General features: G+C 37.2%; 57 protein-coding genes, 2 tRNA genes and 2 pseudogenes (1 of these 61 running past the window's edge). 35 read left to right on the top strand and 26 right to left on the bottom strand.

What is annotated here, in order from left to right; all coding sequences use genetic code 11:
- Window positions 1-126, bottom strand: the start of a protein-coding gene (locus AN486_RS08255; protein ID WP_039199390.1) for an NINE protein. 246 nt of this gene lie to the left of the window's left edge; the window shows 126 of its 372 coding nt (coding positions 1-126); the start codon lies at window positions 124-126; the stop codon falls past the left edge of the window.
- Between the two features lie 470 nt (window positions 127-596).
- Here AN486_RS08255 and AN486_RS08250 point away from each other — a divergent pair, with 470 nt between their 5' ends.
- Window positions 597-920, top strand: coding sequence for a DUF1825 family protein (locus AN486_RS08250; RefSeq protein ID WP_039199368.1), 324 nt, complete (start codon window positions 597-599; stop codon window positions 918-920).
- Window positions 921-1,019: 99 nt separating this feature from the next.
- Here AN486_RS08250 and AN486_RS08245 read toward each other — a convergent pair whose 3' ends face one another.
- A complete protein-coding gene (locus tag AN486_RS08245; protein WP_053538705.1) occupies window positions 1,020-2,942 on the bottom strand; it encodes a transglycosylase domain-containing protein in 1,923 nt (640 codons plus the stop codon).
- A gap of 173 nt (window positions 2,943-3,115) precedes the next feature.
- Here AN486_RS08245 and tyrS point away from each other — a divergent pair, with 173 nt between their 5' ends.
- Complete coding sequence (gene tyrS, locus AN486_RS08240) at window positions 3,116-4,312, top strand: tyrosine--tRNA ligase (RefSeq protein ID WP_290600120.1); 1,197 nt, start codon at window positions 3,116-3,118, stop codon at window positions 4,310-4,312.
- Window positions 4,313-4,459: 147 nt separating this feature from the next.
- Window positions 4,460-4,576: pseudogene (locus tag AN486_RS08235) on the top strand (Uma2 family endonuclease); the annotation flags it as partial.
- A gap of 74 nt (window positions 4,577-4,650) precedes the next feature.
- On the opposite strand, the gene AN486_RS08230 reads toward AN486_RS08235, so the two are convergent.
- Both AN486_RS08230 and AN486_RS08225 read right to left on the bottom strand, forming a co-directional pair.
- A complete protein-coding gene (locus AN486_RS08230) occupies window positions 4,651-5,985 on the bottom strand; it encodes an ATP-binding protein (RefSeq protein ID WP_290600117.1) in 1,335 nt (444 codons plus the stop codon).
- A gap of 160 nt (window positions 5,986-6,145) precedes the next feature.
- Entirely contained in the window at window positions 6,146-6,301 is a 156-nt protein-coding gene (locus AN486_RS08225) for a hypothetical protein (RefSeq protein ID WP_290600116.1), read from the bottom strand.
- A gap of 639 nt (window positions 6,302-6,940) precedes the next feature.
- Between AN486_RS08225 and pyrF the strand changes: the two genes are divergently transcribed.
- Window positions 6,941-7,651 (top strand): orotidine-5'-phosphate decarboxylase, encoded by a 711-nt coding sequence (gene pyrF, locus AN486_RS08220; protein ID WP_290600115.1) that lies wholly within the window; start codon window positions 6,941-6,943, stop codon window positions 7,649-7,651.
- A gap of 169 nt (window positions 7,652-7,820) precedes the next feature.
- Here the strand turns inward: pyrF and AN486_RS08215 are convergent, their stop codons facing one another.
- Window positions 7,821-8,966: a cold-shock protein gene (locus AN486_RS08215; RefSeq protein ID WP_053538701.1), complete on the bottom strand. Its 1,146-nt coding sequence runs from the start codon at window positions 8,964-8,966 to the stop codon at window positions 7,821-7,823.
- 210 nt (window positions 8,967-9,176) lie between these two features.
- Between AN486_RS08215 and AN486_RS08210 the strand changes: the two genes are divergently transcribed.
- Window positions 9,177-9,821, top strand: a complete 645-nt coding sequence (locus AN486_RS08210) for a hypothetical protein (RefSeq protein ID WP_290600113.1) — start codon at window positions 9,177-9,179, stop codon at window positions 9,819-9,821.
- 135 nt (window positions 9,822-9,956) lie between these two features.
- Here AN486_RS08210 and sir read toward each other — a convergent pair whose 3' ends face one another.
- The gene (gene sir, locus AN486_RS08205) at window positions 9,957-11,870 is read right to left on the bottom strand and encodes a sulfite reductase, ferredoxin dependent (RefSeq protein WP_053538699.1); all 1,914 of its coding nucleotides are present in this window, start codon (window positions 11,868-11,870) and stop codon (window positions 9,957-9,959) included.
- A 190-nt stretch (window positions 11,871-12,060) separates the two neighbouring features.
- On the opposite strand from sir, the pseudogene AN486_RS08200 reads away from it, so the two are divergent.
- A pseudogene (locus AN486_RS08200) lies at window positions 12,061-12,998 on the top strand (ADP-ribosylglycohydrolase family protein).
- Window positions 12,999-13,053: 55 nt separating this feature from the next.
- Here the strand turns inward: AN486_RS08200 and AN486_RS08195 are convergent.
- Together AN486_RS08195 and AN486_RS08190 are read right to left on the bottom strand one after the other, a co-directional pair.
- Window positions 13,054-14,097 carry a transposase gene (locus AN486_RS08195; RefSeq protein ID WP_290600111.1) on the bottom strand — a complete coding sequence of 348 codons (1,044 nt, stop codon included), beginning with the start codon at window positions 14,095-14,097 and terminating at the stop codon, window positions 13,054-13,056.
- Between the two features lie 18 nt (window positions 14,098-14,115).
- A complete protein-coding gene (locus tag AN486_RS08190; RefSeq protein WP_290600110.1) occupies window positions 14,116-14,973 on the bottom strand; it encodes a hypothetical protein in 858 nt (285 codons plus the stop codon).
- Between the two features lie 294 nt (window positions 14,974-15,267).
- On the opposite strand from AN486_RS08190, the gene AN486_RS08185 reads away from it, so the two are divergent.
- Together AN486_RS08185 and AN486_RS08180 are read left to right on the top strand one after the other, a co-directional pair.
- Window positions 15,268-15,341, top strand: a tRNA-Arg gene (locus tag AN486_RS08185).
- Between the two features lie 144 nt (window positions 15,342-15,485).
- Window positions 15,486-16,115 carry a hypothetical protein gene (locus AN486_RS08180; RefSeq protein WP_290600108.1) on the top strand — a complete coding sequence of 210 codons (630 nt, stop codon included), beginning with the start codon at window positions 15,486-15,488 and terminating at the stop codon, window positions 16,113-16,115.
- Here the strand turns inward: AN486_RS08180 and AN486_RS08175 are convergent.
- The 5 genes from AN486_RS08175 to AN486_RS08155 all read right to left on the bottom strand — a co-directional run bounded on the left by AN486_RS08175 (window position 16,051) and on the right by AN486_RS08155 (window position 19,785).
- Complete coding sequence (locus AN486_RS08175; protein ID WP_290600106.1) at window positions 16,051-18,138, bottom strand: hypothetical protein; 2,088 nt, start codon at window positions 18,136-18,138, stop codon at window positions 16,051-16,053. The genes AN486_RS08180 and AN486_RS08175 overlap by 65 nt on opposite strands.
- 150 nt (window positions 18,139-18,288) lie before the next feature.
- A complete protein-coding gene (locus AN486_RS08170; RefSeq protein ID WP_290600104.1) occupies window positions 18,289-19,020 on the bottom strand; it encodes a hypothetical protein in 732 nt (243 codons plus the stop codon).
- Window positions 19,017-19,253 carry a hypothetical protein gene (locus AN486_RS08165; protein WP_290600103.1) on the bottom strand — a complete coding sequence of 79 codons (237 nt, stop codon included), beginning with the start codon at window positions 19,251-19,253 and terminating at the stop codon, window positions 19,017-19,019. Before AN486_RS08165 ends, AN486_RS08170 begins: the two co-directional genes overlap by 4 nt.
- Before the next feature lie 109 nt (window positions 19,254-19,362).
- Window positions 19,363-19,578, bottom strand: a complete 216-nt coding sequence (locus AN486_RS08160; RefSeq protein ID WP_290600102.1) for a hypothetical protein — start codon at window positions 19,576-19,578, stop codon at window positions 19,363-19,365.
- Window positions 19,579-19,599: 21 nt separating this feature from the next.
- Window positions 19,600-19,785, bottom strand: a complete 186-nt coding sequence (locus AN486_RS08155; RefSeq protein ID WP_290600121.1) for a hypothetical protein — start codon at window positions 19,783-19,785, stop codon at window positions 19,600-19,602.
- Between the two features lie 48 nt (window positions 19,786-19,833).
- Between AN486_RS08155 and AN486_RS08150 the strand changes: the two genes are divergently transcribed.
- From AN486_RS08150 to AN486_RS08110, 9 genes are read left to right on the top strand one after another with little or no spacing between them, the layout of a single operon-like run.
- On the top strand, window positions 19,834-20,253 hold the full coding sequence (locus tag AN486_RS08150) for a MerR family transcriptional regulator (RefSeq protein WP_290600101.1): 420 nt from the start codon (window positions 19,834-19,836) through the stop codon (window positions 20,251-20,253).
- A 27-nt stretch (window positions 20,254-20,280) separates the two neighbouring features.
- A complete protein-coding gene (locus AN486_RS08145) occupies window positions 20,281-21,210 on the top strand; it encodes a class I SAM-dependent DNA methyltransferase (RefSeq protein ID WP_290600100.1) in 930 nt (309 codons plus the stop codon).
- Complete coding sequence (locus AN486_RS08140) at window positions 21,174-21,539, top strand: hypothetical protein (protein WP_290600099.1); 366 nt, start codon at window positions 21,174-21,176, stop codon at window positions 21,537-21,539. The genes AN486_RS08145 and AN486_RS08140 overlap by 37 nt, the downstream gene beginning before the upstream one ends.
- 45 nt (window positions 21,540-21,584) lie before the next feature.
- Window positions 21,585-22,463 carry a restriction endonuclease subunit S gene (locus AN486_RS08135; protein ID WP_290600097.1) on the top strand — a complete coding sequence of 293 codons (879 nt, stop codon included), beginning with the start codon at window positions 21,585-21,587 and terminating at the stop codon, window positions 22,461-22,463.
- A gap of 1 nt (window position 22,464) precedes the next feature.
- A complete protein-coding gene (locus AN486_RS08130; RefSeq protein ID WP_290600095.1) occupies window positions 22,465-22,752 on the top strand; it encodes an RNA-binding domain-containing protein in 288 nt (95 codons plus the stop codon).
- 3 nt (window positions 22,753-22,755) lie between these two features.
- Window positions 22,756-23,079 (top strand): hypothetical protein, encoded by a 324-nt coding sequence (locus AN486_RS08125; protein ID WP_290600093.1) that lies wholly within the window; start codon window positions 22,756-22,758, stop codon window positions 23,077-23,079.
- 12 nt (window positions 23,080-23,091) lie between these two features.
- Window positions 23,092-23,370, top strand: coding sequence for a M48 family metallopeptidase (locus tag AN486_RS08120; protein WP_290600091.1), 279 nt, complete (start codon window positions 23,092-23,094; stop codon window positions 23,368-23,370).
- Complete coding sequence (locus AN486_RS08115) at window positions 23,367-24,062, top strand: hypothetical protein (protein WP_290600090.1); 696 nt, start codon at window positions 23,367-23,369, stop codon at window positions 24,060-24,062. The genes AN486_RS08120 and AN486_RS08115 overlap by 4 nt, the downstream gene beginning before the upstream one ends.
- Entirely contained in the window at window positions 23,999-24,364 is a 366-nt protein-coding gene (locus AN486_RS08110; protein ID WP_290600088.1) for a hypothetical protein, read from the top strand. The genes AN486_RS08115 and AN486_RS08110 overlap by 64 nt, the downstream gene beginning before the upstream one ends.
- Window positions 24,365-24,438: 74 nt before the next feature.
- Here the strand turns inward: AN486_RS08110 and AN486_RS08105 are convergent, their stop codons facing one another.
- The gene (locus AN486_RS08105; protein ID WP_290600086.1) at window positions 24,439-24,714 is read right to left on the bottom strand and encodes a TniQ family protein; all 276 of its coding nucleotides are present in this window, start codon (window positions 24,712-24,714) and stop codon (window positions 24,439-24,441) included.
- A gap of 261 nt (window positions 24,715-24,975) precedes the next feature.
- On the opposite strand from AN486_RS08105, the gene AN486_RS08100 reads away from it, so the two are divergent.
- The 9 genes from AN486_RS08100 to AN486_RS08060 all read left to right on the top strand — a co-directional run bounded on the left by AN486_RS08100 (window position 24,976) and on the right by AN486_RS08060 (window position 38,593).
- On the top strand, window positions 24,976-25,119 hold the full coding sequence (locus AN486_RS08100; protein ID WP_290600084.1) for a helix-turn-helix transcriptional regulator: 144 nt from the start codon (window positions 24,976-24,978) through the stop codon (window positions 25,117-25,119).
- The gene (locus tag AN486_RS08095; protein ID WP_290600082.1) at window positions 25,100-25,249 is read left to right on the top strand and encodes a hypothetical protein; all 150 of its coding nucleotides are present in this window, start codon (window positions 25,100-25,102) and stop codon (window positions 25,247-25,249) included. The genes AN486_RS08100 and AN486_RS08095 overlap by 20 nt, the downstream gene beginning before the upstream one ends.
- A 323-nt stretch (window positions 25,250-25,572) precedes the next feature.
- The gene (locus AN486_RS08090) at window positions 25,573-26,307 is read left to right on the top strand and encodes a beta-ketoacyl synthase N-terminal-like domain-containing protein (protein WP_290600080.1); all 735 of its coding nucleotides are present in this window, start codon (window positions 25,573-25,575) and stop codon (window positions 26,305-26,307) included.
- Window positions 26,277-28,616 (top strand): acyltransferase domain-containing protein, encoded by a 2,340-nt coding sequence (locus tag AN486_RS08085; protein WP_367142429.1) that lies wholly within the window; start codon window positions 26,277-26,279, stop codon window positions 28,614-28,616. The genes AN486_RS08090 and AN486_RS08085 overlap by 31 nt, the downstream gene beginning before the upstream one ends.
- 212 nt (window positions 28,617-28,828) lie before the next feature.
- Window positions 28,829-33,529: an SDR family NAD(P)-dependent oxidoreductase gene (locus AN486_RS08080; protein WP_290600078.1), complete on the top strand. Its 4,701-nt coding sequence runs from the start codon at window positions 28,829-28,831 to the stop codon at window positions 33,527-33,529.
- A gap of 89 nt (window positions 33,530-33,618) precedes the next feature.
- Window positions 33,619-35,157, top strand: a complete 1,539-nt coding sequence (locus AN486_RS08075; protein WP_290600076.1) for an NAD(P)/FAD-dependent oxidoreductase — start codon at window positions 33,619-33,621, stop codon at window positions 35,155-35,157.
- A gap of 75 nt (window positions 35,158-35,232) precedes the next feature.
- Window positions 35,233-36,540 carry an ABC exporter membrane fusion protein gene (locus tag AN486_RS08070; RefSeq protein WP_290600074.1) on the top strand — a complete coding sequence of 436 codons (1,308 nt, stop codon included), beginning with the start codon at window positions 35,233-35,235 and terminating at the stop codon, window positions 36,538-36,540.
- Window positions 36,541-36,702: 162 nt separating this feature from the next.
- On the top strand, window positions 36,703-37,872 hold the full coding sequence (gene devC / locus AN486_RS08065) for an ABC transporter permease DevC (protein WP_290600072.1): 1,170 nt from the start codon (window positions 36,703-36,705) through the stop codon (window positions 37,870-37,872).
- A gap of 37 nt (window positions 37,873-37,909) precedes the next feature.
- The gene (locus AN486_RS08060) at window positions 37,910-38,593 is read left to right on the top strand and encodes a DevA family ABC transporter ATP-binding protein (RefSeq protein ID WP_290600070.1); all 684 of its coding nucleotides are present in this window, start codon (window positions 37,910-37,912) and stop codon (window positions 38,591-38,593) included.
- A gap of 625 nt (window positions 38,594-39,218) precedes the next feature.
- Here AN486_RS08060 and AN486_RS08055 read toward each other — a convergent pair.
- Window positions 39,219-39,431 carry a hypothetical protein gene (locus tag AN486_RS08055; protein ID WP_290600068.1) on the bottom strand — a complete coding sequence of 71 codons (213 nt, stop codon included), beginning with the start codon at window positions 39,429-39,431 and terminating at the stop codon, window positions 39,219-39,221.
- Window positions 39,432-39,473: 42 nt separating this feature from the next.
- A complete protein-coding gene (locus tag AN486_RS08050) occupies window positions 39,474-40,061 on the bottom strand; it encodes a DNA cytosine methyltransferase (protein ID WP_290600066.1) in 588 nt (195 codons plus the stop codon).
- Between the two features lie 55 nt (window positions 40,062-40,116).
- Here AN486_RS08050 and AN486_RS08045 point away from each other — a divergent pair, with 55 nt between their 5' ends.
- The 5 genes from AN486_RS08045 to AN486_RS08025 all read left to right on the top strand — a co-directional run bounded on the left by AN486_RS08045 (window position 40,117) and on the right by AN486_RS08025 (window position 41,759).
- On the top strand, window positions 40,117-40,320 hold the full coding sequence (locus AN486_RS08045) for a hypothetical protein (RefSeq protein WP_290600064.1): 204 nt from the start codon (window positions 40,117-40,119) through the stop codon (window positions 40,318-40,320).
- A gap of 104 nt (window positions 40,321-40,424) precedes the next feature.
- A complete protein-coding gene (locus AN486_RS08040; RefSeq protein WP_290600062.1) occupies window positions 40,425-40,628 on the top strand; it encodes a hypothetical protein in 204 nt (67 codons plus the stop codon).
- Window positions 40,629-40,666: 38 nt separating this feature from the next.
- Window positions 40,667-40,888: a hypothetical protein gene (locus tag AN486_RS08035; protein ID WP_290600060.1), complete on the top strand. Its 222-nt coding sequence runs from the start codon at window positions 40,667-40,669 to the stop codon at window positions 40,886-40,888.
- 152 nt (window positions 40,889-41,040) lie between these two features.
- Window positions 41,041-41,514: a hypothetical protein gene (locus AN486_RS08030; protein WP_290600058.1), complete on the top strand. Its 474-nt coding sequence runs from the start codon at window positions 41,041-41,043 to the stop codon at window positions 41,512-41,514.
- A 179-nt stretch (window positions 41,515-41,693) separates the two neighbouring features.
- Window positions 41,694-41,759 (top strand) — tRNA-Arg (locus AN486_RS08025).
- Window positions 41,760-42,005: 246 nt separating this feature from the next.
- On the opposite strand, the gene AN486_RS08020 is transcribed toward AN486_RS08025, so the two are convergent.
- Both AN486_RS08020 and miaA read right to left on the bottom strand, forming a co-directional pair.
- Window positions 42,006-43,028 (bottom strand): tRNA-dihydrouridine synthase family protein, encoded by a 1,023-nt coding sequence (locus tag AN486_RS08020; protein WP_290600056.1) that lies wholly within the window; start codon window positions 43,026-43,028, stop codon window positions 42,006-42,008.
- A 335-nt stretch (window positions 43,029-43,363) separates the two neighbouring features.
- Window positions 43,364-44,254, bottom strand: coding sequence for a tRNA (adenosine(37)-N6)-dimethylallyltransferase MiaA (miaA, locus tag AN486_RS08015; RefSeq protein ID WP_290600054.1), 891 nt, complete (start codon window positions 44,252-44,254; stop codon window positions 43,364-43,366).
- A 337-nt stretch (window positions 44,255-44,591) separates the two neighbouring features.
- On the opposite strand from miaA, the gene gyrB reads away from it, so the two are divergent.
- Window positions 44,592-47,834 carry a DNA topoisomerase (ATP-hydrolyzing) subunit B gene (gene gyrB, locus AN486_RS08010; protein WP_290600052.1) on the top strand — a complete coding sequence of 1,081 codons (3,243 nt, stop codon included), beginning with the start codon at window positions 44,592-44,594 and terminating at the stop codon, window positions 47,832-47,834.
- A 1,173-nt stretch (window positions 47,835-49,007) separates the two neighbouring features.
- Window positions 49,008-50,180 (top strand): RNA polymerase sigma factor RpoD, encoded by a 1,173-nt coding sequence (gene rpoD, locus AN486_RS08005; RefSeq protein ID WP_027401183.1) that lies wholly within the window; start codon window positions 49,008-49,010, stop codon window positions 50,178-50,180.
- 53 nt (window positions 50,181-50,233) lie between these two features.
- On the opposite strand, the gene AN486_RS08000 is transcribed toward rpoD, so the two are convergent.
- The 5 genes from AN486_RS08000 to AN486_RS07980 all read right to left on the bottom strand — a co-directional run bounded on the left by AN486_RS08000 (window position 50,234) and on the right by AN486_RS07980 (window position 53,240).
- On the bottom strand, window positions 50,234-50,467 hold the full coding sequence (locus AN486_RS08000) for a hypothetical protein (RefSeq protein ID WP_027401182.1): 234 nt from the start codon (window positions 50,465-50,467) through the stop codon (window positions 50,234-50,236).
- Between the two features lie 130 nt (window positions 50,468-50,597).
- Window positions 50,598-51,509 (bottom strand): tetratricopeptide repeat protein, encoded by a 912-nt coding sequence (locus AN486_RS07995; RefSeq protein WP_290600050.1) that lies wholly within the window; start codon window positions 51,507-51,509, stop codon window positions 50,598-50,600.
- A 631-nt stretch (window positions 51,510-52,140) separates the two neighbouring features.
- Complete coding sequence (locus AN486_RS07990) at window positions 52,141-52,572, bottom strand: PIN domain-containing protein (protein WP_290600049.1); 432 nt, start codon at window positions 52,570-52,572, stop codon at window positions 52,141-52,143.
- A complete protein-coding gene (locus AN486_RS07985) occupies window positions 52,562-52,819 on the bottom strand; it encodes a ribbon-helix-helix domain-containing protein (RefSeq protein ID WP_290600048.1) in 258 nt (85 codons plus the stop codon). The genes AN486_RS07990 and AN486_RS07985 overlap by 11 nt, the downstream gene beginning before the upstream one ends.
- Before the next feature lie 244 nt (window positions 52,820-53,063).
- Window positions 53,064-53,240, bottom strand: a complete 177-nt coding sequence (locus tag AN486_RS07980; protein ID WP_190382451.1) for a hypothetical protein — start codon at window positions 53,238-53,240, stop codon at window positions 53,064-53,066.
- Window positions 53,241-53,409: 169 nt separating this feature from the next.
- Between AN486_RS07980 and AN486_RS07975 the strand changes: the two genes are divergently transcribed.
- Window positions 53,410-53,673 carry a DUF3146 family protein gene (locus AN486_RS07975; RefSeq protein ID WP_027401177.1) on the top strand — a complete coding sequence of 88 codons (264 nt, stop codon included), beginning with the start codon at window positions 53,410-53,412 and terminating at the stop codon, window positions 53,671-53,673.
- Between the two features lies 1 nt (window position 53,674).
- Here AN486_RS07975 and AN486_RS07970 read toward each other — a convergent pair whose 3' ends face one another.
- The 3 genes from AN486_RS07970 to ntcA all read right to left on the bottom strand — a co-directional run bounded on the left by AN486_RS07970 (window position 53,675) and on the right by ntcA (window position 56,501).
- The gene (locus AN486_RS07970) at window positions 53,675-54,097 is read right to left on the bottom strand and encodes a pre-16S rRNA-processing nuclease YqgF (RefSeq protein ID WP_027401176.1); all 423 of its coding nucleotides are present in this window, start codon (window positions 54,095-54,097) and stop codon (window positions 53,675-53,677) included.
- Window positions 54,098-54,167: 70 nt separating this feature from the next.
- Window positions 54,168-55,616 (bottom strand): DUF3084 domain-containing protein, encoded by a 1,449-nt coding sequence (locus tag AN486_RS07965; RefSeq protein ID WP_053538689.1) that lies wholly within the window; start codon window positions 55,614-55,616, stop codon window positions 54,168-54,170.
- A gap of 213 nt (window positions 55,617-55,829) precedes the next feature.
- On the bottom strand, window positions 55,830-56,501 hold the full coding sequence (ntcA, locus tag AN486_RS07960) for a global nitrogen regulator NtcA (protein ID WP_027401174.1): 672 nt from the start codon (window positions 56,499-56,501) through the stop codon (window positions 55,830-55,832).
- 377 nt (window positions 56,502-56,878) lie between these two features.
- Here ntcA and fabI point away from each other — a divergent pair, with 377 nt between their 5' ends.
- Complete coding sequence (fabI, locus tag AN486_RS07955) at window positions 56,879-57,655, top strand: enoyl-ACP reductase FabI (protein ID WP_053538688.1); 777 nt, start codon at window positions 56,879-56,881, stop codon at window positions 57,653-57,655.
- Window positions 57,656-57,671: the final 16 nt, after the last annotated feature.

Genomic DNA, 57,671 nt, shown 5'->3' with positions numbered 1-57,671 from the left:
CAACAAAACATATAGAATTCCCCAAAGTGGCTGTCCCAAGTAAAATTTATGTAAACCCGAAACCGTTAATGTGCCGGAAAATGCTAGAATAGCAGCAATAGTACGGCTTTTTCGTTTAGTGAATATCATTTTATCTATAGCCATTCTACTCAATTCGTCAACTAATGGGTCAAGTTAAGTAGGTGAACACAATAAAACCAAACTGTGTAAAGAGACGTAAAATCGCCCAAACCCTCTTGCCTCTTGCCTTTTGCCTCTTGCCTTGCCATAACGACAATTTTCAACGCCAACCTACTTACATAGATTAGTAGTAGGTTGGGTTGAGGTACGTATCCCTGACGGGAGGCGTTAGCCATAACCCAACAAATACGTCGGGTTGCGCTGTCGCTTCATCCAACCTACAAAAAATAATCTCCGCGTCTTTAGACCGGAGAGTGTCAACGAACTCTATACTTGAAGTCAAGTAGTGAAATTCCGGTAAAAACCCCTACTTTAACCGAAGTAGTTTCCCCAGATGAATCTTCTACAATAAAATAAGACATAAAGGCAAAATTCGGAGCTACTCAACTAATAGCATTAAGTTAAAGAAAAGCAAAATGGGATTCTTCGACTCTGAAATAGTGCAGCAAGAAGCCAAGCAATTGTTTGAAGACTATCAAGCACTGATTCAACTTGGCAACCACTACGGCAAATTTGACCGCGAGGGCAAGAAGCTGTTTATTGAGCAAATGGAGTCCATGATGGATAGATACCGCGTCTTCATGAAGCGTTTCGAGCTATCAGAGGATTTCATGGCACAAATGACCATGCAGCAACTAAAAACTCAACTAGGTCAGTTTGGCGTAACTCCACAACAAATGTTTGAGCAAATGAACGTGACCTTAGAAAGGATGAAAGCGGAATTGGAAAAAACAAAATGACTGAGAACTGGAAGCAGTGACAGTAGGGGAGGATAGAGAACTTTTGACTGTTCCCTGTTCCCTGTTCCCTGTTCCCTGTTCCCTGTTCCCTGTTCCCTCTTAATTTGATTTAGGACGTGGAAACTGAGAAGTAGACTTAAACTTTTCTACAGGTACACCCTTGAGCGCCTTTGTCATAAAGTCCCGCCATATAGGGGCTACCATGACCCCACCAGTTGCTCCACGTGCCAGTTGTTTGCTATCGTCTCTCCCTACCCACACAGCAGTAGTTAACTGCGGTACAGTACCGATAAACCAAATATCCTTTTCTGAGGATGTAGTTCCTGTCTTACCAGCAGCAGGGCGACCTATTGCAGCATTTTTACCTGTACCTTCAGTCATTACTGAAGTCATAATATCAATAGTAGCTGCTGAAGCCCAAGGATCTAAAACTTGTTTTGGTTTGGGTGTATTATCGAGAATCACATTACCAGCACTATCGGTAATGCGAACAATTACTGTGGGTGGTGACTGCCAACCATAATTAGCCAATGTAGCATAAGCGCTAGTCATTTCTAAGGGAGTAACACCAATAGCGCCCAAAGGTAGAGAAGTAACTGGTTCCATTGGACTCATAATACCCAAAGTCCGGCAGGTTTCAATGACTTTATTCATCCCCACCGCTTTACCAAGTTTAATGACCGGAATGTTGCGAGACTGGGCAAGGGCTGTGCGAATTGACATCGCTCCTGAGAAACTACCATCGTAGTTTTTCGGGTAGTACCAACCATTACCATCTTGATAACTAACTGGAGCATCTATGACTGTGGTATCAGGTGTATATTTACCAGTAGCAAAGGCGGCATAATAAACAAAAGGCTTGAATGAAGAACCTGGTTGGCGTTGGGCTTGGGTAGCTCGGTTAAATTCACTGAGTTTATAATCTACACCACCGACAAGGGCTTTCACGAAGTGAGTGCGAGGATCAATTGACACTAGCGCCATTTGATTCTTAGATAACCCTTGGGACTGAAGCTTTTCATGCCATTCTTTGACGGTTTCTTCAGCCATTGTTTGGAATTTAGCATCAACAGTGGTTTGGACGCGCATTCCGCCTTTAAGCAGGGAATCACGACCAAATTTTTTCGCCAGCTCTTGAGCTACAGTATTGGTGATGTAAGGTGAGGCACTACCCTGAAAAGACCTGATCTTACCCAGTTTAATTGGTTGTTTCAGGGCATCATCATATTCTTTTTTGGTGATCCAATTTAACTCTACCATCCGCCCCAGAACTTCTTTTTGTTTCTGTTTGGCAAGTTTCATACTCGCAAAAGGGCTAAACTCTTCTGGTGCTTGGATTAAACCTGCCATCATAGCTGATTCACCCAAAGTTAAATATTCTGCTGATTTATTAAAATAACTGCGGGCTGCTGTTTGCACACCGTAATTGTTATGACCCCAATAAACTTGATTGAGGTACATTTCTAGAATTTCGTCTTTACTGAGGATTTGCTCTAAACGAATTGCTAGGACAGCCTCTGCCAATTTCCGCGTAAAAGCCCGTTTTTGAGATAAAAATAGGTTTTTAACTAATTGCATGGTGATGGTAGAACCACCTTCTTTCACACCTCCCGCTACCATATTAACTACTATGGCACGACCAACACCAGTGGGGTTAATGCCATGATGCCCATAAAAGTGACCATCTTCACTAGCTAAGACGGCGCGTTTGAGGTTGGGGGAAACTTTATTGAGGGGTACTACTTCTCGGTTAGCTTCCCCGTGGATACCAGTTAAAAGTTTGCCTTTTATATCGTATATGTAAGTTGTTTCCGAGGGGAAAAAGTTTTTTATTTGTCTAACATCTGGTAAATTACGGAAACTAATGGCTAAACCTACTAGTGTTCCCGCAACAATAGAGCTTGTTAGGAGTGTTATAGATAGCAAAGTACCGCCAGTTATCTGACCTACTCCCTTAAAGAACTCAAATCCAGATGAAGCCTGCTCTTGTGGTTGTTTGTTTGCAAAAGTCCTAGACGACACGGCGATCTCACTTCCTCACTTGTAAATTTAAATGTAATTCATTAAATGGAAAAAGGCAGTTAATTTTTTGCAATTATAGTAATCTGGCAGAAGAAAGGACAAATAATTGGTTTGTGAACATAATAAACTTAACTTTTAGTGTGGAAAGTATAGTTAATAGTCAATTTCATAGTATGACGCAAAATTTCTCTTGGTTGCATCGTGGTGTGGCAGAAATTTTTCCGCAACCCCATGTTGGTGATAATGATACGGAAAGTCTGGAAAAGCGCTTGCTTAATTCTGACCGTCCTTTAAGAATTAAACTAGGTATTGACCCGACTGGGGCAGATATTCATTTTGGTCATAGTATCCCTGTACGGAAGTTGCGGGCTTTTCAAGATGCTGGTCATACAGCGGTAATGATTATTGGTGATTTTACTGCCCGAATTGGTGATCCTACTGGTAAATCTGAGGTGCGTCGTCAGTTGACAGAAGCTGATGTAGCACAAAATGCCCAAACTTATCTTGACCAAGTCCGTCCTATTTTAGATTTTGATACCCCCGGTAGACTTGAGGTACGTTATAACTCAGAATGGCTTTCTCGTCTAGATTTAGGAAAAACTTTAGAGTTGCTTTCGACAATGACTGTCGGACAAATGTTAGCAAAAGAAGGTTTTGCGGAACGTTATAAACAAGAGAGTCCGATTTTTCTCCATGAGTTCCTGTATCCACTGATGCAAGGTTATGATTCTGTGGCTGTGGAGGCTGATGTAGAATTGGGAGGGACTGATCAAAAATTTAACATTGCTGTGGGACGAGATTTACAACGCCATTTTGGTCTGAAGCCTCAGTTTGGATTGTTATTGCCAATTCTCATTGGTACTGATGGTGTCCAAAAAATGTCTAAGTCTTTAGGTAATTATGTGGGTTTAGGAGAACATCCTTCCCAAAAGTATCAAAAACTTCAAGGTATACCAGATAATTTACTGTCACAGTATTTTGAACTGCTCACAGATTTATCTTTGGATGGTCTGCCAGAAAACCCGCGCCACGCCCAAGAATTTTTGGCCTGGGAAATTGTCCGTCAGTATCACGGTGAACAGGTGGCTAATGAGGCGAAGGAAGCGGCAAAAAGTGGTGGGAAGGAGGGAGCATTACCAGAATTTTCTCTGGCTGCTGTTCCTCAATTTCCTGCTAAATTAGCTTTTATTCTTGGTGCTACCGGTTTATGTAAAAGTACAGCCGAAGGTAAACGGAAAATTCAGGAGGGTGGAGTGAAGATAAATGGTGATAAGATTGCTGATGCGGATTTAAGTTTTTCTACACCTGATGATTTATATGATAAGGTGTTACAGGTGGGTAAGAAGAATTTTGTGCGGTTGGTAAAGTAGCTGTCAGCTATCAGCTTAAAATGCAAAACGGAAAACATCACGAAAGTAGGGGTAATTCATGAATTACCCCTACGAAACAATTAGGTTTTTGATTACTTCCTGGGTAAGTCTTAATAATGTTGCCATTATCAATAATTCTTAAAAGTCATGATTCAAACCTTAACTAAAATTGTTACATTCGAGGAATTTGTTAACTGGCTTCCTGACAATTCCGATATATGTTATGAATTACATCGTGGAGAAATTGTTAAAATGGCGCAACCAATAACGAACCACAGAGGCACAGAGAACACAGAGAAATGAGGGTTTGAGGAATATTTTGCGTAAGTCCTGTAATCTTAACAAAAATTTCTGACATATTCCCTGAAAATAGGAGATAAATGAAAAAATATGTTATCCTCTATAATTTTGTGAATTAAATACCTTTTTTGTAGAGATTCTAACCCATTAATAAAATTAGTAGAAGATAATTCTAAGGTAATTTTTAAATCTTTTCTAGATACAGGTTGATTACACTTACTGAATGCTAAAATAATCTGTTGTTCAATGGGTGATATTTTGTTAAATATTTGACTAAATAAAGATTGCATTTCTTGAGTAATTACTAATTCATTTTCTGCTAAAAATTCACCAACTTTACCATTAAAAATCTTTTTAATTGAGATGGTAATAGTTTTTAGAAACAATGGATGACCTGTATATAATATCATTAAATTTAACCAAGTATCTTCATCTTTTAATCCGGTATTTTTGAGAATATCTATATTTTCTAGTCCTGATAATTCTAAAGACTTAATGGGATATAATTCTTCATCTAAAGATTCCATTTCTGGACATTGTTCTTGACTCATTAATATGACGCTACTTTGATGTTGGGTTTCTGTAATCATTTTGAATAAGGTTTGATAATCTTGATATTCTGGTTGATATTTTCCCGCAAATTGATGAGGAGTAAAGATATTTTGTACATCATCAAGGATTATTAAGCATTTTTTATTTGTGAGAATATCAAATAATTGTTTTAATTTATCATTTATAGTTGCTTTGGGTTCTTGTTGACAAGTATTTAATAAGTCGTTAATTAGTAAATTTAGGGATTTTGGAAATTTTAAACTTCTCCAAATAATAACTTCAAACTTTTGTTGATGTAAGTCTATAAATCTTTTAACGAGTGTGGTTTTACCAATACCGGCTAATCCTAAGATGGAGATTAAATTAGTATTTTGGTTTAATATCCAATTGAATAAAGTATCAATTTCGGAAATGCGATCGCAAAAACGATTAATTTTAGGAGCAATAGTTAAATCATAATAGAGTTGATTCTTAATACCTTGTTTTGTATTTTTAGAAGATTCATTATTATCATTATGACAATAATTTATCTGATTATTACCAAAATTATAAAACTGAGAATTATTTATAACTCTTTCTATAGTCCAACAAAAATTATGCTTATTAACATCTTCTCCTAAAGATTCTGATAAAATTTGCCATAGTTTACGTCCAACACTTCTAACGCGACTTTCGCTGCGATGACATTCATCCGCTATTGTCTCATAAGTTTTTCCATCATAAACTCCTGTAATTACAGTTTTTTGCAGATCATCTAAACGTTTTCCTGTCTTATTTAAGATCAATTGATCAGCAAATTGTAAAATTTCTGCAACATCCATAAGATTAGGTCATGATAAGATTCTCAGCAATTATAGCGTATTCTTACGCATCATTGTAAGCTATTTTAATATATTTCCTTGACAGTTCGTTACAAAACACAGTCTTAAACAGTCTTTTGGATTATAAAAAAAGATGATACATATAACCTGTGGTCAAAAATTAAAAATTTGCTGTATTGATACTTAGAGGCAATTTATGCATAATCCACTGACAAATATCCTTCATTGCTTCATATAAATTGTTATTTCCAGAAACCGCATGATAAGACTTTTCACCACTGGCATTTGATATAGGTAAAATAGCAACTGTATTCATAATGCAGATGAAGAATATAAGTGATTTTATTATAAAATATTATTATACGATAAATTAGAAAATATTTTTGCTAATCGCCGTATCATAAACTGTCTATTTTGTCAACCCACCCTTGACGTTGCTTTACAAAACTACATCAAGGTATTTCTAAATTTGTCCAAAAAATTCTCCATCACTCCTGAATATTTTCCCCGTTCTCACTTTCCCTATTTCTCAAATACCTATAAATAAAGGATTTCCAGATTCTACTTCCTACAATTTTAGAAAATTGATATACTACGCCTAGATTTTGAAATTTTACCAAATCGCTGAAACTATTGCAAGATCCTTGATAAATAGAAATTATTCTCAATAAAATATTAAGAAAATATGAATATGAAGTTATATTAATTTTTGTAGGATAGAAATATTTAAACTATTTTTCAAATATCTATAATTTAAACTTATAAATTAAGGAAATAACAGGGTTAAGAGCAAAATTTTTGTTGTACTCTATTAAATAGTATTTATATGTTATTAAACACTTATAGGCTTTAATTAAGTAAGTCTAATTGTTAGACTACTGAAAAGTAGTCATATTAAACATCGCTATTGAAGTATAATAAATTGGATAATATGTAATAAGTAATAATCAGAATTATGAATGTTGATAAAATTATCGTTCCTTTAGATGTACCAGATTTAGACAGTGCGATCGCTCTTGTTGATGAACTTCCTCAAGTCACTTTCTGGAAAGTTGGTTTGGAGTTGTTTACTAGCACAGGTCCCAAGATTCTGGATATCCTCAAATCTCAAGAAAAGCGGATTTTCCTCGATTTGAAATTTCACGATATCCCCAATACTGTTGCTGGTGCTTGTCGGGCTGCGGCTGGTTATGGGGTGGATTTATTGACAATTCACGCAACTTGTGGTAAAGATGCTCTTAAAGCTGCGGCGGAAGCGGTGCAAATTGGGGCGGAAAAAGCCGGGACAAAACCACCTAAGTTAATCGCTATTACCTTGTTAACCAGTATTTCGGCGCGACAATTGGCGGTTGATTTAAAAATACCTTTAGAATTGCCAGAATTCGCTTTAGAAATGGCACTATTGGCTCAAAATTCTGGTTTAAATGGGGTCGTTTGTTCTCCCCAAGAGGTGCAACAATTAAGAACAAGTTGTGAAAAGGATTTTTTACTGGTTTGTCCAGGAATACGACCAATTTGGGCTGAGAAAGGAGATCAAAAGCGATCGCTCACTCCCTCCCAGGCTATCACAGCCGGTGCAGATTATCTCGTTATCGGTCGTCCCATTACTGCGGCGGCTGTTCCTGAGTTAGCTTGGAATCAGATTGTTGAGGAGTTGAAGATATAATCTGATTATCAAGATAGTTCTTCCTCGTCATCTTCATGATAACAAATTCAAAATCAATTGTCAACCCTCTTAATACTATTTTTTTGCTTTTGTTGGGAGTAAATTAATAACGAGCAAATATTTGAATCAAATCGGTTTTACGTTTTAGGAAAAAATATCTGTCTAACAATCAAGATTTATCAATTACTGCCAAATTTGCAGATAGTTCATCTTCTTCAAACGCATCTGAATACAGTCTTTTATTAAAGACGTTCATTAGATCCTGAACTGCAACTTCTTTAACGCGAATTCCGTCAACATCATACAATTCTCTAGTATTGTTCTTAGTAATTATCCATACCTGACAATTTTTACCCTGGATTTGCAGAGTTTTTTTTCTAACATCGCCATTTGTTAATCTAAAATCAATTGTGATCTGAGAGTTCTTCAATTTATTGACATAATTTTCAATTTGTTCTTTTTTGTGTTCTTCAAAAGTGTTTCTGAGAGTACAGTCATACATCACTGCTAGACTACCAATTATGAAAAAACCATCGGCTCTACCAGCTTGGTTTTTTTTATCGTATTGATATAAACTGTGAATACCAAGTAGCCTGAGAATCATAAATGTATAATCCTCAAACTCTGCTGGATCTGATAGTGTCTTATGATTACCCAAAAATAAACAAATTTTTTCCTTGAGTTCTTTTAAATTGAAAATATTGTTATTATAAACTTGTAAATTGGTGATTGATTTTTCTATCTCAGAAGTTTGTGAATTGATTGGTGATACTATATCAGAAGTTTGTATATTAGTAACTGAATGTATAGGTTGATTTGTTCTAGGTGACAGCAATTGGATATGTTTAACTGATTTTATAACCCTCCCATCTCTATAATTTATAATTTTTACTACAAATCTAACTTTATCTCCTTTTACAATATTTTCTATTTGTATTTCCTCTAAATCTTCTTTAAAAAAGAATAAATCTTTATTTAGATTGTCTAATGGTTGGTCGGTTTTGATAAAACCGTTACCTTTTTCTATGCTTACCCAATTGATAACACCTGTTAAACTAATGGTCTTATTCAAGAAACGCACTTCCTCGGCAATTTTTTGTATAGTCCCATCTTTTCTATTCCATTCAGTAATACTGAATTCTACTACATCTGCTCGTTCAACATATTCAATACTGATACCAATCAGTTTATCAGCAAAGAAAAGTATGTCACCTTCATGACCAGGTATTGGTCTATCGGGATCAATAAATCCCAGACGACTTTTGCCTTCCTTAATACTAATAGCTCGGATTTTTCCTGTGAATTTCACGCTCATTGACTGACAACTCCTAAAAGTGGTAAATATAGGCCTGCCTAAAAACTGCACAAGCTAACAGTTCTCGGTGTTAGTATTTTATACTATACATTTTGGTACAAAAGATGTCAAAGCTGTTATTGCTTATCAGTACAAGTAAATAGAAAATCGGGATCACCATAAAGCGATAGGTTTAGGTTAATTAGACACCAATTATGGCAAAAACAAGCAATGCTAAAGCCTTTCTGTAGTTTAGGAGTTCAAAAGCAAGAAAGAAGAAGGAAGAAGAAAGTAAATTTCTCTCCTGCTTTTTGGTGCTTATATTTGATAGCCTGTAATTGCTGGCTGTTTATTTCTCCTGGATTTCATTACTCCGCTGATGCTAAAAATATTCCTCCCAAACCTGTAAATCCCAAAATTAGTAATTCTTGTTCTGAGCAAAGTTTAGAAACTTTAACAACTCAGCTAATGTTAGATTTACCTAGCTATACTAATCGTGTTATCCAGCGTGCGCGTATTCTGAACAGGAGTGTGGATACTTTTTCCTATATATTAGTTGCTGGTAAACCAGAGTTTGAACCTTTACCATTAAATCCAAGTATTGATAATGGGGATAAGTATAACGCCGAAGGAGTAAAACAGGTTTTCTTTACTACCCTAGAACGGACATATATCCACAAAAAACCTGTGGAATTACAAGAATTTCACAGGCTATTTTTGACAAAAACGAACATTGGTTGGACTGTGGTAATGATGTTTACCCAAGACGGTAGTTATCCAGTCAAACCACCTATCGCACCACCGAGAAATAGTAGTAACGGGGCGATCGCTCAAGGTGTTAAACTGTGGTTACGAGATTGTCAAACAATTGATTAAAGAGTCAGGAGTCAGGAGTCAGGAGTCAGGAGTCAGGATAAAGAAGAATAAAGAAAATTTCTCTCCCTGTTCCCTGTTCCCTATTCCCTATTCCCTTCCCGATAAGTTCTCAACTCAACTAGAATTGCTATATTTTTACAGAGTTTGGAAATACTTCTCCAAAGCCTCATGTACCAAATCAGTCATCGGTCGTTCTTGTTTTTCCGCAGTTTCCCTGAGTTGAGCGTAAAAATCATCCCGCAGACTGACACGGTGACGGGATTTACCACTGCTGGTAGAGTCTCCTGGGGTGTATTCAGCCACAAATTCCCGAATCGCATCAAAACCCAATCTGTCGCAAAAATCCCCAAAACTTTCTTTTGGCGTGCGGAACTTTTTAAAGAAGACAAAAATCGGTTCTAGGAAACTTTCAATATCATCATGGTGCAATTTTTCTGTAAAAGGTTGTGCTAACCGGGTTTGATGTGGTGAACCACCCAACCAAACTTGATAGGATTCTGGCGCACTACCCACTAAACCCAATTCTGCCATATAAGGACGAGCGCAACCGTTAGGGCAACCGGTCATTCTGACCACAAAATGTTGATTTTGTAAACCCAGTTTATCTAATAAAGCCCTAATTCTCTCTAAAATTCCAGGAATGGCTCGTTCTGATTCTGTGATGGCTAAACCACAGGTAGGTAAAGCCGGACAAGCCATAGCATATCTTGTTAATGCTGCTATTTGATCAGGGTCAGCAACAACGCCGCAGTTATCCAGAATCTCTTGAATGGCTACTTTATCTTCTGGTGCGATGTCGTAAAATAGTAGGTTTTGATTACCTGTGAGGCGAATTGGCAGGTTAAATTGTTCAACAATTGTCCGCAAAGCGGTTTTGAGTTGAAATGTGCCATCATCTTTGACACGCCCGTTATCAATAGAAATACCTAAGAAGAGTTTACCGTCTCCTTGTTCATTCCAGCCCAGGAAGTCCTTATATTTAAACTGGATTAGGGGTTTAAATGGTTCGAGTTTTTTGCCAAGGTATTCTTCTACTTGAGTGCGGAATTTATCTACACCCCAATCATTAATTAAGTATTTTAATCTCGCGTGTCGTCTGTCCGTGCGATCGCCATAATCTCGTTGTGTCGCAACTATAGCTTTTACAAGATTATATACATCAGCTTTGGCTACATAGCCAATCGGGTCAGCGGTTCTGGCAAAGGTTTCTTCTTTATTATGAGTTCTACCCAAACCACCACCAGCAAAAATATTAAATCCTGCTAATGCGCCTTTTTTATTGGTAATCACTACCAAAGTCAAATCTTGGGAATATAAATCAACAGAATTATCGCCGGGAACTGTGACGCAAATTTTAAATTTGCGGGGCATATAGTGAGTTCCATAGATAGGTTCTACGGAATCATGAACAATAGTACCATTACCGTTGCTGTGTCGGGCTGCTTTAACATCTGGATGTTCTTCGGCACTGACGGCTTTTTCCCCGTCTAACCAAATTTCGTAATAAGCACCGGTTTGGGGAGAAAGTAAATCAGCGATATTTTGGGCATATTCCCAAGCATACTGATATTCTGAGCGATTTTTAAAGGGGGCTGGCGGAGCCATGACGTTGCGGTTAATGTCACCACAAGCGCCCAAGGTTGAACCGAGATTTTCGACAATTGTAGCGATCGCCGCTTTCAGGTTCTTTTTCAGGATACCATGTAGTTGAAAGCCTTGGCGAGTAGTAGCTCTGAGGGTATGATTACCATATTCATCAGCCAATTTATCCAAAGCCAAATATAGCTCAGGGGGTACTAACCCGCCGGGATTTTTTGTCCGCAGCATCATTTGGTAATCTTTTTCCTGACCCTTAACGCGGTTATCACGGTTATCCTGTTGATAAGAACCATGAAACTTGAGAATCTGAATTGCGTCTTCAGTAAAGTGGGTGGTGTCTTGGAGGATTTCCGTCGCCACAGGTTCACGCAAAAAATTACTATTTTCTTTGATACCTTCAACTTTAGAAGGCTTACGATTAGTTACAGGAGAAGCAGCAGAGTTAACCATTACAGTAGATACTTGTGTCAAAAAATAAGGCGTAAGTTGAAGCAGGTAAAAGGGGGTAAGAGACGGATGCAAACCCCGAAAAATCGGTCGGAATTATGAATAATATTTTAATTTTAACATGGTGAGAGGCCAGCTTGATTCATGATGTAGCTTATCATTTTAGTTGACACTGAGATTAATATTTAAAATTATGCTAGATACCACTAAAATACTATCTGGTTTCATGGGTGTATGTGTGGGTGATGCCTTGGGTGTACCTGTGGAATTTTCTCTTCGTACTGAACGCATCAAGTCACCAGTCACAAAGATGTTAGGTTATGGAACATGGAACCAACCTCCTGGAACTTGGTCTGATGATAGTTCGTTGATGTTATGTTTAGCAGATTCTTTATGTAGTGGCTATGATGTGAATGATATAGGCAAATCCTTCTGTCGCTGGTACAGAGAAAATTACTGGACTGCTCATGGTGAGGTATTTGATATTGGTAATACCACATATAAAGCTATTATCAACTTAGAAAAAGGTATTCCACCGTTACAAGCAGGTGGTACTGGTGAAAGTAGCAATGGTAATGGTTCATTAATGCGAATTTTACCAATGGCGTATTTACATGAAACTTTAACTTTTCTCGATTTAATTACAAAAGTACATGAAGTTTCTTGTCTTACCCATAGCCATCTCCGTTCACAAATGGCTTGTGGGATTTATATTAGTATCGCTATAGAATTATTGAGAGGGGCTAATTTAGCAACAGCATATTTACAAGGGTTGGAGAAAATTCAAGAAATTTATACTATTAGTAAATACATTGGGGAAAAATCCCATTTTCAGCGAGTATTTAACGGTAAAATTGCCGCATTACCCATAGAATAGAAGAAATTAATTCTGGTGGTTATGTCATTGACACACTAGAAGCGTGTATTTGGTGTTTATTAAATAGCTCATCTTACGCTGAATCGGTTCTCAAGGCTGTTAATTTGGGTGGAGATACAGATACTACTGCTGCGGTGACAGGTGGGTTAGCAGGAATTTATTACGGGGTAGAAAATATTCCCCCGGAATGGTTTCAACAAACCGCACGGAAACAAGACATTATTGATTTATCTCATCGTTTTGCCGCAGTTTGATCAAGCAGAAGTTAGAGTAGTGAACTACTCTAACCAGCAAGTACCTGCATGACCTTTAAACTAAAGACAAAGAGTAGACTTGACCATCAATTAACAGTCTGGTAATCCCCTTAGCTTGTAGATGGCTACTAGCCTTATGGAGCATTTGACTATCGGGGACTTTAATCACGCGATCGCGCTTAGTAGAAAAGCGTTTAGCCACACGATGATTATCAAAAATCGGCAGTGTTTTCTGTTGATTTTCCAGACTCGGAATCAGACCCAAATCACCAAAGTCCTTGAGTGGACGGGTAATTAACTCCGCAGAGCGATCAATTACCAAATAGCAAGTTTTTGGTAAATGGGCAACCGACAATGGTAAAACCTGAACAGATACTTCCCCATTTCCGCGTCTGGTAACTAGGGGTTTTGGGGCTTCATAGTCTTCGTCCTCAAAATCCTCCTCATCCTCATACAAATCATCATCTAAATCGTCATCCAAATCATCAGGTTCATCCAGCAAATCCTCATCCAAGATTTCCGCAAACAAATTGGGCTGTGAATATGGAGATTCTACATCTATCTTAGATCTGGGGACAATTGGTGTTTCTGTCGGCTTGTGTCTGACAATTTCTAATTCTTTGACAACAGGAGTTTCCTTAACAACGGGAAGTTTGGGTTTTTCCACTGCTGAGGAGCGTGTTTTTACCCGTCTAATAACTGGAATAGGGTGAGTAAAATCAGAATCACCTTCTGGTTCTGGTTTTGGTTCTGGTTTTGGTTTTGGTTCTGGTTCTGCTGCTATTGTCGGCTGTTCTAGTTCTAGATCAGATAACCTCTCCACCGTATCAGCAGTGCTAGAAATTTCCACTGTCAATGGTGGTTGATTCAACAGCGGTAACTGCTCATAACTTACCTGCGCTCTGCCTTCAGGGGTTCTAGCAGCACGTTTTAAAGAAACGAGAAATTCATACTCTTCTTCTGGTAAGGTACTTTTGAGCAGTCGGCTAATTGTGGAATTACTCACACCATAGCGTTCTGCCAAAGTCGAGGTTGTTTCGGCAGTTTCTCGATATAGCTTGAGAATTTCTTGTTTGTCAGAATCTGTTAATTTTCTCACGGTAGACACCAAAATTTGTTAAGTTCGTTTGCGTCCACGGTCTCGGCGTTTAAGACTCAATGATGCGTCGTATTCTAGGACAGCACCCAGACCGAATAACACTCCACTAAACACCCAGAATACTTCTAGTATGTCTCCACTTTGATAATCCGGTCTTTGAGCGAATTTAAACCACATATCTGCAATGTAGAGCGAAAATGCGGCTGCGGCAATCATTCGCCAAGACAAGGAGACTTTACCTACCCAAAAAGCCAGTAGCATAGTTGTGGCAATCATTAGTAACGCCACATCGCTAACTATGTAAAACAAATTCAGCAAAAAGGCAATTTGTTCAGTTGATGCTTTTTCCTTTTGAGAAATCAACCAAGCTAGAAAACTGCCTAATGCTCCAACTGCCGCCACAATTAGCCACTGCCGTGCTGCCAGGTTAATTCGGCGAGAAACCAAGGCTAAAGCCATACCATTCCCTAAACATAAATATGTGAGGACAAAAAATATATCAGCAATAGATACATCTGGATCTTGTTTTAGGACGATTTCTGTATAGCCGAAAACGAGTCCACCTATAAAATAGGCAAACATTCCTAACCCGATTGACAGCCAGACTTTTCCACTACTAACCATTTGGGTACCCCGCCAGTTCCTCCAGCATAAGAGACTTGCGACCAAATAAGCCACAGCTTTAAAAATATTTGTGCCAATTACATACCACTGAGCGTGGACTTCTATTCCTCTTTGCACTGGGTCGGGGATTTTGGCACTAAACAACAAAAAGTATAACAATGCTAAGAAAGCCCAGCTAACACCAGCTGAAATAAGATTTTGAGTAGTTGATAGGGACTTAACGGGAGATGAATTATTGTAAGATTTACTCATAGAGACTAACTAAGTAAATGCTCTGAATGTAATATTTTTTGCACATTGAATAAAATATATACTGCAATTGGTTCATAGTTTAACCAAATATGAAACCCCTCTGGTAAACCTCTCCCCGCAACGGGGAGAGGCTTTGAACCTTGTTCTTTGTATGACAAAAAGTCCAGATTCTAGCCGTTTTGAGTATAGCAGATGGCAGATCAATATCACTTGCAGTTTATTACTAAAACTAGGAAATTAAAAATTTCCTCTTGCCTATTTAGACAATTTCAGATATAATGGTGAAGGTTTCATGGGTACGTAGCTCAGTTGGATAGAGCATCCGCCTTCTAAGCGGACGGTCACAGGTTCGAGTCCTGTCGTACCCACTAACTTAAAACCCTTGCAACTGCGAGGGTTTTCTTGTATCTACACTCATTCCGGTAGTTAGTTCAACTATTCCGAATGTTCTAGAATGCACTGGAATATACTAGAAGATAACTAAGATTTAGTTCAGAACTAGCACAACCAAAATGGTCAAATGGACTTTAGAGGAAGTCAATGAACGTCTAAAAGCTGGGAGAATCGGCGTTACAGTCTGTCAACGTGGAGACAGGCTTTCACTGCGTGGCACATTCCCGGCAAAACCAGGAATTGATAAGCCACCCTATCAGCAATATCTAGCTTTAGGATGCTATGCCAACCCCGCAGGGCTGCAATATGCTGAATCTGAAGCCAAAAAAGTTGGTGGATTACTGGCTCAAAAACAATTCACCTGGTCCGACTATTTAGAAGAACCATTAACACCGGTTGGCGATGCCCAATCATGGGTTAAGAAATTTGAAGTTGATTATTACAACCGCAAAGGCCGCACCCCTACCACTGAAACTACTTGGAAATCAGATTACCTACCAGCGTGGCAACTTCTAGAAAGGGAATTAACACCAACAACAATCATCGCCGCAGCAGGGAAAACCACCGCCAACACCCGTAAACGTAAACGGGTATGTGAGAAGCTGCTGGCATTGGCTAAATTTGCGGGGATAACTGTAGATTTAAAACCATATTTGGGGACGTATGGGAGTAGTGAGACCTTTTTTACCCAGCATAGAGTTTTCCGTCTGGACTGGTTTTTGCAAATATCTTTTCTTTACTATTTTTAGTTGCCTGTGCAATCTGCCTAATCATTATTGTACTGCCATCGTTTTGCACTTTCCATTTGATAGCTCTACCAATAGCTTCTCTGTAAGCTGCACGATGAGCAAGAGCATAATCCAATTGTTCCTGAGAAGGTTCAATATCACCGAAAAGAACTTTTTCGTAAGCTCTCAAATCACCATCAAAAAATTTAGGTTCTCCCCAATAACCATTGACTAATTTTACCAGTCTAGAAATTGTATCTTGTGAATCTTCATTAACTGCACAAGGTCTTTTTGCATAACAATCATCATCTTTAAAATCCTTTAGCCAGGGGGCTTCAGCTTCTATTTCGTCTAAGAATTTCTTAACCGCATCTAATCCATTTTTGTTATTGGGATATGCAGACTTTAAACTATCAACAGCAATTTGTACTTGTTGGGACAGAAAATCAATAACGGTCATTTCCTCGTTTTCTTTTTGTTCACCACCGGCAGGAATTAACAAAACTTTATCCTCCGCATTAGCAGCTTTTGCTCTAGCTAATAAACTGGCCACAATCCCAGTCATATCATTCATGGAGTTAAGAGCAATCTGTTGTAAATTCCCCTGTAATGCCATTTTGGGAAATTTCTTTGTTGCTGGAGGCTTTTTGAAATTGGCTATCGCATTCCTCATATTTGGATACGCACTAGTCTTTATTAACTGTACGAAGTCTCCATCAAAATCTCTGCCAAGCGTTAAAGCGAGCTTGGTAGGAACTGCCATAATTCCCGTCGCATTGATGTAAGTACCTTCATATTTATTTTCCCATAATTGACAATCCCCCCAATGACGCATGGGGTTACAGAAAACTATGTATAAACCCTCTTCAAAGTCAGGCGCACAAAATACTTTTCTACCCTTTACTGACCCATCTTCCAAAACAGTATGATAATGTGCCAAACTTTCATCAGGTTGTACCATCACAGAATAAAACCTAATTCCTGCTGCTTTAGCCAAGTTCAACCATAAAGCCCGTAATCGTTCCTTAATCCGTTTGACGATGTAGGGATGTAGTAACAAAACACCATTTTTATCAACTCTGACGACACGAATCATGGTATTTTCATATTCGGCTTCAGACTGTAATTCTTCACTTCCCTCTTGTAATTCTGCTTCAGCTTCTGACTGGTCAATTCTGAGAATTTCAGCTAAATCAACAATGGAATTGTAGGCTTGAGATAGGCGATAGCGAAGCGCTGCTGCAAGCAGTTCGCATTTTTCTTTTAATCTGTCAATAATACTATCTTTTTCTAAGACTTCAAACGAAAACCACTGTAAAAGCATCCAACCAGGTTTAGCTCTACGAACTTCCCCATCAAATACTAATCCCATTAATATTTTACCTTCATAATTTCCTAACGCTGGCTTATTACCCTTGAGTGAAGACAGGGGAATTGCTAAATCAAATCCTGAAGTATCCAAATGTGGATTATAGGCAAGTGTACCTTTTCCTATCCATTCTTTAAATAAAGCTGCTCTAAATTGAATTGGCTTGTCTATATCTACGTTCTCAGTTTCTTCTACAGGTAAACCTAATATTTTCATCAGACGCAGACTAGCTTTAGCATGGGAATCGCCAGTTTTCCAATGAATATTATTTACTGGGTCATCTAATAAATTACCATCAGGATCACGATTTTCATCATCTACAACAATGTATTTCATTTCTAAATAGATGATTTTCTTACAGCCAGTATGAAGAATTGAACCATAAATTATGCGTTTCCATTGGTCTTTATCAGCAGTACCATAGTAATATTTACCAACTGTAGACTTATTGGTAAAGGTAAATCTGCCATGATTTCTAGAACCACTGGCTAAATCCAGAAAGAACGCATTTTCATAATTTTTTGGCTTAAATGGATTTAATGTTGATGGATTTTTCTCTGTAGTGGGAATTTCCCCAATGGAGAAAATTAATCCAGGGTGCATTGCTGCAAGTAATATATTTCTCAGTGTAGTTTTTTCTCCTTTAATCCATTCCTGCTTTTTGCAGTTCCACACTGGTCATTCTGTAACTACTTGAATTTCTCCAGTCGAACCATCCGGTTCATATTTGATATTTGTAAATTCTGTAGGCATAAAATTGTATGTCCAAATTATTATCAATAAGGTGGCATATCTTCTAAATAAGAAAACCCATCTCTGATAATTTTAGCAGCTTCTTCTGATAATATGATTGGCACTTCCAAACTGTGATTTTAGATTATCTTGAGCATAGTTAGCTTGGTCTTTGAACTCAACTAACTTTTTACCCTGTGTAAATAGCCTTCTGATACCTACCATAGTAGGACGAATGACTTTACTTTTTAGGAATTTGATTATATCTAGTTTGTCTTTATTTTCTTGTCTGGCCTCTGCCTTGGCTGCTTTAGATTCATCCTTACCAAATATTGTTTCTTTAATTTGCTGAAGTATATTATTCAATTCTTCTTTGAGTTTGTTAAATAATTCTAGAAATATATTTACTAAATTGTCGTTGTCTTGTGGAAACTCAGTTATGGCTTCAGAAAAGTTCTGTTCAGTTTTTTCTCTAACTGCAATAAAATGATTCCTGACTTCTTGGGGTACAGGATCTTCTTGTTCATCAAATCGGGACATTAAATCATCATAAGCAGCTAATACTTGTGCCTTCAAATCATCAACTTTATCTTGAAACCAATTTTTATTAGTCTCTTCAATGCTTTTGATTCTTAGAAAAATATCATCACTGTTGTTTGTATAATTACTTTTGACAATGTTTTCCCAATTCATAAATAAATTATTTACTTCTACTGCTGCTGTGTAATCGTCCAGTTTAGTAGCTTGACCAGCAAGTAAATCTAATTTATTCTCTCCTGATGCTTGGGGATTATCGTGAACTTTTGAATTAACTACTTTATTCACACCGTAGCAAGATTGCAAAATCTCAGTTGCAGCGAAACCAACTGTTCGGAGAAAAAATTTAAAATTCCTTTTATATCAGGAAGATTGTCTTTTGAATAAACAACAGGGTTTAATCCATCAAACCAATCCTCTTTTTGTTGCAAAGCCTGAACGACATCATCGGGAACTTTCAACCCACCTTTATTAATCCAAATGCCGTCTGATATTTGATTTAATAATTCTTCTGGTGTCATAGTTTTATAGAATAACTATTTATGTATTCTAACATAATGCTGAAAATTATTAACACTATAAAAGTGGAATTTACCGATAATTAAATGATGTTAATTGGTATGTAAAAATTCAGGAATTACGAGTGTACAGCAGATTTTTCCTCATTGATTTTAAGGTTTGAGTCTTACCACTGCCAGAAGTCCCTAAAACCACTGCATGACCATTTCGTAAATTAGCAGGATTCCAATAGCATTTATCCCCTAAGAAAATCCCAGAATGCGATCGCTTTGGCTCAATTACTTTACCCTGTGGTTTAAGTGTGGCTTGTGGTAATGGCTTAGGCATATAAATTACTGAGGCGATTTATCAACCCTTTTCATTGTATGTGGGCTGTTTACCTTTTTGTCGCCATGTTTCAAATTCTGGGTGTTTACCAATTTGACTCAGTAGTTCGTTAATCAGTGGCGTGTTTTTCTCTGCCATCAACTGCCATAGCTGTTGGCGGGTAGTTTCACTGGCTACTAAACGACACTGAATAGTGATTTGGCTCATACTTGATAAACATATTTGTATTGTGTTGGTTTTCTGTAAAATGTTTTTATGCAAGAAACATTTTTCACAAGTAAGGAAGCGGCTCAAATTACAGGTTGTACTCTCCGCCAGATCCAGTATTGGCGAGAGAAGGGGATTGTTGTGCCTGTAATTAGTGAGACGGGAACTGGTCGCAGTATTTATTACTCAAGGTCTAATTTGGTAGAACTGGCGGCTATGGTATATTGGTTATCTACGGGTATTAGTTTTGATATTGCTTCTCAAACTCTCAAAATGCTGAAGGAACAAGAACCAGAGTTGTTTATTTCAGGTCAGGGTAAGCAGTTTATGTTGTTGTTATCAGCACAGGATGATTCGCTTTCTCTTGTGGAGTTTGATAGGGAAAAAGCGATCGCATCTTTGGATGAAGGTAAATCTGTGATTCCTGTGTGGTTAGATGTTATTTATCAGCAGTTACAAAAAAATTAACTTCTTAAATTAAGTATAAAAATATATATGGCTGAACGTAATGGTAATGGGGATAAATCCCTGGAAAGTTGGATTTGGGATGCTGCTTGTAGTATTCGCGGGGCGCAAGAAGCAGCGAAATATAAGGATTTTATTCTGCCGTTGATTTTTACTAAACGGCTTTGTGATGTCTTTGATGATGAACTAAATCGCATTGCTGAGAAAGTCGGTTCTCGTGCCAAGGCGTTTAAGTTGGTAGCGCAAGATACTAAATTAGTGCGGTTTTATTTACCGTTGCAACCAGAAAATCTTGATGATCCGGTTTGGTCAGTGATTCGCAAACTTTCGGAGAAGATTGGAGAGAAATTAACTAAATATTTGCTAGATATTGCCAAGGCAAACCTTTTACTGAATGGAATTATTAACCGTATTGATTTTAATGCTACCACTCACGGACAACGTGATTTAGATGATGATCGCCTCTCGAACCTGATTGAAAAAATCTCAGAGAAGCGTCTGGGGTTAAAAGATGTAGAACCGGATGTTATCGGACGCAGTTATGAGTATTTGATTCGTAAGTTTGCCGAAGGTTCGGGACAGTCAGCAGGGGAATTTTACACACCCAAGGAAGTGGGGCTAATCATGGCCAAGATTATGCAACCAGAGCCAGGAATGACGATTTATGATCCCTGTTGTGGTTCGGTGGGTTTGTTGATTAAGTGCCAGTTAGTATTGCAAGAATCCCAAGGTTCAACAGCAAAATTCGCGCCTTTGCAACTGTATGGACAGGAATACACCGCCAATACTTGGGCAATGGCCAACATGAACATGATTATCCACGATATGGAGGGGAAAATCGAAATCGGGGATACATTTCGTCATCCCAAATTTATACAAGCGGGGAAGTTAGCGCAGTTTGAGCGGGTGGTGGCTAATCCCATGTGGAATCAAAAATTGTTAAATTTGAAAAGGTTTTAAATCTTTTTAATGGATATGCTTTTAAATCTACAGACGCTATAGAGTCTTCTAACACTCAACTGATAAGGATGGGCAACCTATATCAAAATAAACTTGATCTAGAACGTAAACCTATTTTTTATCCTGACAGCTACGCACAAAAATACTCCAAGTATGTTTTGCAAGAGGGAGATTTAATAATATCATTAACTGGAACTAGCGAGAAAGAAGATTATGGTTTTATAGTCAAAATTAGCAAAACCAATAAAAAATTGTTGCTAAACCAACGGGTTGCTAGGATTGATATTATTTTAGCAGATGTTAATCATGATTATATTCTTTATTTCTGACGATCAAGAATATTTTTAACTCCTTTGTATTTAACAGCCAAGGGAATGAAACAAGCTAATTTATCGACCAATGCAATTAAGCAATTAAATGTTGTAATTCCTCCTCCAGAAGAACAGCGAAAAATTGCGTGGGTATTGTCGTTGGTACAGGATGCGATCGCACAACAAGAGCAATTGTTCACCCTCACCACTGAACTAAAAACAGCCCTCATGCAGAAACTATTCACAGAGGGAACTTGTGACGAACCGCAAAAGATGACGGAAATAGGTCTGATTCCTGAAAGTTGGGATGTTCAAAAACTTGGACAGGTTGTTAAATTAAAATCAGGTGGAACTCCAAGGAGAGAAAAATTAGAGTATTGGGATAATGGATCTATTCCTTGGGTAAAGACTACAGAAATTAATTACAGCTTAATACAAGATATAGAAGAATACATAACACAAAAAGGATTAGATAACTCCTCCGCAAATATTTTTCCAAAAGGTACTTTATTAATGGCAATGTATGGACAAGGAGTAACACGAGGACGAGTAGGAATTTTAGATATTGATGCTGCAACTAATCAAGCCTGTGTTGCTATTACTCCAGACTCAGAAAATGAAATTTCTAGTAAGTTTCTTTATTATTATTTTACTTATCATTATGAGAATCTTCGCCAATTAGGTCATGGAGCTAATCAAAGTAATTTAAGTGCAACTATTTTAAAAGGTTTTACCATTGCTTTTCCTAAACCTGAATTACAAATAGAAATAAGTGATATTTTAGAAAAAATTGATATAAAACTAGAGCAGCATCAACAAAAAATAAATTGTTTAAAATCCCTTTTTCAAACCCTCCTTCATCAACTCATGACCGCCAAAACCCGAGTTGATGACCTTAATCTTTCCGTCCTCAATCTCGAATTACAGGGAGGAGATAAATAAAATGCTTACCTTTGATGAAATCTGGGAACTCCTCACCACCCAAGACGAAAGTAAACAAATCGAAGTCAAACAAGGCTCTGAAGTCGGCAAAAGCTGCTGGGAGACCATTAGCGCGTTTTCTAACGAACCCGGACTAGGCGGAGGCTATCTCATCCTTGGTATCCAAGACCCCACCAAAAGCCAAACCCAACAATATGAAATTGTAGGAGTGCCAGACCCAGACAAAATTCAAGGAGACCTCACCAGTCAATGTAATACCGCTTTTAATATTCCTCTGCGTCCTTATTGACCCATGCGAGATCATACCTTGTTACAGGCGATCGCTCGTGTCAATCGTCCCTATGAAAATGAGGGACAGGAGATGGTTAAACCTCATGGTTTTGTGCTGGATTTTGTAGGCATTTTCAAGAGACTGGAAAAAGCTCTGTCTTTTGATAGTAAAGAAATCAATGCTATTATCAAAGATTTAAAACTGCTCAAAGCCTTATTCAAAAACAAAATGGAGCAGCAAACTCCAAGATACTTGAGTTTGATTCACAACAATTTTAATGATAAAGATGTAGATAATCTAATTGAGTATTTTCGAGATCAATCCAAATGGAAAGATGCAAAATAACTAAAAAATGCTGTGCGCGAATGGAGCGATCGCATTCAAGTTACAATCAAGCAAATTCAACTGCGTCCGATGAAAAGAAAGTGGGCATCTGTATCCACTACAGGACGCTTAACCCTGAACACTGAACTGCTGGACTTACCCAGAGAGTTAGGAGAATTTGTGATTGTTCATGAATTGGTGCATTTACTCGTCCCCAATCACGGTAAGATGTTTAAGTGCTTTATGTCAGCTTATCTACGTGATTGGGAAGAATTAGAAAAACAGTTGCAGAACAAAGTTAATAAAAAATGAAAATTAACACTTTAGATGATTTAGATAAGCTTGAATCTAAAATAGGTTATGAATTTAGAAAATTTAGATTAGGAGACATTTTACATTCATTACATATTTATGGCAAAACATCAGAGCATCCTTTTGTAATTGCAGGAGCAGTTTTATTTGCTATTAGATTCTCACTTTCAAGTAAAAATATACAGCAGAAGAAAGGTATATCTTCAACGGATTTAACTAAACTTCTCAATCTTATTTGGAAATATCAGAGTATAGACCCAATAATTTTTGACAGTGATATCCGCACTGATTTTAATGAATCTAATCCTATATTTTTATTAATTAGAATAGTAAACCAGCAATTCACATTTAATATTTCTCCTTATAGCCAATTTACTAGACCAATATTCTTATATCATGAAATTCCACCAACTTTAGTAGGCAAGAAAGGAGTACCTAAGTTTGATTTAATAAAAGAATTCGAGAACCTTAATGGTATGTCTGTTCCTGAGTTTATTAATTTGATGTTTGTTATATCATCATATTTACGCCAATATTCAACTTTTTCTCTAGATGATGAGAAAGAAATAAATGAAAGTTTGGAGCAAGTAGTAAAAGGTTTGACGCAATTAGATGAGTTTATAAAAGCTTGTCAAAAAAAATACCTGGGCTTAATACATTTGACGGATGTAGCAAATTTAAGCCTGTATTAGTTTCCCTTGAAAAAATATATCTAATTAATAGTGATTGGTTTCGTAACCATATTAATAATTTATTAATAAATAAAGGCATCATCAATCTTGATTGGCAAATACTTTCAATAGGTGAGTTAGAACGCTTACAACCTCATCTCATAGAAGGAATTCACTTATCTCAAGTTCTTCAAGATTTAGAACACAAAACATTTAATGATGTGCTAGAGAAATTAGCTACACAAACCCATAAAACATATAAAAACTCTTTCCTCTATCCTAAGCAGGAAGAACTGTATCAACGCCTTGGCATTCCAGACTAACAGGATTAATACCGACGATAATAAAAAATAAAAATCGGTTAGTGAATCACTGATAGATAAAAATGCGGTCGCTCTCAATATCCTAAATCGCCTTCTGCCACTTCACCATCAACCCACAACGCCGGAACTTTAAACCTAGCCCCACAATTAGGACACTCAGACAGCAAACTTAAATGATGATGCTCACACCCCTGAGTCACCTTAAACTGCCACTCAATCCGATGAAAAGGAGATTCTGCATAGCAAGCCCCGCATAACCGAATTTGTCTAGGCTTCATCGTCATTCCGTGAGATGGGAGCATTTCCATTAATATATTCGCATTAACTCCCAGCACAGACGATAAAGCCATAACTACTAAAACTAATTACTTTAGGCATTACATAGCTAAATTTCCTCCAATAATCACTTGTTTATTAATATCTCTGTTTTAATATCTAACTTTTGGAAGATGACAATGTATTTGCTTAGTGCATATTTCAACTTTATACAGTTCAGAAACAAGTAAAAACAAGAAATCAGAAAATTTTCCTGAATTTAGCGGTTTTTGTTATTGCTTTTATTTTTAAATGTGCTTATTATGTCAAAAGATATATTACTCGTTACATCAAGCATGAAGCAGATCTTAAAAAGACCATTACTGGTCAAACAACCCGAAATTCGGGGGCTAATTCGGGAGTTTCGCCTGTTGACTAAACTTACTCAAGAACAGTTCGCAGCTTATCTAGGCGTTACCTATGCCACTATTAATCGGTGAGAAAATGGGCGATAGCGAAGCGCTCCGTCGAACTCAGGTTTCACCAATTGCCATGCAACTTATTCAGCAGAAGCTTGGAGAAATAGGGGAACAGGGTCAGGAATTATTACAGAAGTATTTAGCAGTTTAGAAAATAAGGCGAAAAGGAATTTACGTGAACACTGTACAAAGCACTTTTATAAGTCGAGCTAATCCTCAACAATTAAAAGCAATGGGGTGAAATGAGCAGTGAAGCAGAAAGTTACGTTAAGGAGTTGATCACCTGCTTTCAACATCCTGATCACTAGGAAGAAGCCTGTACAAATTGAAGGGTCTGAAATATAGGAGTCTGAAACCCTTGCTGTGCCCGTGGTAGAACCATATTTTTACAGCATAATACTTAAATTTTCATTAAGTAATCCTATTGTGTAGCTTTTTTGACAAGATCACTTATACACACAAATAAATATAATCATGAATACCAATAAGAACTCACGCTCAAATATTGCTGTAATAGGAATGGGTTGCTGTTATCCCGGAGCTAAAACTTTATTAGAACTTTGGGAAAATATACTTACCCGTAGACAACAATTTCGTTCCAATCCAGATGTAAGATTACCTTTATCTGAATATTATGATCCAAATCCCCAAACACCAGATCATACTTATGGAAGTCGAATGGCTGTGATTGATGGTTTTGACTTTGATTGGCGCAAACATCGCATTCCTAAAAGTACCATAGATTCTACTGATATAGTGCAATGGTTGGCACTTGATACAGCCATGAAAGCATTGGAAAATGCAGGTTATTCCCGTGAAACAGTACCTACTGAACTAACAGGAGTAATTTTAGGCAACACTTTAACCGGTGAACAAACCAGAAGTTCTGGACTGAGATTACGTTGGCCTTTTGTAAGAAAAACATTACGTGCATCTGCTCAAGCTAAAGGTTTACCTCCTGCAACTATAGAAACTCTTGTAGAAACTATGGAAAAATTTTACAAGTCTGTTTTTCCTCCCATTACCGAAGATTCTTTAGCAGGTGGACTTTCTAATACTATTGCTGGAAGAGTATGTAATTTCTTTAACCTTGATGGTGGTGGTTATACGGTTGATGGTGCTTGCTCTTCATCATTAATTGCAGTAGCAGACGCTTGTACGAAGCTCATTAGTAGTGAATTAAATCTTGTCTTAGCGGGGGGGGGGTAGATGTAAGTTTAGACACATTTGAACTGATTGGTTTTGCGAAAACTGGTGCTTTAACTGCTAGTGATATGACAGTTTATGATAAACGTGCTAGTGGTTTTCTACCGGGTGAAGGTTGTGGTTTTGTGGTGCTAAAACGTTTAGAAGATGCTCAACGTGATGGCAATTATATCTATGCTACTATTAATGGTTGGGGAATTTCTTCTGATGGTAAAGGTGGAATCACAGCACCTTCTAAAATTGGTCAATCAAAAGCATTATTAAGAGCTTATCAAAAAGCTGGTTATAGTCCTCATACTCTTAATTTTATAGAAGGACATGGAACTGGAACTGCGGTAGGTGATAGGACAGAATTAGAAGGTATTGCCTTAGCAATGAGTCAACATGGTGAAATTGTACCTCGTTCAGTAGGAATGACCTCGTTTAAATCCATAGTTGGACACACAAAAGCAGCTTCAGGAATAGGTGCTTTCATTAAATCAGTAATAGCAGTCAATCAAAGAATTTTACCACCCACAGCAGGTTGCCAAGAACCTAATCCAATATTTGATACATCTGCACAATGTCTTTATCCTGTTTTAACTGGTGAAATTCGCAACCCTAATGAAACATTAAAAGCGGGGATTTTTGGGGCAGGTTTTGGTGGTATTAATTGTCATGTAGCAATTTCTTCTGGAGATGCACCTGCTAATCATCTGAAATCTTCTGTTAGAGAAGCATCTTTATTAGTATCTAATCAGGATACGGAAATATTTATCATGAGTGCGTTTTTTGTAGAAGATTTGTTAGAACGCATTCAAATATTAATTGAGCTTGCTCAAGGTATGAGCATAGCAGAAATGGTGGATTTAGCTGCTAAACTTGCTCAAGAAAATCAAGATTCTTTACCTATACGAGCGGCAATTGTTGCCCATAATCCTACTCAATTATTAGATAGTCTTGTCAGAATTAAGCAAATACTGAATAATCATTCACTAACAAAAGGAGAAGTAATAATTTCCCCAGAAAAAGATATTTATATTGCCAATCAAATCAAACGTGATCGCATAGGGTTTTTATTTCCCGGACAAGGTTCACAAAAGTTGAATATGGCGCGTATTTTAGTACAACGCTATGATTGGGCAAAGCAATTAGTAAATCAAGCAGATGAATGGCTGAAAGAAATAGGAATTACACCCATTAGTCAGTTGATTTATTATTCCTTAGAACGTGCTATAAATCAAGAAGAAATTAAAGAATGGTCACAATTATTAGCCCGTACAGAATTTGCTCAACCTGCTTTATGTCTGACTTCTTTAATATGGATACGTTATTTGGAAAAATTAGGTATTAAACCAGTAGTAGTAGGAGGTCATAGTTTAGGAGAATTAATTGCTTTTTATAGTGCAGGTGCTTATGATGAAAAAACTTTAATTTGTTTGGCAGCAATGCGTGGTAAAGCTATGTCTACATCCTCAGAAGATGCAGGTAGTATGGCTAGTTTAGCTTGTGATCAAGTAACAGCAAAAAGTATTTTATCACAAGTTCAAGGTTATGCAATTGTAGCTAATATTAATAGTCCAAATCAAACTATAATTTCAGGCGATATCTCTTCTATAGAAGCAGCAATTACAATTGCTAAACAACAAAATATTCAGACTCATTTATTACCAGTTGCTAACGCATTTCACTCGAAAAAAGTTAAAAATGCGGCTGAATATTTACAAAATAATGCACCAATTCCAGAAAGACTTACCAATCTTGCTGTACCTTTATTTTCTAGTATTAATGGATTAGAAATTAAAACAGGAATTAATTTGCAAGAACATTTTGCTAATCAAGTAATTTCCCAAGTTGATTTTATATCACTTGTAGAAAATATGACTGCTAAATGTGACTTGATGGTAGAAGTAGGATCAGGAAGGGTACTATCAGGATTAGTTAGTAATATTTCTAATATTTGTCAGTGTTTTCCCTTAGAGTCAAAACCTGGAAATGATTCAGATTTAAACAGCTTTTTAGCTTATTATTTTGTTCATGGAGGTAATATTAAATGGGAAGAACTTTACAAAAATCGTCTGGTTCGTTCTTTTATTCCCGCAGCAGAAAAGATTTTTATTGACAATCCTTGTGAACGTAATTTTAATGTTTCCATTGATTATGAAAATCCAGAACAAATATTAGATAAAAAAGTGGGTTTTCAAACGATGCCATCACAACTTGCAATAAATAATGAAGAGTTAGAAACCTTACTCTCTAGTTATTTAACAGAAAGAGGAGCTTTTTTAGCTGAATTGATTAAAGCTGATTTGGAATCTTTACCATTTTTCTAAGAGGTTGTTTGGAAAGTCTAAAAGCTTACTAAAAACCTCTCTCTAAATCTCTCTCCTAGTAGGAGAGAGACTTTGAAAGCCCTGTTTTCCTGTTCCCCTTCCCTAGTAGGGAAGGGGTTAGGGGTTAGGTTTTCGAGATTTTGGTGTTAAACATAATACTTTTCAAACATCCTCTAAAATACATCAATCAAACAATTATCAAGGAGAAAACCATGAAAAATTCAACTAATTTGGAAACTCAGTTTAATAAACAAGAACTACTAGGAGTTTTAACTCGGTTACTTACACAACGTAGTGGTTTTTATGCTAAAGTCATTCTTGCTGATTTGCAAAATTTAGGTTATTTGCAGGGAAATTTAAACAATTCTCACTCAGAATCAAAATCAAACATTACTTCATCTTCTTATCAAGATAAGAAACAACCTCCACAATTATCAACTTCCCAATTACTAAGTAATGAAATAGTTGAAAGTAAAACTGTTAAAATACAGGAACAAATACGGCAAAAAATAGTAGAAATTGTGTCCGAAAAAACGGGATTAGCTAAAGAAGTAATTAAATTAGAATACCGTCTTTTAGATGATCTAAATCTTGACAGCATCAAAGCTGGTTCTTTAATGGCTGAAATTGCTAAAATATATCACTTGGAAGGCAAGTTTGAACCTTCAGAATTTGCTAATGCTACCTTATCAGAAATCATCAAGAATATTGTAGCTTATTTTGAAGAATCATTTAGTCAAAGAACTGGACTAACTGAGCAAGTAACTGAGACAGAAACTATTAATCTAAAAGAAAAGGTACAGGAAAAAGTAGTAGAGATTGCGGCAGAAAAAACGGGATTAACCAAAGAAGTAATTAAGTTAGAATACCGTCTTTTAGATGATCTAAATCTTGACAGCATCAAAGCTGGTTCTTTAATGGCTGAAATTGCTAAAATATATCACTTGGAAGGTAAATTTGAACCTTCAGAATTTGCCAATAGTACCTTAGGAGAAATTAGCGAAGCGATTATTTTTTATCTTCAGAAATTATCTATTCAAAAACCTAAAGTACCATCAGAACCTACTATTTCACAATCTTATGTGAGAAGTTTTACAGTTGAAATGCTAAGGGAGGAATTAACAACTGATGTTAGAGACACAGTTGAGAAAATAGCCATTGCTTGCATCAAATCTCATCAGAAATTAGCTGAAAATATAGCCCAATTATGGGATGGTTTTAATATACCTGATCGCTTGTTAATTTTAATCCCAGAAACATGGGAAGATTTAACAGAAACTATAGAAATATTGACAAATTTAGCTCAAAAAACTGCTGGAAAAATCTGCGAATTAGCATTTATTCAATTTGGCAATGGTTATTTTTCTCGCTGCGAAAATAATGATCCACCTACTTCTGTTTTTAGTGTAGCTTCCTTTGCTGCAAGTTTACATTTAGAACGTCCTAAGCTGAAAATCCGGGTTTTAGAATTTGATCACAGACTGTCTTTGGAGATTATTAACCAGAAAATAAAAGCTGAATTTACCACAAGCGATAATTATAGTGTAGCTGGTTATAATTGTGAAAGTCAACGTCATCAAATGGTTTATGACTTAGCACAGAAAAAATCACAATCAAGAAATGTTAATCTCACACCAGAAGACGTAATCATCGTTACAGGTGGTGCTAAAGGAATTACGGCTGAATGTGCTATTGCTCTTGCTGAAAAATATCACTGTAAAATGGCTTTAGTTGGTAGTTCTCCTGTGAATGATGAAGTACAAAATACTCTTAAAAAATACGCAGATGCTCAATTAATAGCTAAATATTACTCTTGCAATATTACTGACTTAAATGCAGTCAATCAACTGATTCAAAAAGTAACAACTGAATTAGGAATTATTACAACAGTAATTCACGGAGCAGGTACTAATAAACCTCGCCGAACAGAACAAGTATCTTCTAGCGAAGCATATCAAGAAATAGCACCTAAATTAATTGGTGCGTGGAATTTAATTACAGCCTTAAAATACCATCAATTAAAATATTTTATTGCCTTTACTTCTATTATTGGAGTTACAGGAATGTTAGGCAATAGTTGGTATGCTTTTTCTAACGAAACGGTAGATTTATTATTAAGAAATCTCAAAAAACAAACAGGAACAGAGACAATAACTCTAGCCTATAGTGTTTGGAGTGAAGTAGGAATGGGTGCAAAAATGGGCAGCACTAAAACATTAGCTAATATGGGAATTGATGCTATACCTCCCCACCTTGGAGTAGCAGAATTTTTGCACTGGATAGAAAATTGTGCGGACGATCAACAAATTGTTATTGCGGCTAAATTAGGTGGTTTAGATACTTGGAGACGTAATACTTATAATTTACCCGTTGCTAATCGTTATCTAGAAAAAGTAGAGTATTTTGAACCAGGAATAGAGTTAATTGTGCATTGTTCTCTTAATCGTCAACATGACCTTTATGTGAATGATCATAATTTCAATGGTTCGCTATTATTTCCTACCGTATTTGGTTTAGAAGCAATGACACAAGCAGCGTCTTATGTCACAGGAATTACTAATATCAATTCTGTCAAATTAGAGCATATTTCTCTTTTACGTCCTATCGTAGTACCTGAAAATGGAGAAATCAAAATTCAGATTCACGCTAGAGTAGATAGAAATAAAGTTTTTGCAGCTATTTCTACCGAAGAATCTAATTATAAAACTCCTCATTTTTCAGCAGAAATTACCTTAAACCACAGCAATGAAAAGCCAACAAAAAATTTGAATATACCCAATAAATCTTTACATCTTGAGTCAAAAACAGATATCTATAGTTGGCTACTTTTTCAGGGTTCTACCTATCAAAATATTGACAAGGTTTATCTGCTTAATTCTGAGCAAGTAATTTTGTCAACCAAGGTTTTTAATACTGATACTTCTGAAATTTGCTTTTCATCTGATAAGTTAGCTCCTTTTATTTTGGGTAGTCCACTTTTGCGTGATGTCCTGTTACAGTCTGGTCAACTTCCCCTCACACAAAATGTTTACCTACCTATCAGTATAGAGGAATGGGAGATTTTTAATATTCAAAATTTCTCCAGCAGAGGTTTTGTAGAAACAACAATTCTTAAAGTAGAAGATCAGACAGCAGTTGCCGATGTAGTCTTTGTTAATGATCAGAATGAAGTTCTGGAAAAGATTTTTGGCTATCATGTTAAATCACTTAAACCAACTTCTGAATATCCACTTCCAAAAGATATTGGCGATCGCTCTTTCATTGAAAATAAAATTACAGAATGTTTCAAATCTTATGCACATTTATTGACAGATAAACCCCAGTTAATTGTTTACAAACATTCTGAATTATTTAATAGTCTTGACAGTAAAACTCGTCATCAGATAGAACAACAAGTATTTACCGAAAAATACGCTTTTGTTAACGGAATTAATCAAGAGGAAATAACTTGGTTAGACAGTGGAAAACCACAAATTGCTAACAGTAACTTACAGATTTCTATAGCTCATAGTCGCACCTTATTGTTAATGACCATTGGACAAAATATTCAAGGTTGCGACTTAGAATTTGTGGAACAAAGAACACTAGAGCAATGGCTAGATTTACTCGGAAATCAGTATCAAGCTTTATTGCAGGAATTTAAAAATTATGATGATACTCTTTGCTCTTTTGCTACAAGATTATGGTGTGTCAAAGAGTCAATTTTCAAAGCTACGGGTAGCTTTCCCCAATTAATTACAGTAGAAATAAAAAGCCAAAAAGGAGTTATTTTTACTACTCAAGTAGAAAAAAATTATTTTCAGATTTTGACATTTCCTATTAATATTTGGACTAAAAATATAGCCATTGTAGCTAGTTTAGTCCATCTAAAAACACCAGAAATATCTGATAAAATTGACACTGTAATACCTTCACTGATTGAAAATGAATCTGTACTAGATTTGATAAATGGCAAATATATTTATAGATTTCAAACAACATTCAAAGATTGTAAAGCTATTTGTGGTAAAACATATTTTACTAACTTCCCAGTTTGGGTAGGACAACTACGGGAACTTGGATTAAACCGCATTAGTCATAGCTTGCTACAAGACTTCCAAACTGGCGAATATGGTATGGTGACAAATGCTTCTAGCACAAGAATTTATAATGAAGCAGAAACACTAAATAATATCATCGGCAAAATCTGGATGACTGATAAATGCAATTTTGAGCAATCATTTATTGATCTAGAATTTGAATGGTTTAAAGAAAATATTGATGGAACTTTGATCAAAATAGCAGAAAGTAACCTATCTACTACATGGGTAGAAATTGCAGGACATGGTATTGTCAAACAAACACCACTACCAGTTTATCTTTATGATTACTTGCAAAAAATGCTTAACAATAGTATTCCAGCAATTAGAACTGAAAATCAAATAGAATATGTTTCTATTCAAGATTTAGGAGAAATTAAATACAAATCAGAGACAAAACCTCGTCCTGATCTAGTTCTGAGTAGTAAAACTTACCAAACAGGAATTTATGATAGCAATTCTGTAGGAAATCTTTATTACTCTAACTACTACGACTGGCAAGCAAAAACACTGGAACAGTTCATTTATAAACTTATGCCTGATGTTTTTACAACAAGGGGTAAACTAGGTGAATATATTTGCCTTGAAGTTATGGTTAATCACTTACAAGAAGCAATGCCTTTTGAAGAAATTGAGGTAAATATGTATTTAGAAAAATGGTACAAAAATGGTTTTAAACTGTACTTTGAATATTACAGTCTATCAGGAGGAAGACGTAAATTAGCTTACGGAAATAATACCTTAATTTGGGCTTTGCGTGATCATGAAAGTGCTAAACCAGTAGCTTGTGAATTACCAACAATAATCCAGGATTATTTCCAGAAATTATTGTAATCAATGTGGGACAGGCATCTTGCCTGTCACAATTCAAAAATACAGGTAGGATGCCTGTACTACATTAAAAGTAACAGAGGTAATCAAAAATGAACCCACAAAATGAACAACAAATAGAACCTTCAATTAACAATAATTACGATGTTATTATCATCGGAGCAGGATTAGGAGGCTTAACTGCGGGTGCAAAACTTGCAAAAGAAGGGAGAAAAGTTTTGTTAGTCGAACAACATTATGTGGTCGGTGGATGTGCTACTATTTTTAAGCGCAAAGATTTCACCTTTGAGGTAGGATTACATCAACTTGATGGGCTACATGACAAAGATCCCAAGAAAAAAATATTTGCAGAATTAGGAGTATTTGATCATGTTGAATTTATTAAAATAGATGAATTTTACCGCTTTAAAAATAATCGCCTTGATTTTACAATTCCTGCTAATGCAGAATTAGCAATTGCGAAACTATGCCAAAAATTTCCCCATGAAAAAAAAGGTATCAGAAAATTTTTTCAGAAAATAAATGCCATTTATGAAGAAGTAACTAGATTACCAGAAAAACATTGGCAACGACTTTTACTAATACCTGTATTTCCTTTTCTTTACCCTAATTTAACTTTGGCAATTAAGCAAACTTTGGGTAGTTTCCTAGATTCAATTATCAAAGATCAAGACTTAAAATTATTACTTTGTGGAAATATGTATTATTACCATACAAATCCATACACATTGTCTCTCGTATTTTACTCTTTTGCACAATCTAGTTATTTTCATGGATCTTGGTTTATCAAAGGTGGATCTCAAGTTTTATCTAATTATTTAGCTTCTGTAATTAAAGAGAATAACGGGGAGATATTATTATCTCATCTCGTAACCAAAATAATGACAAATCAAGGAAAAGTTATCGGGATTGAGTGCGAGAGTAAATCAAAGAAAACAGTTAAACAATTTTTCGCCCAAATTATTATAGCTAATGCAGCTATTCCTAATATTGTAAATTTACTTCCTGCTCCAGAAAATAATCTTTTACAAAAGCAGATTAAAAACTGTGTAGCTGGTTGTACATTTATTTCTATTTACTTGGGTTTTAAAAAGGAAATTTCTCAACTTGGCAACTTAAGCTATTCTATGTTTAGGTTTAATGATGATATTCATAGTTTAGATGATATTAATATTAATAATACAGCCGAATATGAGAAGCGAAACTTTACTTTTGTGGATTATAGTCAAATTGATTCAGGACTTGCTCCTTCTGGTAAAAGTACCGGATGTTTTTTCTTAGTTGATCATTTATCAGATTGGGAAGGACTTAGCTTACAAGAATACAAGAAAAAGAAAGAATCAATTGCTCAAATAGCTTTAGAACGCTTGGAAAAAGAGATTCCGGGTATTAGTGAAGAGGTAGAACATTATGAAGTAGCAACATCAAAAACTATTCAAAGATATACATTAAATCCTCAAGGTACACCCTACGGATTTGCAGCTATACCTAGTCAAGCGGGATTATTTAGACCACCTAATAAATCTCCTATTCCGGGGCTGTATTTTGCATCAAGTTGGACATATCCCGGACATGGATTTACGGGAACAATTATTAGTGGTTATTTATGTGCAAAAGAGATAGTTTCTTAAGCTTGCTGCTTTAAAAATTTGTTGTCACATTAAAGGTATATTAAGATAATAACGCAATTAAAAACGTGAGTAAATATGAATTTGCAACTATTCAATCCTTTTAAAAAGAGTGGTACAACTACCTTAATTATTGCTATAGTTAGTTCAGGATTTGTGATTGCGATCGCCTACTCTATAGTTAAAAAACAGTTACCTAATCAAACATCTTTACCAGTTTCTTCACAAAATCAAAATCTTCCTCAAGCAATAGCAGCTTTAGGATATTTAGAACCCCAGGGAGAAGTCATTCAATTATCAGCCCCCGCTTTTATGGAAGGTGCAAAAGTTAAAAAACTTTTAGTTAAACGTGGACAACAAATAAATGCTGGACAAATCATTGCTATTCTTGATAATAGCGATCGCCTCATCGCACTTTTAGAAGAAGCTAAAACAAATGTTAAAGTTGCTAATTCGCGTTTACAACAAGTAAAATCTGGTGCAAAACAAGGGGAAATTTCCGCTCAAAGATCCAAATTTCAAGCAACTCAAGCCGAATTACAAGGACAAATTGCTACCCAAAAAGCCACTATTGCTAGTTTAAAATACGATTTAGAAGGACAAAAGAATACTCAAAAAGCCGTCATTCAAAGAGTTGAATCTGAATTAGAAAATGCCCAAAGAGAATGTAACCGCTATGAAAATTTATATACAGATGGTGCTGTTTCCGCTTCTCAAAGAGATAATATCTGTCTGCAAAAAGAAATCAAAGAAAATCAGCTAAAAGAAGCAAAATCAACTTTAAATCAAATTATTACCACTAAACAAGAGCAAATTAATCAAGCTACCGCAAATCTTAATCGTACTGTTAACACAGTTAGTCGTCAAATTAATCAAGAAAAAGCAACTTTAGCAGCAGTATCAGAAGTAAGACCTACGGATGTAATACTAGCAAATACACAATTAGAAGCTGCACAAAAAGCCGTCAAAACTGCTCAAGCTAATTTAGATTTATCCTATGTTCGTTCCCCTCAAAATGGGCAAATTATTAAAATTCACACTTGGCCAGGTGAACTTATTAGTAATAAAGGCATTGTTGCGATTGGTAATACTCAACAAATGTATGTCACAACTGAAATATATGAAACCGATATTAATAAAGTAAAACTAGGGCAAATTGCCACCATAAAATCTGATGGTATTGTTGAAGAATTAACAGGAATTGTAGATGAAATTGGCTTAGAAATTAGTAGCAAAAATGTACTAGGAACAGATCCCGTAGCAGATGCAGATGCTAGAGTTGTGGAAGTAAAAATTAAATTAAATCCAAAAGATAGTATCAAAGTTTCTCGGTTGACTAATTTACAAGTTAATGTCATTATTAATCCTGGAAAACCGAATAATTAATATCTTAGAGGATGTTTGTAAAGCGATGAGAAATAGCGTCTACATAGGCAAAAAGTTTCTCATCAGTCCACTCACGTGGACTTTGCTTGTGTAGTAGCGAATTATATTCGCCTTTTGGTCTTTTAAAACTTAATATCTCAATCATCACTCATAAAATCAATCATGTTTAACAAATTACCCACAGCTTGGTTACAACTAAGATATCAAAAAATTAGATTAATTGTCGCCCTTTCTGGCGTAATTTTTGCCGTAGTTATTGTTTTTATGCAGTTAGGTATTCGTGATGCTTTATTTGATAGTGCTGTGCGTTTACATCAAGGATTAAATGGAGATTATTTTTTAATCAGTCCTCGTAGTACCGCTTTAATTGCTATGGAAAGTTTTCCAGAACGTCGTTTAACTCAAACTTTAGCTTTTCCAGAAGTAGATTTTGTTACCCCAATTTATTTGGGTTTTGGTCAATGGAAAAATCCCCAAACCAGAAATAATTGGCGGAATATTTTTATCATTGGTTTTGATATTAGAGATCAAATTTTTGATTTACCAGGTGTTCATGAAAATATAGATAAATTAAAAATACCAGACAAAGTATTATTTGATCAAGGTTCAAGACGTGAATTTGGTCCAGTTGTTGCTGAATTTAAAAAACAAAAAACAGTAATTACTGAAATAACAGCTAGTGGAAATAATCGGAAAATCACAGTAGCTGGTTTATTTCAATTAGGTACATCTTTTGGTTCAGATGGTAATTTAATCACCAGTCATTTGAATTTTCAAAGGATTTTTTCTAACCGTAAAAAAGGCATAATAGATATTGGTTTTATTAAATTAAAATCTGATGCAAATTTAGAATATTTTGGTAAAAAACTTAAACAGTATTTACCCAAAGATGTGAAAATTTTAAGTAAACAAGAATTTATTAACTTTGAAAAAAATTATTGGCAAACTAGCACAGCTATTGGCTTTATTTTTAACTTAGGAGTTGCATTAGGAATTATTGTAGGTATTGTCGTTGTTTATCAGATTCTTTATTCTAATGTTTCTGAACATTTACCTCAATATGCTACATTAAAAGCTATTGGTTATCGTAATAATTATCTTTTATTAATGGTATTACAACAAGCTTTTTTGATTGCTATTTTAGGCTACATTCCCGGCTTTTTGATTGCGATAATTCAATATCATTTTACAAAAGCAGCTACTCTTTTACCTGTAGTTATGACTTGGGAAAGAGGAATAGTTGTTTTCATCACAACAATGTTAATGTGTTTTATTTCTGGTGCAACTGCCGTTGCTAAATTAAAATCTGCCGATCCTGCTGATATTTTTTAATAGTTTTTTAATAGTTATTTAGGAGTTTTAACTAGTTATGAACCCAAGTATAAAAATTGAGGATTTAAACCATTTTTATGGTGAAAAAGAATTAACAAAACAGGTATTATTTGATATTAATTTAGAAATTAAAGCAGGAGAAATTGTAATTTTGACAGGTCCTTCTGGTTCAGGAAAAACGACTTTACTTTCCTTAATTGGTGCTTTACGCTCAGTACAAAATGGTAGTTTACAAGAATTAAATCAAGAATTATATGGGGCAAGTGAAGAGCAATTAGTCCAAATACGTCGTCATATTGGTTATATTTTTCAGGCACATAATTTATTACCATTTTTAACAGCAAGAGAAAATGTACAAATGTCCATAGAACTTCATGAAAATATTAGCAAAAAACAAGCGATCGCTAAATCAGAAGCTATATTAAAAGAGGTTGGTTTAGGTGAAAGAATAAACTATTATCCTGATAATTTATCTGGAGGACAAAAACAAAGAGTAGCGATCGCTCGTGCCTTAGTCAGTCATCCTAGCATAATTTTAGCCGATGAACCCACAGCAGCATTAGATAAAAAAACAGGTAGAGATGTAGTTAATTTAATGCAAATTTTAGCCAAAGAGAAACATTGTACTATTTTACTTGTTACCCATGATGATCGAATTTTAGACATAGCTGATCGTGTTATTCACATGGAAGATGGAAGACTAGAGGACAATACAACCTGACGCAATACTGCTCGGTTAAGGAGAGATAGGGGGTAAAGTCAAAAATATTTTGTTCGCGTATACATTACGAGAACAATAAAAGCCAAAAAAGTTGCTTATACCTAACAAAAGGCACGCGGAAAAAACTTACAGCACTTCCGTCTGTAATGAGGTACAAGCTTGAATAATGAAACTCTCGTGGTATAGGCATCTTAATCGCTAGATGTGTACCTCATAACACCGGGAAGTGCTGTAATTGTCAATTGATGAGAATATCTTTAAACCGTGGAACTATAAATTGAGAATGAAAAATTAAAAGCATCAAAATGGATATATTCAACTTGCCTGTTTAACAATTTGAAAAGATAGTTGTTGTCGAGGAGTACGGGGTGAAATGAGCAGTGATTCCGAAACTTACGCTAAGGAATTGATAAGATGCTGGTAACATCCTGGATGCCAAGAAAAAAACTGTACCAATTGAAGCCTATGAAAAGTAGTAGTCTCAAACCCTTGCTGTACCGTAGTAAATTACTGTGCTAAATAAAGTTTGGGTTAATTGGTACGTTGAGAATTACCAAAAATATTGATTGACAGAATGCTTATCCAGTATGGGTTACAGCCTTAGCGTAACTTTCTGTACGATTGCTCATTTACCCCCTAGACTTGCTAAAAACTTTACTCTCATCAAAGGAATTGCTGCTTGTAACGGCACAATTGAACGACCAATTAAATTAATTGCTTCTCTACGTCCCGGCGTGTTTCTGGGAACTCCACAATCGAGCGGGGGTTTATTGATTTTCCACCACCCTGAATAAGACAATCCAGATAACCAAGGGGAAATCCCATTAACCATAGGCATACTTCTATTGAAAGCTTGCGAACTGCTTGCAGCAGCGCTTCGCTATCGCTCTCCAAACGACCTTGTTGTTTCAATGTCCATTCCAATTTGTTCATCCCAGCATTTCCACCCTTCCCGTTGCTGCAAGGATAAGTCGTTGGTGTGGGCAATAACAAAGACTCTGCTTCGTCTGTGGGGTGCGCCAAGCTGCGATGCCGAGATAATTTCAACTTCTGTAGAGTATCCTGCCATTCTGAGTCCTCCAAGACACGCTCGTAATCCTCTATGGATAAATCCTTCAGGTTGCTCAATAACGACAAATTTGGGCTTGCCAATGCAGATACACCGGAGGGCTTCAAACCATAAGTTTGACTCTGGGTGTGCAAGTCCGGTTCTTTTACCTGCGTTAGATGTGCCTGTGCATGGGTGGGAAACGAAATAGACATCTATATTTTGCGGCGGTGTGTAAGTTTTAATATCAGAGTGAATAGGAATTAGTGAATAGTGCGAACGTAATACTTGTTGAGCTTCAAGGAGAATTTCTGCAAATTGGTAAGTTGTGAAAACCTGATAACCATAAATTTGTTCAAGAATTTCAGCAGCTAATTCCCACGCACCAATTCCAGCGAAGTAATCAATACAGGTAATCATAACAAAATTATTTCTGTGCTACCGCCTTTAGAGTTTGCTGTTGTTGTTTAAAGCCATGAAATTAGTTAAATCAGTTGAACCACCAATGGACAGTAATAGCTTGAAGATGCTTGAAAATGATGTCGCAGAAATCTTGGAGAAAATTAGAAACTTATCCGCAAAATATCCTAGCGATTCTCTTGAACAGTCTGCAATTTCTATCCAGCTAGAATTAGAAAGTTTTGTGTATACTGCTAAGAAACAAGCCATTCTAAGATAACTTGAAATGGCTCGATAGCTAGGATACTTGGAATTGAAAAAATGGGAATATTTAGAGGCTATTCCCTGTTATTTAGGGTGTTTTAGTAGTAATAGAATTATATCATGAACAGAATCAATTTTGCAGGAATTGAATGTGAAGTAAAAAGTGTTTCACCTCATGGGAATTATACAGTAGTTAAGTTGAGCGATAGCGAAGCGCTCCGTAGGAATCGCATTACAATTGTAGGAACTTTCAGCAATCGCTTTCACTGGGAGGAATCGCCTGATTCTGATTCTGGATTCAAGAGCTTGTTTGCCAAACAATGAAATTCTAAATAATTTAGTTTAGACAAGAGGTGAATCAAATGTATCTTGAAGCATCAGAAGCTTGGTGTTTTGCTGAAGAATTGTCAAACAAAATCATTAATGGTGTTTGGAGTGATGTTGTTAAAAAGCTCAAACAACTAAACCCCATGCAGTCAATTTATATATTTGATTTGATAGTCAAGAATAAAATGCTTAATCAATCAAATATTGACAGTCTTGTGAGAGTAATTTCTAATCATCTAAATGATAAGGATGAATAGATAATGTAACATTACTGCTAGTTTATTCTGGCAGTGAATTAATGAATAAAATAAAGGAAATTATGATTAAAGTAATTAATGGTAAACGTGACGGTTTTATTGGTCAAGATAAAATTTATTTTGTTTTTCATATTTTACCAAGGTTTAAATGAATGTTTTACCAGCATCCAGAAATCAAAGGTTCTATCCGTAATCTTCGCCAGTATTATCGTGAATCAGCGAAAATGAATGTATTTTCTTACGACATATATCTCAATGATAAGCTAGTTTTGAGTGAAGATTTTGATTTTTCTTCTCAATCTCGTGAGCAAGCTTTAAATTCAGCGATAGCGAAGCGCTCCGTAGGAATCGCTAGAGGTAATAGAATCAGACAAGATGAATTAATCAAGCATGAATTAGCTGCTGTAGGCAATAACCTTTATGTCAAATGGTGTACAGATTTGACAGAATATGGCAAAAGTATTGGTTTAACAGGCTTTTATAGTGTATTTGAAAAGGGTAGACAATATTGTATTTATAACACTCAGAACCTTGATAAAGCTCTTGAAAAGTTAAATGAAATAACAGCAAGAAATCAAAACGATTTACGTCGTTATAAGCAAATCCGCGAGGAAATAGATTTTTAATTAATTGGAATCCTAGCTTTTATCAAGAAGGTTAGGATTGATCAGAATCTAAACAGGTTGTGTAGGATTAGTGGGCATTACAAATATGAACAACTTTGTTAAAAATTATTACAGCATTAATAAGGTAGATCAAAATTAGATCAATTATTTTAGATGTGGCCAAAACCATTACTAACACTGGGTTTTAGATAAATAAATTCTGCCTTCTAAGCGGACGGTCACAGGTTCGAGTCCTGTCGTACCCATTCATTAAATACAGCAGAATTCAGGAGTCAGGAACTAGGTTGCTGTCTGGCTTTGAATAGAGGGCGTTGCTGATAGCCTGCGTGGCGAAGCCATATTGAGGCATGAAAATCAAAAATTCTATTTCTCAATCTCTTACTCTCTGCGACTCTGCGCCTCTGCGTGTTAGCGAAGCGGGGCGAAGCCTGATAAATTCACTAACGCCGAATAGAGAATTGTTGGTTTATTTACGCTGTGTTGTACTAGATTTAAACAAGAATAGTTGAGGGTGTTAGGGCTAAAGTTTTCGTTAAATCTGTCAGGAGAAAGCGATCGCAGAGTTTAAATAATTCTATCTCTGTAGAGGTGTGTCGCATCAGCCGCAGAAAATGACCGTCAGTATCAACATTTAAAGCAATGTAGTTTAGAAACATTTTCAGGTAGCCTATCCGCGCTCGTTCTGGCATAGTGGAAGCTGTAGGGGTTTGCCATAAGCGATCGATGTAATTGCGTACCTCTGCTAACGGCACTGGTGTGATCTGTTCTCCCCGTAAAGCCTGACGAATTTGATTAAACAGCCAAGGATTTCCAATCGCCCAACGTCCCACCATCACCCCCGCTGCACCTGTTTGCGAAAGCACTTCTAAGGCAGTTGTCGCCGATTTGATATTGCCATTAGCCAGCACTGGACAGTTAACCCGTCTCACCGCTTCCGCAATCAAATCATACTTAACTTCCCCGTGATACATATCTTTCACCGTGCGACCATGCAAACTCAATAAATCAATATTGTTATCAGCAATTATATCTAGGATTTTATAAAAGTTATCTGTATTTTCAAAACCTAAGCGCATCTTCACCGTTAAGGGTCTATCATTAACCACAGAACGCAGTTCTCCCAAAATCCGCTCGACTTTTTCCGGTTCTCGGAGTAATCCACCTCCAACATTTTTGCGATAGATTCTCGGCGCAGGACAGCCCATATTTAAGTCTACTCCAGCGATATTATAGCCGCAGAGTTCCTTTGCGGTTCTGGCTAAATCGGGGATACTTTCGCCAATCATTTGGGCAAAAACCGGGCGACCTGTATCGTTTTCGGTAATTGCTGCCAGGATTTTCCGATTGAGTCGTGAGGTATCATTGACACGAAAATACTCAGTAAAGAAGTAGTCAGGGCTACCGTAGTGGGCAATGACTTTCATAAACCAGAGATTGGTTACATCCTGCATAGGTGCAAGGGCAGTAAGTGGTAAGTCTTGCTGAAGCGATTGGGGGAGCAATACCTGGGACATAGAGTTGCAAAGCGTTCAACGGTAATTGAGAATTAATTATAACAAAATCCTTACGGAGTAAAGTTTTGACTGTGGTATGGGCATTTCTAAATATAAGGACGGGCAGGATGCCCATCCCACAAAATTGGGTAATTTATTTTTTGGTGTTCTCTTGAGAGAACTAAGTAGGTTGGTGTTGAAAATTGTCGTTATGGCAAGGCACTCATGCAAGAGGCAAGAGTGAAGAGGGTTTGGGCGATTTTACATTTCTTTACACAGTTTGGTTTTATTGTGTTCACCTACTTATGAGCCTTATTCTGTCTGCATCTTAACTCTTTTTGTCATCCCGTCAGCTATCAGACAAATTGATTAATTCGTTGCCAAACACTTTTTAATAAATCAGAATTATCCATATTAACATATTCAAGATTAGGAGATTGTCTAAACCAAGTCCGTTGACGTTTAGCGAATTGTCTGGTATGTAAAACAATTAATTCTTTTGCTTCTTCTAAAGAAAGTTCACCAGCTAAATATTGCTTGATTTCTTGATATCCCAAAGTATTTAATAAAGATAAATCAGTACCATATTTTTGACAAAGATATTCAACTTCACCAACTAAACCATCTGCTATCATTTGCTCAGTTCGCTTGCGAATTCTCACGTCTAAATGTTCTGCATCAGAATCTAAACAAATTTGCAAAATTGGATAATCCGGTGGGTTTTCTCCTTGCTGTTCAGAAATGGGTATACCAGTTGTATAATAAACTTCCAAAGCTCTTAAAGTTCGCACCAAATCGTGAGCATGAATTTTTTGGGCAGCGATCGCATCAACTTGTTGTAATATCTGGTAAAGTTGAACTTGTCCTAAAGATTCTAATTGCGATCGCAATTCTGGTTGTGGTGAAACCCTGGGAATCTTCATTCCTTGCACAATGGAACGAATATATAAACCAGTTCCACCCACTAACAACAGTGTTTCACCCCCCAATCTAGCAATTAAAGCTTGTGCTTGTTCCTGATAATTTGCTAATGTCATTATTTCAGTTGGTTCACAGATATCTATTAAATGATGGGGAACTGATTTTTGTTCAACCATATTTGGTTTAGCCGTACCAATATCAAACTCACGATATACTTGACGAGAATCAGCACTAAGAATTACAGAATTTAACCTTTGTGCTAAACTCAAAGCCAAACCAGATTTACCCGTCGCTGTCGCTCCACAAATTACAATTAATTTAGTCATTGGTCATTAGTTATTAGTCATTAAGTAGGTGAACACAATAAAACCAAACTGTGTAAAGAAACGTAAAATCGCCCAAACCCTCTTCACTCTTGCCTCTTGCCTCTTGCCTTTTGCCTTGCCATAACGACAATTTTCAACGCCAACCTACTTAGTCATTGGGAAGAAGAACTGGGAACAGGTAATTGTCTCTTGAATTCCCATTAGGGTTACAACCCCTAATAAACTTCTCACAAAATCGCGCTACAGACGGCAGGAAGGCTTTTGTGTTATAATGTTGGGGTGATTTGACTTTTTTAGCCTTTTGGCGATATTAACCCCAAGCATCAGGAGAATTTTCATGACGAGCAGTTACAGCGCCGATCAGATTCAAGTTCTGGAAGGTCTGGAAGCCGTCCGCAAACGACCAGGGATGTACATTGGTACTACAGGTCCGCGAGGACTCCACCATTTAGTTTACGAGGTAGTGGACAACTCTGTTGATGAAGCTTTGGCGGGTCACTGTACCCATGTTGAAGTGGATATTAATGCTGATGGTTCTGTGACAGTAACAGATGATGGTCGGGGTATTCCCGTAGATATTCACCCAAAAACCGGAAAATCAGCTTTAGAAACTGTGTTAACTGTTCTCCACGCTGGTGGTAAGTTTGGTGGTGGTGGCTACAAAGTTTCCGGTGGTTTACACGGGGTGGGGATTTCGGTTGTTAACGCCCTGTCCGAGTTTGTAGAAGTTACGGTTTGGCGCGATCGCAAGGTACATACCCAACGATATGAACGGAGTTTCCCTGTTACGGAATTGGTAGCAACGCCTTACAAAGAAGATAGAACTGGTACTTCTATTACCTTCAAGCCAGATACACAAATTTTTACCACCAGCATAGAATTCGATTACATTACTTTATCAGGAAGATTGCGCGAGTTAGCGTACTTAAATGCAGGTGTCAGAATTACTTTTACCGATCATCGTTTAGAAATCATTAAAAGCGATACACCGAGAATAGAAACTTATGAGTACAAGGGTGGTATTAAAGAATATATCGCCTACATGAACCGTGAGAAGCAACCTCTCCATGAAGAAATTATCTATGTCCAAGGGGAACGTAATAACGTCCAGGTAGAAGTTTCTTTGCAGTGGTGTACTGATGCTTATACAGATAATGTCCTCGGCTTTGCTAATAATATTCGGACTATTGATGGTGGTACACACCTAGAAGGTTTAAAAGCCGTTTTAACTCGGACATTAAATGCAACCGCTCGCAAACGGAATAAAATTAAAGAGAATGAATCTAACCTCAGTGGTGAACACGTCCGTGAAGGTCTAACTGCTGTAATTTCTGTTAAAGTCCCTGATCCTGAATTTGAGGGACAAACTAAAACTAAACTGGGAAATACAGAAGTTCGCGGTATCGTTGATTCTTTTGTGGGGGAAGTTCTCACTGAATATCTAGACTTTCATCCGGCGATCGCTGATGCTATTTTAGATAAAGCTATCCAAGCGTTTAAAGCTGCTGAAGCTGCCCGTCATGCGCGGGAATTAGTCCGTCGGAAATCAGTATTAGAATCCTCTCCTCTACCTGGTAAGTTAGCAGATTGTAGTTCTCGTGATCCGGCTGAGTCTGAAATATACATCGTGGAAGGCGATTCAGCGGGAGGCTGTTTTCATGGTGATACATTAGTAGCATTAGTTGATGGGCGATCGCTCAGTTTTAAAGAAATCGTCGCCGAACAAGCAATCGGCAAAGAGCATTTTTGCTACACCATTCGTAATGATGGCACTATTGGGGTAGAACGGATTATTAACCCCCGCATGACTAAAGCCAATGCTGAAGTCATTAAGGTGACATTGGATAATGGCGAAACAATTGTTTGCACACCAGATCATCGCTTCATGTTACGCGATGGCAGTTACAAGCAAGCCGCATTATTAACCCCTGATGATTCCCTCATGCCTCTATATCGGCAAATATCTGATATCAGCAATCCAGGGATTACCATTGATGGTTATGAAATGGTTTGGAATCCCCGTTCTGATTCTTGGTTGTTTACCCATACCTTAGCGGATTGGTATAACCGTTATTTAGGTGTTTATCAGCTAACAGATGGAGAACACTGCCATCATCTTGATTTCAACAAGCGTAATAATAACCCTACGAATTTACAGCGGTTATCGGTTGAGTCACACTTAGCTTTGCATCGCGCTCATATTGAAAAAACATTACATCGTCAAGATGTAATTGAAAAGAGCCGGAAAACTCGTCAAGGTAAAGAATTTCGTGTCAAGATGAGTCAAAGAATGCAGCAGCCGGAAACGCAGCAAATTTTGTCAGCACAAGCTAAGGAACAATGGCAAGATGAAGCCTATCAAAGTTATATGCTGGGCAAATGGAGAGAGTTTTATGACAATAACCAAACTTATCGTCAGGAAAACCATAAACGCCTCAATCAAGCACAGCAAGACTATTGGAGTGATGAAGCTAATCGGTTAGCCCAATCCCAAAGAGTTAGCGCCTATTTTGCTAATAATCCCCAAGCCCGTGAAACTCAATCACTTTTGGCTAAGGAACAATGGGAAAATGAAGCTTTATTGGCATGGCGGCGAGAAAAAACACAGCAGCAATGGACACCTGAATTTCGCGCCCAACGTCATGCTACTTTGCAGCAAACCTACTATCGCAAAACTATTACTGTCCTCAAGCAGATTGAAGTTGAGCAAGGTAAGCTTGATTTAGAAGCTTATAATACGTACCGTCAACAAACAAAAGACAAGTCTTTATTACGGTTTGATAATTTTTGTCAACGCTACTTCGATGGTAATCCAGCGTTAGCCTATGAAGCTGTTGCTAATTACAATCACCGCATTGTCAGTATTGAACGTTTAGCAGAACAGGTAGACGTTTACGATATCGAAGTTCCGCAAACACATAACTTCGCTTTAGCCAGTGGTGTATTTGTTCACAATAGTGCAAAGCAAGGACGCGATCGCCGAACCCAAGCAATTCTGCCTCTGCGTGGTAAAATCCTCAACATTGAAAAAACCGACGATGCCAAAATCTATAAAAATAACGAAATTCAAGCCTTAATTACCGCACTGGGTTTAGGTGTCAAAGGTGAAGAATTCAACGCCTCGCAGTTACGATATCATCACGTAGTATTAATGACTGATGCTGACGTAGATGGGGCGCACATCCGCACGCTGTTGTTAACTTTCTTCTATCGTTATCAACGGGCATTGATTGAACAAGGTTTCATCTATATCGCTTGTCCTCCCTTGTACAAAGTCGAACGGGGTAAAAATTACCAGTATTGTTATAGCGAACGGGAATTGCAACAACATCTAGGTACTCTTCCCAGCAATGCTAACTATACCATTCAACGTTTTAAAGGTCTGGGAGAAATGATGCCAGAACAACTCTGGACAACCACCATGAATCCAGAAACCCGTACCCTCAAACGAGTGGAAATTGAAGACGCAGCCGAAGCTGATCGGATTTTTACCATTCTTATGGGCGATCGCGTTGCACCCCGCCGGGAATTCATTGAAACCTATGGTTCTAAACTGAATATGACAGATTTAGATATCTAAGGTAATGAGTAATGGGTAATGGGTGATTGGTAATTACGGATCTACCTCCCCCGTTCCCTTTCTCGATAAATTTTTCCCTAAAAATCATAAATTTTCTCCACAAAGGGGGAAAGCATTTGCTATGCTTATAAAGCGCAACTAGATATTATCTACAAAGCAAAGCTGAGTAAGTATACACAAAACTTTTCATAACCAGATGACAGCCACCTTCTTAAAATCCGAAGTATTCATAACTACAATTGACATACGTTAATTTACCCAAATATATCTTTGGGCAACTTTAGCAGCAATATTATTTATCACCTGATTAAAATATCGTTGCATACCATAAGAACAGTTTGTCAAGTTGCACAGGGTAGAAATCTCAACTCTGCGCTAATGTGTGAATAAGGCTAAATCGAGAGAAATCTTAATTCATCTCTTACCTCGCTAAAAATATGCCATAACTTTAACTCCTTAGTTCAAGTTCTTGGTATAGCATATACAAGAGTTAGTGCCTGGAAACAAACACCAATCACTAGCTAATAGTGAATATGTACAATTAGTTCAACCAGAACTAATATCTGTAAACAAATATCCGCCTTCGGACTAAGTTCAAGCAGAACATAAATACTATTTGTTCAGTTAGGAACAATTTGTATAAGTTTTATAAAGCAGCAAGTGTGCCTACCTTTTAATTTAATAAGAATGCCACTGACCAACCCAAAAGTTTTCGACAAGATTTAATGGTATTACCACCATTTTTAATGTCTTTTTGATAAAGGTGGCTTAATCTTAGTAAATAAGTTCATAAATAATGCACGAAAAGAGTGTAATTTTTGTGAAACAGGCTACAATTGGAACAGTATTTACAGTTAAATCTGCTAAATGTCATACACTGTATCCGCACCGGGAAACTTTTTGAAAAAGATGGATCTAGGTTTATAGATTCGGTTAATCAAAAGTGATATGTAGGATGATCGGGTATGACAATTAAAAAAAGCGGCCAATTCGCTTTCAAAGTGATATTTGCCACTTTTACTCAACAATCCTGCATCAAACAGGAAAAAAATCACCGAAAATATCTGAGGTTAACTAGCCAAAACCCGATTTTCGGTTCACAGATTACTCCACACTAAAAGTAATCGCAATGTCTTCAGTAACTGATTCTGCAAGGAGCATGAGGAACGCGGCATGAACCAGGCTAACAACGTACTCGATAATATTTATCAGCCTGACCTAGAAATGATAAATCCGCCTGAGATCGAATTACAAGCACTCTTAATAGAAGAAGAGGACTTATTGCTGACTGATGACGGCGAAATTGATGATTTTTTAGAGCCTCAGTCTGATGAGGACGACGCAAAGTCTGGAAAAGCCGCTAAATCGCGTCGTCGGACACCAATCGCCAAGAAAAAGCACTATACAGAAGATTCAATTCGTCTGTACCTGCAAGAAATTGGACGGATTCGTTTGTTACGCGCAGACGAAGAAATTGAACTAGCGCGGAAAATCGCTGAGTTACTGGAATTAGAACGGGCGCGGGAAAGGCTTTGTGAACGCCTAGAACGCGATCCTAGAGACAGCGAATGGGCAGCAGAAGTATCATTGCCATTACCAACCTTTCGTTACCGTCTGCACGTGGGACGGAGAGCGAAAGACAAGATGGTACAGTCGAACTTGAGACTTGTAGTTTCCATTGCCAAAAAATACATGAATCGGGGCTTGTCCTTCCAAGACTTGATTCAAGAAGGTAGTTTGGGTTTGATTCGTGCTGCTGAAAAGTTTGATCACGAAAAAGGCTATAAGTTTTCTACCTACGCTACATGGTGGATACGTCAAGCAATTACAAGAGCGATCGCTGATCAGTCCCGCACTATCCGTTTACCGGTTCATCTCTACGAAACCATTTCTCGGATTAAGAAAACTACCAAACTCCTATCTCAAGAAATGGGACGCAAACCCACAGAAGAAGAAATTGCAACTCGTATGGAAATGACCATCGAGAAACTGCGGTTTATTGCCAAATCTGCCCAGTTACCAATTTCTTTAGAAACACCTATCGGTAAAGAAGAAGATTCTCGTTTAGGTGATTTCATTGAATCTGATGGTGAAACTCCAGAAGATCAAGTTTCTAAGAACTTGCTGCGGGAAGACCTAGAAAAAGTCCTTGATAGTCTCAGTCCTCGGGAGAGAGACGTTCTCCGACTTCGCTATGGTTTAGATGATGGGCGCATGAAAACTCTGGAAGAAATCGGTCAGATTTTCAACGTTACCCGCGAACGCATTCGCCAAATCGAAGCTAAAGCACTCCGTAAATTACGCCATCCTAATCGCAATAGCGTATTGAAAGAGTATATTCGTTAATTGTTAGGGGTGGGTTTAAGTCATTAATCTCTTAAACCTGCCCCCAGCATTAATTACATCTTGCCTTTCTGCATCACTTCTTGGAGATGATGACGAATTTCGTGCGCCTGTTCAATTTCCGATTGCCGTAATTTTTGGAAAAGTTCTACACAGGGTTGAGAATTAGCTTCTTTGGCATCTTTGATATAATTTTCATAAGCTTGAACTGCTACGGCTTTAGTATGCAGGACGCTGATAAAATCATACTCTAAATTGCTAATAGGTTCTTGAGTTTTAGTTTTAGTCATGTCTCTACTCCGTTACTTATTTAATTAACTTCTACTTATTTCTCTAGATTTATTCATCTGTCCAAAAGCTGAGAAAATATTGGATTAGTACCTGATGAAAGAGTAGAGACGTTCCCGATAACGTCCCTACCTACTTATTTAAGTTTTTCAATTGTTGTAATAACTCCTGGGAATTTTTCACCCACTGTAAATTACCTTGAATATTATATAAATCTTGAGCATATTGGAAGACTTGTACAGCTTCCTTGTATTGTTTCAACTGCATAAAAACTAATCCTGCACCATAATAAGCGTTAGCATAAGTAGAATTAGCTGCGGCTGATTTTCTGAAAGCTGCTAAAGCTTCATTTAATTGACCTTGATTAAACAAAATTGAGCCAAGATTATAGTGTGCTTCCGCATATTTGGGATTTATTTGAATTGCTTGATTAAAAGCTGCTTTTGCTTGTTCAGTTTTCCCTTGTTGCAAATAACAGATACCTAAATGATATGCTGGTTCGGGAGCATTTTGACTATAGTTTCTAGCTTTTTTAAAAGAAGCGATCGCACTTGCCCAATTTTTCTCCTGTTCCTTCAGCAACCCCATGTTATAATGGGCAAAACCCAGATTTGGATTTAACTTCAAAGCCTGATTTAAATAATCTTGCGCCAATTTTAAATTATTTCCTTCTAATAGCGCCCCACCTAAATTTGCAAAAGCTAAAGCAAATTGAGAATCAGCTTGGGTAGCTTGATAAAAAGCATCTGCCGCAGGTTGTAATTTTCCCGATTGTCGCAGTGCTAAACCCAAGTTATAATGCGCTGCTGCTAATTTAGGATCTAGTTTAATAGCTTGACGAAAAGCGGTAATTGCTGCTTCTATTTTTCCCAATTGAATCGCTTGTAACCCTTGATTTAAAGAATCTGTAGCCGCTTTACTATTTGTGGCTTGTGCCAGTATTAGAGTAGGGGGAGAATTGGAAAATACTGGTTTGATATTAACAGCTAATAATAATAAACTTATGATCCCCAAGATGGGATATTTAATTAATGATAGTTGCATGAGTTGAGTTCTGTTTCGCACAAAAACACAAAGGAAGATAAGGAACAATTAATATTGTTCTGGTAAATAATCTTGATTTAAACTTTCTTCTGTAGTGAATAGAGAGTCTACGGGAAAGATTTCAAGTCATAACCCTGTTTCCAACGCAGCTTGTTTTCTGGCATCTTGATAACATTCGTTAAATACCTCAGAGGCGTTGCTGGTTAAGAGTATGATTTTGTTATGCCTACGGCACGCTGCGCGAACACGCAGAGGCTCTCCAGTCGCAGAGAGTAAGAGTTTGAAATCATTGATTTTTCAATTTCATACCCTAATTCAGCAACGCCGATTTTTGATAGCCTGCGTGGCGTAGCCATACAAGACTCAGTAGGTATTAATTCTGTCTTTCCTGTTCCCTGACCACACAAGTATATATGGCTAACGCCACGCTATGCCTTCGGCACACTACGTGAACGCTATCAGGAATCAAACCGGATTCCTATTATTGTATATTATTTTTTAGGTGTTGGTTATTTTCATTGGAAGTGTATAAAAGACTTCTCCGGTAAAGCTTGTAGAGACGTTCCATGGAACGTCTCTACAAGGGGTTCAAACGACGCACATTTAATTTTCGGAGGTGTATAAAGCATAATTAATCATTCAGTTTAAAAGGATTTGTAAACTTTACACCCTCAACAGTTGCACCTGATGGAAAATCTTCACTGTAAATTTCTTCAATTTGATTAAGTCTTGCTGTTGCCCAAATTTGCGCGTCCCAAAAACTAAAGTTATGGCTTTCTACACCACGAATCGCTTCTAGGCAGATTAATTTTGTCATATCAACAATATGGCAAACTGCTAAGTAGTTACGCATTCGCACCAGTGCCTCAGCAGGAGTTAAAAGCGATCGCCTAGTGCGGGTTGTAGCCATAAAAAACTCCCCTATCACCTGGGGACTAATTACTGCTTTCCCCGAACGAATTAACCTATCAACAACTGCGATCGCTTTTTCCTGTTTTATCGTATCTAATGAATCGTAGATGTACACTAGAATATTCGTATCAATAAAGACTCTACCGTTCATAAAGATCTTCCCGCTTCCAGTCCCTACCTCCAGCTTGAACAGGTCGAGTTTTGATTTGTGCAATAAATTCTCTTTCGGCTTCCCACAATGAGATATCGGTTTGGGGGACAGTGATTTCACTAAGATGAAGGTCAATGGCTTGACGAATAATCTCGGCTTCACTTATACCTGTTTGTTGTGCAATCTCTTTGAGTAGATGTTCTTGACTTGGTTGGATATAAATCTGTTTGCGAATTTTAGTTGACACAATTTAGAAGTATACTTAGTGCATACATTATATTGTACATTATTTATTAGAAAATTGCGAGTTTATTGATTTGGACTTAGGGAACACCAAAAAATAAATTACCCAATTTTGTGGGATGGGCATCCTGCCCGTCCTTGATGATTAGCGGGCTTTTCGTCCCGCACCACGAGAAATTTTTGGGTATTTTTTTAATTGGAAGTCCCTTAGAGATTCGTAAGTTTATAGGACTTACGCACTGTATAAATTAATATTCATCATCATTACCAAAAGACACGCAAGGACTATCAATTTCTACCGCTGGAGTGAATGAATTACAGAAAGTGACAGTAGCACAATTAACTCCCAACTCATCAGGGTGAGTGCATTCTAATTTGATATAAAAAGCACACTCTTCACAAATAGTTTTATGTAATAATTGCATTATTATCTTGCTTTTATCGTAATTTGACCACAAAAGAGTAGTTAAGAAACTGGACTTTACTAACTTATCTTGTTTTGATTAGTTTGTAGAATTAAGCTATTTTTGGTACATAGAATAAGTAGCCTACATAAATAATTGGCTTTTATCCCATACGTGACATCAAACAAGCGTGAGTGCTAAACGTCTGCCAGAAACTACTGCTCATGTGAGAGTTACCCGCCAATCTTGGCAACAAGGCTTTCTTGAAGGTGAAGTTAGCGCCGGTAATTTTCAGTGGCATTTCCAGTGGCATTTCCGTCGGGGAGAACTTTCTGTAAAGCCTTCCCAGGGTCGTGCTTTAATCAAAGAACCTCTAGGGCGGTTTTTAGAACAACAGGACTATCAGTTAGAACCTGGAGGGGATTATGCTTTTACAATTCGGGCTGAATTGTAAATTAGTTGTCAGTTAGTCGGTTAAGATATCGTTCAATCAGGAGAATGGCCACAATGTCATCTATTGGCCGGGGGGGTTGACGCAAACCCTTGGGTAATAGTTTAGTGATGCCTTGGGGTGGATACATCTGCCAATAGCGATCGCGTGCTTGTAAAGTGGAATAACGTTCATCAACTAAAATGATATTGGTGGGTTTGCTTAATTCCTGATTAAGTTGCTGTTTCCACTTTTTAGCCGTTGTTTGATCTCCCATCACCATTAAGGATACAGGGAATTTTTGCAGTTGTGTTTCAATATTAGCGATCGCCTCATTTGCCAAAACAACTTGATGATAAAATAGTTGTCTATCCAATCCCATCACCGCAATCCCGCATTTATCACGACCGGGATCAAATCCTAAAATTACAGGTTGTGTATTAGTCATTATTTACGTAGGGGCGCAGGGTCTGCGCCCAATATTGATTGTAGTAATTTTCAATCTTTAATTAAATTCTTCACGTACTAAAAAGAATTTGTCCATTCAAGAGGGCTACTAACTTGACTCTTAGCGGACCTACAGTATAAGTATTTTCTGCGGCTACAGCTTTGATTTCTACTTCCTGTTCCGTTTGCTGTAATTGGGTAACAAAGCGCGGAAAAGTTCCTTCTATTTGGACACTTTCGACAATTCCCGCATTGCGGGCGCGAAACTGGGAAGCGGAAATTAGTAAATCTAAGCGTTGACGCATTTGTTCAGATGTCATATTTTTTAAATCCGCTGTAGTAGTAGCCAGCACTTCCCCTGATGAAAATACGAGTTGATTTCTCGCTGCATCTGCAAAAAATTCTATTTGCTTTTCACCTCTGACATAGTTACCTGCGGAGAAAATTCGGACTACATATTCTCGACCATCTTTAATTTGTGCAACTAGTGCTTTAACCTGATCTTTAGTGACACGGAGTATTTCTTTATTAGCCGGAATAGCACCAGGTTCAGTTAATTGAATATTGGCATTGCGGTTAGCTTCCTGAAGAATTTGGATAATTGCCTGCTGTGCTGCATCAGGCTTGTCTACAGTAATTAATCCTGCCGCTATTACTTGACCCTTTACTAAGGCTAGTTTACCCAAGCGGAGGTCACGGTAGGACTGATAATATTTTTCTAGTCTGGCTACTTCCTGCTCTAAAAATTGTTGTTGTTTCTCTAATTCTTTTAAGCGAGATTCTCTAGTCATAATAACTTCTTCCCGCTGTTTAATTTCGAGGTTACGATTTTGAATAAGTTTATCTAATTTAACAATTTTGCGATCGCGTTTTTCAATTACCGTCTTCGCTTCATCAATTGCCTGTTTTGCTTCAGCGTATAATCTTTTCCGTTCCGCCTTTAACTCTTCTACTGCCGTTTGTAATGTTTGTCGCTGATTATAAAGAGTTTGTAATTCACTTCTTGCCTGTTGATACTGAATCACAATTCCACCAAGATGGCTTTGAGTTGCATTAAGTCGGGCTTGGGTTTTGGCTTGCTGATTAAGAGTGCGATTGAGTTGAGCTTGTGTGGTCTTTTGTTTAGTATTTGCTGCCTGTAATGACTTATTAATTTTCTGTAATTCTTCCTGTGCTTGACTTTGTTCTTGTTTGGCTTTATTTAACTCACTCTCAACCTGACTTTTTTGCGCTTCTGCGATTTTTAGTTGTTCCCGCTTGTTCCCCAAATCTCTTTGAATATCCTCTAATTCAAATACGCCCTTTCGCAATCCGCCATCAGCCGCAAAGAGAATTGCTAAAGTTGATGCAGAAATTAGACCGCCTGTAAAAATAGTCACAATTACAGCAGTTTTTTTCGGACGTAAATTGAAAAGTGAGAGACGAGCTTTGCCAACTCGTGTGCCGATGCGATCGCCAACGGTAGCAATTACGCCTCCCAAAATAAGAATTGCTGCAATAAGGATGTACCCGGTGGCCATTTTTAACTACCGCAATGCTGACCGATACAGCCTACTACGTTCAACCATTGTCTGTGAGTAAATGGAGTTAGGCCAAAGTAGGAATTATACAATTTTGAGACTTTCCTCCACATTAACGGTTTAATCTCTATGGTAGTGACGCTACTTAGGGAGACCCTAAGACCGTATTACCTCAAAAATAGAAGCCGTGCCAACTCCATTTACCCATAACTTTTAAGTAAATTGCTTACTTAAAGCAACAGGTTTATGCACAGTAATCTTCTTTTTATGAATGGAAATCATTTTCTTCTCGCGTAGATCTCCCAGCAGTCTAGTGACTGTAACGCGAGTAGAGCCAATTGCCTCAGCGATCGCCTGATGGGATAACTTCAGATCAATGGTAATACCATCAGCGCAAGGAACGCCAAAATCTCGACAAAGAATCAACAAGAAACTAATTAACCTTGAACCCATATCACGGTGAGCAAGAGTTTCAATCATCATCTCCGTCTGCAAAATCCGCGAAGAAAGACCTCGCAGCATTAACATTGATAACTCTGGGTTTTCCTTCAGTGCCTGTTCAACTTGTTCAATTGGGGCTGAAAGCAATTCTACAGTAGTAAATGCCACTGCATGATAAAATCGATCAGACTTATTGCCTGTCAGCAACGACAGCACACCAAAGACGCTATTTTCTCGCAGCAGAGCCACCGTTATTTCTTCTCCTGCCTCGTACACCCTTGAGAGTTTCACAGCACCCTTGAGAAGAAAATAAACTCGTTCAGCAGGATCTCCCGGAAAAAAGATCGTCTTGTTCCGTTCAAATGTTTCCACCACCGGAGGAAAAGCCCCGGTCGCCATTTGACGAAAAACATTTGCTAGGGCTTTATCTTGTGTCACTATCATTTCTCCCTTCCCCTACCCAATGCCAGAAAAACAAAAACTAATTACCTAAGAATACACCCGAAAAATCAATAAATCACCATTAACCTTGCTGTTTTTTCCTATACCTAAACGCGGAATTCCTAGCCTTCCGTTTATAATGATACATAATTGTTGTTCCGTTTAGCTAGTAATTATTGATAAGTAGTTTCACCAATTATACTCCAAAAGTTTTGCCTCTAAAAATTGTCAATTTCTTGAGAATTTTTGTAAACATGGGCATGATTTTTTGGGGCTTACTGCTTGCTTATGGAGCATTTTGGAAAATCCCTAGCCCGATGCAGTCAAACTAGGCTCAGATTCTAGTATGCTCCTAATGATGAATTAAATTAGCAATTTCTATGCTCAATCTATCTGGAAAAAATGCCCTAGTTACAGGTATTGCCAATAACCGTTCTATCGCTTGGGGAATTGCCCAACAACTACACAAAGCCGGGGCTAATTTGGGCATTACCTACTTGCCAGATGACAAGGGTAAAATGGAAAAAAAAGTTTCTGAATTGGTAGAAACGCTCAGTCCTAGCCTATTTCTGCCCTGCAATGTTGAAAATGACGAGCAAATTCAATCTACTTTTGAAACCATCCGGCAAGAATGGGGGAAAATAGATATTCTAGTGCATTGTTTAGCCTTTGCAAAAAAAGAAGATTTGACCGGAGGTTTTAGTCAAACTTCTCGTTCTGGTTTCAATACGGCTCTGGAAGTTAGCACCTATTCACTGGTACAGTTAAGCGGTGCAGCTAAACCTTTAATGACTGAAGGCGGAAGTATTATTACTCTTACATATTTGGGAGCAGTTCGAGCAATTCCTAACTATAATGTCATGGGTGTGGCTAAAGCTGGTTTAGAAGCCAGTGTTCGCTACTTGGCAGCGGAACTCGGACCCGATAATATTCGCGTCAATGGTATTTCTGCTGGACCTATTCGCACCTTAGCGTCTTCAGCCGTTGGTGGCATTTTGGATATGATTCATCACGTCGAAAAAGTAGCACCACTCCGTCGCACCGTCACTCAACTAGAGGTAGGCAATACAGCAGCTTTCTTATGCAGTGATTTAGCAAGCGGTATTACTGGACAAATCCTGTATGTAGATGCGGGATATGAAATTATGGGGATGTAGGGATGTGGGGGATGTG

Origin of the sequence: Anabaena sp. AL93, from assembly GCF_001672085.1 — a bacterium.
Taxonomy (GTDB): Bacteria; Cyanobacteriota; Cyanobacteriia; order Cyanobacteriales; family Nostocaceae; genus Dolichospermum; species Dolichospermum heterosporum.
The sequence above is the reverse complement of the archived record's forward strand: the minus strand, read 5'-3'. Positions and strand labels throughout refer to the sequence as shown.

Coding starts and splice junctions, on each gene's coding strand:
- tyrS (WP_290600120.1), top strand. CDS start 3,116: ATGACGCAAAATTTCTCTTGGTTGCATCGTGGTGTGGCAGAAATTTTT.
- pyrF (WP_290600115.1), top strand. CDS start 6,941: ATGAATGTTGATAAAATTATCGTTCCTTTAGATGTACCAGATTTAGAC.
- AN486_RS08145 (WP_290600100.1), top strand. CDS start 20,281: ATGGCTGAACGTAATGGTAATGGGGATAAATCCCTGGAAAGTTGGATT.
- AN486_RS07995 (WP_290600050.1), bottom strand. CDS start 51,509: ATGCAACTATCATTAATTAAATATCCCATCTTGGGGATCATAAGTTTA.
- AN486_RS08060 (WP_290600070.1), top strand. CDS start 37,910: ATGAACCCAAGTATAAAAATTGAGGATTTAAACCATTTTTATGGTGAA.
- miaA (WP_290600054.1), bottom strand. CDS start 44,254: ATGACTAAATTAATTGTAATTTGTGGAGCGACAGCGACGGGTAAATCT.
- AN486_RS08155 (WP_290600121.1), bottom strand. CDS start 19,785: ATGAGCCAAATCACTATTCAGTGTCGTTTAGTAGCCAGTGAAACTACC.
- AN486_RS08040 (WP_290600062.1), top strand. CDS start 40,425: ATGAACAGAATCAATTTTGCAGGAATTGAATGTGAAGTAAAAAGTGTT.
- AN486_RS08125 (WP_290600093.1), top strand. CDS start 22,756: ATGCGAGATCATACCTTGTTACAGGCGATCGCTCGTGTCAATCGTCCC.
- AN486_RS08080 (WP_290600078.1), top strand. CDS start 28,829: ATGAAAAATTCAACTAATTTGGAAACTCAGTTTAATAAACAAGAACTA.
- AN486_RS08000 (WP_027401182.1), bottom strand. CDS start 50,467: ATGACTAAAACTAAAACTCAAGAACCTATTAGCAATTTAGAGTATGAT.
- AN486_RS08115 (WP_290600090.1), top strand. CDS start 23,367: ATGAAAATTAACACTTTAGATGATTTAGATAAGCTTGAATCTAAAATA.
- AN486_RS07965 (WP_053538689.1), bottom strand. CDS start 55,616: ATGGCCACCGGGTACATCCTTATTGCAGCAATTCTTATTTTGGGAGGC.
- AN486_RS07990 (WP_290600049.1), bottom strand. CDS start 52,572: ATGAACGGTAGAGTCTTTATTGATACGAATATTCTAGTGTACATCTAC.
- AN486_RS08215 (WP_053538701.1), bottom strand. CDS start 8,966: ATGAGCGTGAAATTCACAGGAAAAATCCGAGCTATTAGTATTAAGGAA.
- AN486_RS08035 (WP_290600060.1), top strand. CDS start 40,667: ATGTATCTTGAAGCATCAGAAGCTTGGTGTTTTGCTGAAGAATTGTCA.
- AN486_RS08075 (WP_290600076.1), top strand. CDS start 33,619: ATGAACCCACAAAATGAACAACAAATAGAACCTTCAATTAACAATAAT.
- AN486_RS07970 (WP_027401176.1), bottom strand. CDS start 54,097: ATGACTAATACACAACCTGTAATTTTAGGATTTGATCCCGGTCGTGAT.
- AN486_RS08100 (WP_290600084.1), top strand. CDS start 24,976: ATGAAGCAGATCTTAAAAAGACCATTACTGGTCAAACAACCCGAAATT.
- AN486_RS08030 (WP_290600058.1), top strand. CDS start 41,041: ATGTTTTACCAGCATCCAGAAATCAAAGGTTCTATCCGTAATCTTCGC.
- AN486_RS08150 (WP_290600101.1), top strand. CDS start 19,834: ATGCAAGAAACATTTTTCACAAGTAAGGAAGCGGCTCAAATTACAGGT.
- sir (WP_053538699.1), bottom strand. CDS start 11,870: ATGGTTAACTCTGCTGCTTCTCCTGTAACTAATCGTAAGCCTTCTAAA.
- AN486_RS08180 (WP_290600108.1), top strand. CDS start 15,486: ATGGTCAAATGGACTTTAGAGGAAGTCAATGAACGTCTAAAAGCTGGG.
- AN486_RS08225 (WP_290600116.1), bottom strand. CDS start 6,301: ATGAATACAGTTGCTATTTTACCTATATCAAATGCCAGTGGTGAAAAG.
- AN486_RS08105 (WP_290600086.1), bottom strand. CDS start 24,714: ATGGCTTTATCGTCTGTGCTGGGAGTTAATGCGAATATATTAATGGAA.
- gyrB (WP_290600052.1), top strand. CDS start 44,592: ATGACGAGCAGTTACAGCGCCGATCAGATTCAAGTTCTGGAAGGTCTG.
- AN486_RS07980 (WP_190382451.1), bottom strand. CDS start 53,240: ATGCAATTATTACATAAAACTATTTGTGAAGAGTGTGCTTTTTATATC.
- ntcA (WP_027401174.1), bottom strand. CDS start 56,501: ATGATAGTGACACAAGATAAAGCCCTAGCAAATGTTTTTCGTCAAATG.
- AN486_RS08190 (WP_290600110.1), bottom strand. CDS start 14,973: ATGAGTAAATCTTACAATAATTCATCTCCCGTTAAGTCCCTATCAACT.
- AN486_RS08055 (WP_290600068.1), bottom strand. CDS start 39,431: ATGCCTATGGTTAATGGGATTTCCCCTTGGTTATCTGGATTGTCTTAT.
- AN486_RS08135 (WP_290600097.1), top strand. CDS start 21,585: ATGAAACAAGCTAATTTATCGACCAATGCAATTAAGCAATTAAATGTT.
- AN486_RS08130 (WP_290600095.1), top strand. CDS start 22,465: ATGCTTACCTTTGATGAAATCTGGGAACTCCTCACCACCCAAGACGAA.
- AN486_RS08095 (WP_290600082.1), top strand. CDS start 25,100: ATGCCACTATTAATCGGTGAGAAAATGGGCGATAGCGAAGCGCTCCGT.
- AN486_RS08250 (WP_039199368.1), top strand. CDS start 597: ATGGGATTCTTCGACTCTGAAATAGTGCAGCAAGAAGCCAAGCAATTG.
- AN486_RS08050 (WP_290600066.1), bottom strand. CDS start 40,061: ATGATTACCTGTATTGATTACTTCGCTGGAATTGGTGCGTGGGAATTA.
- AN486_RS08230 (WP_290600117.1), bottom strand. CDS start 5,985: ATGGATGTTGCAGAAATTTTACAATTTGCTGATCAATTGATCTTAAAT.
- AN486_RS08160 (WP_290600102.1), bottom strand. CDS start 19,578: ATGCCTAAGCCATTACCACAAGCCACACTTAAACCACAGGGTAAAGTA.
- AN486_RS08020 (WP_290600056.1), bottom strand. CDS start 43,028: ATGTCCCAGGTATTGCTCCCCCAATCGCTTCAGCAAGACTTACCACTT.
- AN486_RS08070 (WP_290600074.1), top strand. CDS start 35,233: ATGAATTTGCAACTATTCAATCCTTTTAAAAAGAGTGGTACAACTACC.
- AN486_RS08045 (WP_290600064.1), top strand. CDS start 40,117: ATGAAATTAGTTAAATCAGTTGAACCACCAATGGACAGTAATAGCTTG.
- AN486_RS08210 (WP_290600113.1), top strand. CDS start 9,177: ATGCTAAAGCCTTTCTGTAGTTTAGGAGTTCAAAAGCAAGAAAGAAGA.
- AN486_RS08165 (WP_290600103.1), bottom strand. CDS start 19,253: ATGACACCAGAAGAATTATTAAATCAAATATCAGACGGCATTTGGATT.
- rpoD (WP_027401183.1), top strand. CDS start 49,008: ATGAACCAGGCTAACAACGTACTCGATAATATTTATCAGCCTGACCTA.
- fabI (WP_053538688.1), top strand. CDS start 56,879: ATGCTCAATCTATCTGGAAAAAATGCCCTAGTTACAGGTATTGCCAAT.
- AN486_RS08090 (WP_290600080.1), top strand. CDS start 25,573: ATGAATACCAATAAGAACTCACGCTCAAATATTGCTGTAATAGGAATG.
- devC (WP_290600072.1), top strand. CDS start 36,703: ATGTTTAACAAATTACCCACAGCTTGGTTACAACTAAGATATCAAAAA.